General features: G+C 75.2%; 54 protein-coding genes, 1 pseudogene and 1 riboswitch (2 of these 56 running past the window's edge). Of the genes and pseudogenes, 21 read left to right on the top strand and 34 right to left on the bottom strand.

Annotated elements, in window-relative coordinates; translation table 11 throughout:
- The 4 genes from KSE_RS21870 to KSE_RS21855 form a co-directional block, all read left to right on the top strand.
- Nucleotides 1-577, top strand: the 3' end of a protein-coding gene (locus KSE_RS21870) for an MFS transporter (RefSeq protein ID WP_014137519.1). 899 nt of this gene lie to the left of the window's left edge; only the last 577 of its 1476 coding nucleotides appear in the window; its start codon lies off the left edge, out of view; the stop codon is at nt 575-577.
- A gap of 120 nt (nt 578-697) precedes the next feature.
- Nucleotides 698-1231, top strand: a complete 534-nt coding sequence (locus tag KSE_RS21865; protein WP_014137518.1) for a hypothetical protein — start codon at nt 698-700, stop codon at nt 1229-1231.
- Nucleotides 1232-1242: 11 nt separating this feature from the next.
- Nucleotides 1243-1923, top strand: a complete 681-nt coding sequence (locus KSE_RS21860; protein WP_014137517.1) for a futalosine hydrolase — start codon at nt 1243-1245, stop codon at nt 1921-1923.
- 1 nt (nt 1924) lies between these two features.
- A complete protein-coding gene (locus tag KSE_RS21855) occupies nt 1925-2776 on the top strand; it encodes a 1,4-dihydroxy-6-naphthoate synthase (RefSeq protein ID WP_014137516.1) in 852 nt (283 codons plus the stop codon).
- A gap of 7 nt (nt 2777-2783) precedes the next feature.
- Here KSE_RS21855 and KSE_RS21850 read toward each other — a convergent pair whose 3' ends face one another.
- Entirely contained in the window at nt 2784-3167 is a 384-nt protein-coding gene (locus KSE_RS21850; protein WP_014137515.1) for a cold-shock protein, read from the bottom strand.
- 480 nt (nt 3168-3647) lie between these two features.
- Nucleotides 3648-4781 (bottom strand): alpha/beta hydrolase, encoded by a 1134-nt coding sequence (locus KSE_RS21845; RefSeq protein ID WP_014137514.1) that lies wholly within the window; start codon nt 4779-4781, stop codon nt 3648-3650.
- A 197-nt stretch (nt 4782-4978) separates the two neighbouring features.
- Between KSE_RS21845 and KSE_RS21840 the strand changes: the two genes are divergently transcribed.
- Nucleotides 4979-5245 carry a hypothetical protein gene (locus tag KSE_RS21840; RefSeq protein WP_033257800.1) on the top strand — a complete coding sequence of 89 codons (267 nt, stop codon included), beginning with the start codon at nt 4979-4981 and terminating at the stop codon, nt 5243-5245.
- A 10-nt stretch (nt 5246-5255) separates the two neighbouring features.
- On the opposite strand, the gene KSE_RS21835 is transcribed toward KSE_RS21840, so the two are convergent.
- On the bottom strand, nt 5256-5861 hold the full coding sequence (locus KSE_RS21835) for an HAD family hydrolase (RefSeq protein WP_014137512.1): 606 nt from the start codon (nt 5859-5861) through the stop codon (nt 5256-5258).
- A gap of 107 nt (nt 5862-5968) precedes the next feature.
- On the opposite strand from KSE_RS21835, the gene KSE_RS21830 reads away from it, so the two are divergent.
- Entirely contained in the window at nt 5969-6997 is a 1029-nt protein-coding gene (locus KSE_RS21830; protein ID WP_014137511.1) for an ABC transporter substrate-binding protein, read from the top strand.
- Between the two features lie 51 nt (nt 6998-7048).
- Here the strand turns inward: KSE_RS21830 and KSE_RS42945 are convergent, their stop codons facing one another.
- A complete protein-coding gene (locus tag KSE_RS42945; RefSeq protein ID WP_157850040.1) occupies nt 7049-7990 on the bottom strand; it encodes a hypothetical protein in 942 nt (313 codons plus the stop codon).
- Nucleotides 7991-8219: 229 nt separating this feature from the next.
- Between KSE_RS42945 and KSE_RS21820 the strand changes: the two genes are divergently transcribed.
- Nucleotides 8220-10712: a helicase-associated domain-containing protein gene (locus KSE_RS21820; RefSeq protein ID WP_014137509.1), complete on the top strand. Its 2493-nt coding sequence runs from the start codon at nt 8220-8222 to the stop codon at nt 10710-10712.
- A 42-nt stretch (nt 10713-10754) separates the two neighbouring features.
- Here KSE_RS21820 and KSE_RS21815 read toward each other — a convergent pair whose 3' ends face one another.
- Nucleotides 10755-11039 carry a hypothetical protein gene (locus KSE_RS21815; RefSeq protein ID WP_014137508.1) on the bottom strand — a complete coding sequence of 95 codons (285 nt, stop codon included), beginning with the start codon at nt 11037-11039 and terminating at the stop codon, nt 10755-10757.
- Nucleotides 11040-11210: 171 nt separating this feature from the next.
- On the opposite strand from KSE_RS21815, the gene KSE_RS21810 reads away from it, so the two are divergent.
- Nucleotides 11211-12860, top strand: coding sequence for a DUF2079 domain-containing protein (locus tag KSE_RS21810; protein ID WP_231873204.1), 1650 nt, complete (start codon nt 11211-11213; stop codon nt 12858-12860).
- Between the two features lie 71 nt (nt 12861-12931).
- Entirely contained in the window at nt 12932-14563 is a 1632-nt protein-coding gene (locus KSE_RS21805; RefSeq protein WP_014137506.1) for a DNA repair helicase XPB, read from the top strand.
- Nucleotides 14564-14575: 12 nt separating this feature from the next.
- On the opposite strand, the gene KSE_RS42940 is transcribed toward KSE_RS21805, so the two are convergent.
- Nucleotides 14576-14749, bottom strand: a complete 174-nt coding sequence (locus KSE_RS42940) for a hypothetical protein (protein ID WP_157850039.1) — start codon at nt 14747-14749, stop codon at nt 14576-14578.
- 304 nt (nt 14750-15053) lie between these two features.
- On the opposite strand from KSE_RS42940, the gene KSE_RS21800 reads away from it, so the two are divergent.
- Nucleotides 15054-17150 (top strand): HelD family protein, encoded by a 2097-nt coding sequence (locus KSE_RS21800; protein ID WP_014137504.1) that lies wholly within the window; start codon nt 15054-15056, stop codon nt 17148-17150.
- A gap of 160 nt (nt 17151-17310) precedes the next feature.
- Here KSE_RS21800 and KSE_RS21795 read toward each other — a convergent pair whose 3' ends face one another.
- The 5 genes from KSE_RS21795 to KSE_RS21775 all read right to left on the bottom strand — a co-directional run bounded on the left by KSE_RS21795 (nt 17311) and on the right by KSE_RS21775 (nt 22950).
- A complete protein-coding gene (locus KSE_RS21795; RefSeq protein ID WP_014137503.1) occupies nt 17311-17997 on the bottom strand; it encodes a copper homeostasis protein CutC in 687 nt (228 codons plus the stop codon).
- 102 nt (nt 17998-18099) lie between these two features.
- A complete protein-coding gene (locus KSE_RS41390) occupies nt 18100-19059 on the bottom strand; it encodes a hypothetical protein (RefSeq protein ID WP_014137502.1) in 960 nt (319 codons plus the stop codon).
- Nucleotides 19056-19400, bottom strand: coding sequence for a PadR family transcriptional regulator (locus KSE_RS21785; protein ID WP_014137501.1), 345 nt, complete (start codon nt 19398-19400; stop codon nt 19056-19058). The genes KSE_RS41390 and KSE_RS21785 overlap by 4 nt, the downstream gene beginning before the upstream one ends.
- A gap of 134 nt (nt 19401-19534) precedes the next feature.
- The gene (locus tag KSE_RS21780; protein WP_014137500.1) at nt 19535-22234 is read right to left on the bottom strand and encodes an FtsX-like permease family protein; all 2700 of its coding nucleotides are present in this window, start codon (nt 22232-22234) and stop codon (nt 19535-19537) included.
- Nucleotides 22231-22950, bottom strand: a complete 720-nt coding sequence (locus KSE_RS21775; protein WP_014137499.1) for an ABC transporter ATP-binding protein — start codon at nt 22948-22950, stop codon at nt 22231-22233. The genes KSE_RS21780 and KSE_RS21775 overlap by 4 nt, the downstream gene beginning before the upstream one ends.
- Before the next feature lie 149 nt (nt 22951-23099).
- Here KSE_RS21775 and KSE_RS21770 point away from each other — a divergent pair, with 149 nt between their 5' ends.
- Nucleotides 23100-23741: an HD domain-containing protein gene (locus KSE_RS21770; protein WP_014137498.1), complete on the top strand. Its 642-nt coding sequence runs from the start codon at nt 23100-23102 to the stop codon at nt 23739-23741.
- Here KSE_RS21770 and KSE_RS21765 read toward each other — a convergent pair.
- The 7 genes and pseudogenes from KSE_RS21765 to thrC form a co-directional block, all read right to left on the bottom strand.
- A pseudogene (locus KSE_RS21765) lies at nt 23738-24030 on the bottom strand (DUF4031 domain-containing protein). The gene KSE_RS21770 and the pseudogene KSE_RS21765 sit on opposite strands and share 4 nt — an antisense overlap.
- Nucleotides 24027-24386, bottom strand: coding sequence for a hypothetical protein (locus KSE_RS21760; protein ID WP_014137496.1), 360 nt, complete (start codon nt 24384-24386; stop codon nt 24027-24029). The pseudogene KSE_RS21765 and the gene KSE_RS21760 overlap by 4 nt, the downstream one beginning before the upstream one ends.
- A 22-nt stretch (nt 24387-24408) precedes the next feature.
- A complete protein-coding gene (locus KSE_RS21755; RefSeq protein WP_033257798.1) occupies nt 24409-24984 on the bottom strand; it encodes a Uma2 family endonuclease in 576 nt (191 codons plus the stop codon).
- A 187-nt stretch (nt 24985-25171) separates the two neighbouring features.
- Nucleotides 25172-26794, bottom strand: coding sequence for a chaperonin GroEL (gene groL / locus KSE_RS21750; RefSeq protein ID WP_014137494.1), 1623 nt, complete (start codon nt 26792-26794; stop codon nt 25172-25174).
- Nucleotides 26795-27181: 387 nt separating this feature from the next.
- Nucleotides 27182-27388: a cold-shock protein gene (locus KSE_RS21745; RefSeq protein ID WP_014137493.1), complete on the bottom strand. Its 207-nt coding sequence runs from the start codon at nt 27386-27388 to the stop codon at nt 27182-27184.
- Between the two features lie 651 nt (nt 27389-28039).
- Nucleotides 28040-28318 (bottom strand): MoaD/ThiS family protein, encoded by a 279-nt coding sequence (locus KSE_RS21740; protein ID WP_014137492.1) that lies wholly within the window; start codon nt 28316-28318, stop codon nt 28040-28042.
- A gap of 33 nt (nt 28319-28351) precedes the next feature.
- On the bottom strand, nt 28352-29632 hold the full coding sequence (thrC, locus tag KSE_RS21735; protein ID WP_014137491.1) for a threonine synthase: 1281 nt from the start codon (nt 29630-29632) through the stop codon (nt 28352-28354).
- A gap of 17 nt (nt 29633-29649) precedes the next feature.
- Nucleotides 29650-29777, bottom strand: a riboswitch (SAM riboswitch).
- A gap of 138 nt (nt 29778-29915) precedes the next feature.
- Between thrC and KSE_RS21730 the strand changes: the two genes are divergently transcribed.
- Together KSE_RS21730 and KSE_RS21725 are read left to right on the top strand one after the other, a co-directional pair.
- Nucleotides 29916-30914: a glucosyl-3-phosphoglycerate synthase gene (locus KSE_RS21730; RefSeq protein ID WP_033257797.1), complete on the top strand. Its 999-nt coding sequence runs from the start codon at nt 29916-29918 to the stop codon at nt 30912-30914.
- Nucleotides 30915-30992: 78 nt separating this feature from the next.
- Nucleotides 30993-32459 carry an alpha,alpha-trehalose-phosphate synthase (UDP-forming) gene (locus tag KSE_RS21725; protein ID WP_014137489.1) on the top strand — a complete coding sequence of 489 codons (1467 nt, stop codon included), beginning with the start codon at nt 30993-30995 and terminating at the stop codon, nt 32457-32459.
- Nucleotides 32460-32807: 348 nt separating this feature from the next.
- Here KSE_RS21725 and otsB read toward each other — a convergent pair whose 3' ends face one another.
- From otsB to KSE_RS21705, 4 genes are all read right to left on the bottom strand, one after another.
- Nucleotides 32808-33656, bottom strand: a complete 849-nt coding sequence (gene otsB / locus KSE_RS21720; protein WP_014137488.1) for a trehalose-phosphatase — start codon at nt 33654-33656, stop codon at nt 32808-32810.
- Nucleotides 33657-33723: 67 nt separating this feature from the next.
- Nucleotides 33724-33951, bottom strand: coding sequence for a DUF3263 domain-containing protein (locus KSE_RS21715; RefSeq protein ID WP_014137487.1), 228 nt, complete (start codon nt 33949-33951; stop codon nt 33724-33726).
- Between the two features lie 58 nt (nt 33952-34009).
- Complete coding sequence (locus KSE_RS21710) at nt 34010-35272, bottom strand: extracellular solute-binding protein (protein ID WP_231873203.1); 1263 nt, start codon at nt 35270-35272, stop codon at nt 34010-34012.
- A 252-nt stretch (nt 35273-35524) separates the two neighbouring features.
- Nucleotides 35525-36313, bottom strand: a complete 789-nt coding sequence (locus KSE_RS21705) for a DeoR/GlpR family DNA-binding transcription regulator (protein ID WP_014137485.1) — start codon at nt 36311-36313, stop codon at nt 35525-35527.
- Nucleotides 36314-36498: 185 nt separating this feature from the next.
- Here KSE_RS21705 and KSE_RS21700 point away from each other — a divergent pair, with 185 nt between their 5' ends.
- From KSE_RS21700 to KSE_RS21685, 4 genes are all read left to right on the top strand, one after another.
- A complete protein-coding gene (locus KSE_RS21700) occupies nt 36499-37419 on the top strand; it encodes an SIS domain-containing protein (protein ID WP_014137484.1) in 921 nt (306 codons plus the stop codon).
- 146 nt (nt 37420-37565) lie between these two features.
- Entirely contained in the window at nt 37566-38498 is a 933-nt protein-coding gene (locus KSE_RS21695) for an ROK family protein (protein WP_033257796.1), read from the top strand.
- Nucleotides 38495-39670, top strand: coding sequence for an N-acetylglucosamine-6-phosphate deacetylase (gene nagA / locus KSE_RS21690; protein WP_014137482.1), 1176 nt, complete (start codon nt 38495-38497; stop codon nt 39668-39670). The genes KSE_RS21695 and nagA overlap by 4 nt, the downstream gene beginning before the upstream one ends.
- Before the next feature lie 108 nt (nt 39671-39778).
- Entirely contained in the window at nt 39779-40633 is an 855-nt protein-coding gene (locus KSE_RS21685; protein ID WP_014137481.1) for a class II fructose-bisphosphate aldolase, read from the top strand.
- A 40-nt stretch (nt 40634-40673) separates the two neighbouring features.
- Here KSE_RS21685 and KSE_RS21680 read toward each other — a convergent pair whose 3' ends face one another.
- Both KSE_RS21680 and KSE_RS21675 read right to left on the bottom strand, forming a co-directional pair.
- Nucleotides 40674-41609 carry a carbohydrate-binding protein gene (locus KSE_RS21680; RefSeq protein ID WP_014137480.1) on the bottom strand — a complete coding sequence of 312 codons (936 nt, stop codon included), beginning with the start codon at nt 41607-41609 and terminating at the stop codon, nt 40674-40676.
- 96 nt (nt 41610-41705) lie between these two features.
- Nucleotides 41706-43574 carry a GGDEF domain-containing protein gene (locus tag KSE_RS21675; protein WP_014137479.1) on the bottom strand — a complete coding sequence of 623 codons (1869 nt, stop codon included), beginning with the start codon at nt 43572-43574 and terminating at the stop codon, nt 41706-41708.
- Between the two features lie 233 nt (nt 43575-43807).
- Between KSE_RS21675 and KSE_RS21670 the strand changes: the two genes are divergently transcribed.
- The gene (locus KSE_RS21670) at nt 43808-44359 is read left to right on the top strand and encodes a flavin reductase family protein (RefSeq protein ID WP_014137478.1); all 552 of its coding nucleotides are present in this window, start codon (nt 43808-43810) and stop codon (nt 44357-44359) included.
- A gap of 152 nt (nt 44360-44511) precedes the next feature.
- On the opposite strand, the gene arfB is transcribed toward KSE_RS21670, so the two are convergent.
- A complete protein-coding gene (gene arfB / locus KSE_RS21665; protein ID WP_014137477.1) occupies nt 44512-44943 on the bottom strand; it encodes an alternative ribosome rescue aminoacyl-tRNA hydrolase ArfB in 432 nt (143 codons plus the stop codon).
- 71 nt (nt 44944-45014) lie between these two features.
- Here arfB and KSE_RS21660 point away from each other — a divergent pair, with 71 nt between their 5' ends.
- Together KSE_RS21660 and KSE_RS21655 are read left to right on the top strand one after the other, a co-directional pair.
- A complete protein-coding gene (locus KSE_RS21660; RefSeq protein ID WP_033257812.1) occupies nt 45015-45506 on the top strand; it encodes a hypothetical protein in 492 nt (163 codons plus the stop codon).
- 138 nt (nt 45507-45644) lie between these two features.
- Nucleotides 45645-46220 (top strand): TerD family protein, encoded by a 576-nt coding sequence (locus tag KSE_RS21655; protein ID WP_014137475.1) that lies wholly within the window; start codon nt 45645-45647, stop codon nt 46218-46220.
- A 71-nt stretch (nt 46221-46291) separates the two neighbouring features.
- On the opposite strand, the gene KSE_RS21650 is transcribed toward KSE_RS21655, so the two are convergent.
- From KSE_RS21650 to KSE_RS21620, 7 genes are all read right to left on the bottom strand, one after another.
- On the bottom strand, nt 46292-47299 hold the full coding sequence (locus KSE_RS21650) for a hypothetical protein (RefSeq protein WP_014137474.1): 1008 nt from the start codon (nt 47297-47299) through the stop codon (nt 46292-46294).
- A gap of 104 nt (nt 47300-47403) precedes the next feature.
- On the bottom strand, nt 47404-47901 hold the full coding sequence (locus KSE_RS21645) for a DUF3180 domain-containing protein (protein WP_014137473.1): 498 nt from the start codon (nt 47899-47901) through the stop codon (nt 47404-47406).
- Between the two features lie 223 nt (nt 47902-48124).
- A complete protein-coding gene (gene folK / locus KSE_RS21640; protein WP_014137472.1) occupies nt 48125-48724 on the bottom strand; it encodes a 2-amino-4-hydroxy-6-hydroxymethyldihydropteridine diphosphokinase in 600 nt (199 codons plus the stop codon).
- Between the two features lie 35 nt (nt 48725-48759).
- Entirely contained in the window at nt 48760-49119 is a 360-nt protein-coding gene (gene folB / locus KSE_RS21635; RefSeq protein ID WP_033250583.1) for a dihydroneopterin aldolase, read from the bottom strand.
- Nucleotides 49120-49286: 167 nt separating this feature from the next.
- Complete coding sequence (locus KSE_RS21630; protein WP_014137470.1) at nt 49287-49790, bottom strand: nuclear transport factor 2 family protein; 504 nt, start codon at nt 49788-49790, stop codon at nt 49287-49289.
- Between the two features lie 2 nt (nt 49791-49792).
- Complete coding sequence (gene folP / locus KSE_RS21625; protein ID WP_014137469.1) at nt 49793-50659, bottom strand: dihydropteroate synthase; 867 nt, start codon at nt 50657-50659, stop codon at nt 49793-49795.
- A 125-nt stretch (nt 50660-50784) separates the two neighbouring features.
- Nucleotides 50785-52620 carry a phosphatidylglycerol lysyltransferase domain-containing protein gene (locus KSE_RS21620; protein WP_033257794.1) on the bottom strand — a complete coding sequence of 612 codons (1836 nt, stop codon included), beginning with the start codon at nt 52618-52620 and terminating at the stop codon, nt 50785-50787.
- Between the two features lie 392 nt (nt 52621-53012).
- Here KSE_RS21620 and KSE_RS21615 point away from each other — a divergent pair, with 392 nt between their 5' ends.
- Nucleotides 53013-54194, top strand: a complete 1182-nt coding sequence (locus tag KSE_RS21615) for an alpha/beta hydrolase (RefSeq protein ID WP_014137467.1) — start codon at nt 53013-53015, stop codon at nt 54192-54194.
- A gap of 77 nt (nt 54195-54271) precedes the next feature.
- Here the strand turns inward: KSE_RS21615 and folE are convergent, their stop codons facing one another.
- Both folE and ftsH read right to left on the bottom strand, forming a co-directional pair.
- On the bottom strand, nt 54272-54877 hold the full coding sequence (gene folE / locus KSE_RS21610) for a GTP cyclohydrolase I FolE (RefSeq protein WP_014137466.1): 606 nt from the start codon (nt 54875-54877) through the stop codon (nt 54272-54274).
- A gap of 123 nt (nt 54878-55000) precedes the next feature.
- Nucleotides 55001-55727, bottom strand: the 3' end of a protein-coding gene (ftsH, locus tag KSE_RS21605; RefSeq protein WP_033257793.1) for an ATP-dependent zinc metalloprotease FtsH. The gene runs 1316 nt beyond the window's last position; the window shows 727 of its 2043 coding nt (coding positions 1317-2043); its start codon lies beyond the right edge, outside the window — the gene reads right to left on this strand; its stop codon occupies nt 55001-55003.

Below are 55727 nucleotides of genomic sequence, written 5' to 3'. Positions count from 1 at the left end.
CTCGGTGGTGATGGCGCTGCGCGGGGTGGCGGCGCTGCGCTGGCTGGTCGGGTTCCTGGTGATGTTCCTGGCGTTCCTGATCCGCCGGGAGCCGCCGGACGGCCTGCCGGGCACGGTGGCGCTGGGCATCGTCGCGGCGGCGGCCGGCCTGGGCAACGCGCTGGGCTCGGTGCTGGGTTCGTGGCTGCGCACCCGGGGCTCGGAGGTGACGGTGACGGCGGTGCTGGCGCTGGCGACGGCGGCGGCGGGCGCGGCGGCGCTCTGGTACGGGGTGGTGACGGCGGCGGTGGTGGCGGGCGTCGCGGGGATGGCGGCCTCGCTGGGCAAGCTGGCGCTGGACGCGCTGATCCAGCGGGACGTGCCGGAGGCGGTGCGGACCTCGGCGTTCGCCCGGTCGGAGACGGTGCTGCAGCTGAGCTGGGTGGCGGGCGGCGCGGTGGGCATCTCGCTGCCGCTGGAGCCGGTGCTGGGGATGGCGGTGGCGGCGTCGGTGATGACGCTGATGCTGCTGTGGACGCTCCGCTCGCTGCTGCGGGTCGGCCCGCGCCGCTCGGCGGCCCGCCCCCGGGCGGCCTGACCGGCGGGGCGCGGAACGGCGGCCGGGGCGCTCGCGCGGCGCGCCCGCGCACGGCCTAACCTCGGGCGACTCGGGCACCCCGGCGTCACGTGATCACGGAAGGCGAGTAGCCTCTTGCCCATGAGCCTCAGCACCCGTGCCATCGCCGGTATCGCCGGCGTCGTCGTCGTCGGCGGCGCCGCCCTCGGTACCGGTATCTACTGGGCGAGCGACGCGGGCAAGCCCCGTGAGAGCGTGGCCACCCTGGTGGTCGGCACCTCGTCCACCACCGCCGCGCCCACTTGCTACAACGACGGCAAGCCGATCGACCAGGCCGCGATCAACGCCTGCGTGGAGAGCGCCACCGCGGCGGGCAAGAACAACAAGCTGCCGATGCTGGACGTCCGGGCCAGCGACCAGGTCGGCGTCGGGGTGCCGAAGGACCTGGCGAAGAAGGGCTGGTTCGCGTTCGCCGAGGGCGCGGGCGACCAGCAGTCGCAGGGCAACGTGCCGATCGTCAACAACGCCCGCGGCACGACGTTCTCCGGCACGGTTGCCGGGCACACCATCATGTCGTCGACCGACAAGACCTCGCTGACGGTCGCCGTCCGCGACCCGGAGACCAGGGACGTCTACGCGATCTGGTTCTTCGAGCTGAAGAACCAGACCGACTGATCCTCCGGTCGATGACCGCTGAGCGCACCGACAAGCAGCCCGGCCCCGCCGCCGGGCTGCTCGTCGTCGTCGCCGTGGAGGCGGAGGCCGAGGCGGTCCGGCGCGGGCTGGGCCCGGGCTCGGGGGCCGTGGTGCTGGCGGCCGGGGTCGGCCCGGCGGCCGCGGCGGCGGGGACGGCGGCGGAGCTGGCGGCCGGCCGGTACGGGCTGGTGCTGTCGGCGGGCATCGCGGGCGGTTTCGCGCCCGCCGCGCCGCTCGGGTCGCTGGTGGTGGCGGACGCCGTGCTGGCGGCCGACCTGGGCGCCGAGACGCCGGACGGCTTCGCGGACGTCACCGAGCTGGGCTTCGGCACCGTCCGGCACCCGGTGCCGCCGGGCCTGGTGGCGGCGCTGGCCGCGGCCACCGGCGGGGCGGTCGGCGAGGTGCTGACGGTCTCCACGGTGACCGGTTCGGCGGCGCGCGCCGAGGCGCTGAGGAGGCGTCACCCGCGGGCGCTGGCCGAGGCGATGGAGGGTTTCGGGGTGGCCGAGGCGGCCGCCCGCCGGGGGCTCGCGGCCGGTGAGCTGCGGGCCGTGTCCAACGCCGTCGGGCCGCGCGACCGCGCGTCCTGGCGGATCGGCGACGCGCTGGCGGCCCTGGAGCGGGCCTTCGCCGCGCTGCCGCCGCTGCCGCACCTGCTCAAGGAGGTCTGAGATGGCCGAGCCGCTCAGCGTCGCGTACTCGCCCTGCCCGAACGACACCTTCGTCTTCCACGCCTGGGCGCACGGCCTGGTCCCGGGCGCGGCCGCGCCCGAGGTGCGGTTCGCCGACATCGACGTCACCAACGGGCTGGCCGAGCGCGGCGAACTGGACGTCCTGAAGATCTCGTACGGGCAGCTGCCCTGGGTGCTGGACGAGTACGCGCTGCTGCCGTGCGGCGGCGCGCTGGGCCGGGGCTGCGGGCCGCTGGTGCTGACGGCCGGCCCGCTGGCGGCGGCCGAGCTGGCCGGGCGGCGGGTGGCGGTGCCGAGCGAGCGCTCGACGGCGTACCTGCTGTTCCGGCTGTGGGCGGCGGAGGCGGTGCCGGGCGGGTTCGGCGAGATCGTGGTGCTGCCGTTCCACGAGATCATGCCGGCCGTGCGGGACGGCCGGGTGGACGCCGGACTGGTCATCCACGAGGCCCGGTTCACCTACCAGCGCTACGGCCTGCACCGGCTGGCCGACATGGGCGAGGCGTGGGAGTCGGCCACCGGCCTGCCGATCCCGCTGGGCGCGATCGTCGCCCGCCGCTCGCTCGGCGCCGAGCGGCTGCGCGAACTCGCCGACACCGTGCGGGCGTCGGTGCGCGCGGCGTGGGCCGACCCGGCGGCCAGCCGGGAGTACGTGCTGGCGCACGCCCAGGAGATGGACCCGGACGTCGCCGACCAGCACATCGGCCTGTACGTCAACGAGTTCACCGCCGACCTCGGCGCGGACGGCTACGCGGCCGTCCGCGGCCTGCTCACCCGGGCCGCCGAGCAGGGACTCGTCCCCGCCGTCGACCCGGGCGCGCTGGCCTTCGGCTGACCGGGGCTCAGACGTCGAACTGGTCGGCGATGGCGCGCAGCACCATGGCGATCTTCTGCCCCTCCGGCTTGCCCGGGTAGCGGCCGCGCTGCAGGCCGGGCAGCACGCTGTCCAGCTTGGTGATCAGGTCCTGGACGATCGGGGCCATGTCGTCGGCGCTCTTGCGCTGGGCGGCGGCCACCGAGGGCAGCGCGTCGAGCAGTTGGACGCTCATCGCCTGGTCGCCGCGGTGCCCCGCGGCGACGCCGAACTCGACCCGCTGGCCCGGACGGAGCGTGGTGACGCCCGCGGGCAGCGCCTTGGTGTGGACGAACACCTCGCCGCCGTCGTCGCGCGACAGGAAGCCGTAGCCCTTCGTCTCGTTGAACCACTTGACCTGGCCGGTGGGCATCTCGAACAGTCCTCGGTATCGGGTGCGTGCGGCCACGTCGGGCCGCGGGTGGATGTGCGGACGGGCGCCCCGAACGGGCGGCCGGTGTCGCTCAGTGGAGCAATGATCCCTCAGCGTTCACCGGAACGGCGAAGGGATTCCGGACCCGGGTGCGACCGTGCCCCGCGCCTGCCGCGCCTTCCACTGGCCCACACCCCCGATCCGCTCCGGGCGGGCGTTCGTGGGCCATCCGTCAGGCCCGCCCGCGCGATGGCTGCATACCCGGGGGCGGCGCGGGTCGAAACTCTTTGCGCGCACGGAGTTGCGCGCTGTGACGCGCGGCCGGTCAGAAGGGGTCGGGAAAGATCCCGAACGACCGGTCGGGCGGCCGGGTTGACGACCGACGGGCTGACGGGCGGACGGACCGACGGGCTGACGGATGGTCAGGCGGTCGGCCCGGAGCGGGCCGACGGGCCGACGGGCCATCGGGCCGTCGGACGGTCAGGCCGGGGCGGCGAGGTGGTCGGAGAGCCAGCCGAGCGAGGCGGGCAGCATCCGGGACCAGGTGGTGAAGTTGTGGCCGCCGCTGTCCAGGGTGATCACGGCGACCTTGGTGGCGCTGCCCTTGGCAGCGGCCCGGAACCGCTCGGTCTGCTCGTGGTAGTCGCCGTCGCCCTCCCGGCTGCCGCCGACCAGCAGCGCGGTCGCGGGCGCGGGCAGGTGGGCCAGCCGCCACTCCAGGTCGGCCTGGTCGCGGCGGCCCTGGTCGCCGCCGAACAGGTCGCCGGTGGTCGCGTCCTCGGCGGCCTTGTAGTAGCCGGACATCGACACCCCGGCGGCGAACACGTCGGGGTGGCGCATCGCCAGCTTCAGCGCGCAGTAGCCGCCGGTGGAGTTGCCGATCACGCCGAGGCTGCCCGGCCCGTCCGCGATCCGGTAGGTGGCGCGCAGCGCGGCCGGCACGTCCGCGCTGAAGTACCGGTCGGCCTGCGGGCCGCCCGGCACGTCCTCGCACTCGGTGTCGCGGGGCATCGCCGGGGAGGGCCGCATCAGCACCAGCACGGTCGGCTTGGCCTTGCCCTGCTGGACCAGCTTCAGCTGCACGGACGGGTAGTTGAGCTTGCTGACCAGGTTCTTCGCGTCGCCGGGGAACCCGGTGATGGCGATCTCGGCGGGGAACCGCCTGCCCTGGTAGGCGGACTGGAAGTACTCGGGCGGCAGGTAGACGTACCCCTCGGTGGTCAGCCCGGTGCTCGCGCCGGGCAGCCGGACCTTCTCCAGCCGGCCGGACTGCTCGGGCGCCCGACCGGTCGCCCCGGTGTCGCGGACGTGCTCGGTGGAGAGCGACTGGACGACCGCGGTGCGGCCCGACAGTTGGCCCTGGATGGTCACCGGCTGGTTCTCGCCGGTGCCCAGCAGGTCGTCCCAACTGCTGTAGAACGCGAACGAGTTGTTGGCCACCAGGGCGAGCGTGCAGAGCACCGAGAGCTGGGTGGCGACGATCGTGCCGAGCCGGCCGAGCACCACCCGCCAGCCGCTCCCCGCCAGCCGGGGCCACAGCCGGACCGTACCCGCCACCATCAGCACCGACAGCAGCGCCGACAGTGCCAGCACCTTGTGACTGGTCAGCCCCATAACCGCCGTCGCTCCCCGTCCGCCCGCCCGCGCGCGCTCCGCCCGTTCTCCTGATCATCAGCATGCCTGAGGGATTCCTGGGAACCCTGAGCGTTCAGTCGGAGCGCGCGCCGCCGCACCCCCGCCGATCGGAGGGGGTGCCCGGCCGGGCGGTGGGAGAATCGGGGGGAACGACCCGCGTGAATGGAGTGGTGAGAGTGAGCGACCGGTCGAACGACCCCGGCGATCTGCTGGTCCGCGTCGGCGGCATCGTGTTCGGCGTCGGCATGCTGTCCGTCGTCGCGGTCTTCGTGCCGTACGTCTTCGACCTGCCCCGGCTGCCCTGGGGCGCCTACTGGCTGGCGATGCTGATGCCGCTCGGCCTGCTGGTCGCGCTGGGCGGGCTGTTCGCCACCGCCCGGGAGAACACCCGCCGCCGCCGCGCCCGGCAGGCGGCGGCTGCGACGGCGACGGCGGCCGGCTGAGTTACGGGCCCTACGCCAGGTGGCCGGCCAGCCAGGCCGGGAACTCGGTGAGGTCGCGCAGCACCGCGTCGGCGCCCGCCGCCGCCAGCTCCGCCGGGCCGTACGGGCCGGTGGCCACCCCGACCGCGACGGCGTCCGCCGCCCGGGCGCCGCGGATGTCGCCCAGGTGGTCGCCCACGTAGACGCCCACGCCGTGCGCCCGCAGCGCCTCGCCCTTGGTCTCCGCCCACAGGTCGCCGACCAGCGCGTCCACCTCCAGCCCGAGGCTGTCCAGGTGGCGGCGGGCGTTCGGCTCCCACTTGCCGGTGATCACCACCACCCGGCCGCCCGCCGCCCGGACCGCCGCCACCGCGGCCAGCGCGCCGGGCAGTTCGACGGTCGGCGCGATCGCGTGCTCGACGTACAGCTCGCGGTAGCGGTCGGCGACCGCCGCCACCCGCTCCGCCGGGAACCAGTTGGCCAGCTCGTGCGCCAGCGGCGGGCCGAGCCGGCTGACCGCCAGGTCGGCGTCGATCGCGGTGCCGGTCTCGGCGGCCAGCACCTGGTAGGTGGCCTTGATGCCGGGGCGGGTGTCGAGGAGCGTCATGTCGAGGTCGAAGCCGACGGTGAGAGCCATGCCGCCAGCCTAGGCCGTGGCGGTTCCGGCCGGAAAAGCCGGGACGGACGCCGCATTCCGGACATACTGGCGGCATCCCGTCCGCGCTCCGCCCCAGGAGGTCCCGGGTGCCACCCCCGCTGTCCCGCCGCGCCGCCCTCGCCGGGCTCGGCGCCGCCCTGCTGGCCGGCTGCGGCCCGCACCTGCCGCTCCCCGACGCCCAGCCGCTGCCCGAGGGCCCCGACGGCACCGGGCTTCCCCCGACCGGCACCCCCACGCCCGTCCAACCCAGCCCCAGCCCGCGCCCCGACATCACCCTGACCGACGCGGACGGCCAGGTCACCGTGCCCGGCGGCGCGGTCCGGGTCGTCGTCCTGGACACCGCCGAGCTCGACTCCGCGATGACCCTCGGCATCACCCCCGTCGGCGCCGCCAAGGCCCCGCTGGACGCCGCCCTGCCCGGCTACTGGCCCGCCTCCCGGCTCGCCGAGGTCACCGTGGTCGGCGACATCGCGGCCGTCCCCGACACCGCGGCGATCGGCGCGCTGCGCCCGCAGCTGATCCTCACCAACCGGACCCGCGACGCCGCCCACGCCGCCGCGCTGCGGGCCGTCGCCCCCACCGTGCTGACCCGGACCACCGGCGCCCCCTGGAAGGACGGCTTCCAGCTCCACGCCGCCGCCCTGGACCGGCGCGAGCAGGCCGCCGCCGTCCTCGCCGCCTACGCACGCCACCTCGACCAGGCCCGCCGCGCCCTCTCCGCCGCCGGCGCCGCCGGACAGCGGATCAGCCTGGTCCGGTTCGTCGAGGGCTCCCCCGCCGTCCGCCTCTACGCCCGGCAGAACTTCCCCGGCAGCGTCCTGGACGACCTCCAACTGCCCCGCCCCGACCCGCAGAACACCGACAGCTTCGCCGCCGAGGCCGCCCCCGACCAGCTCGCCGCCGCCGACGGCGACCTGCTGCTGTACGCGAGCTACGGCGACCCCGCCCGCAACGGCCTCAGCACCGCCCTCGCCTCCCCCGCCTGGCGGAACCTGGCCGCCGTCCGCGCCCACCGCGCCTTCCGGATCGACGACCAGCTCTGGTTCCAGGGCATCGGCTACACCGGCGCGCACTTCCTGATCGCCGAACTCCTCCACCTGCTCGGCGCGAACTGACCCCGCGCGGGCCGACAGCCGCCGGCCCGCGCCGCGTCGGCCCTTGCGGCGTCAGCCCTTGCGGCGGCGCAGGGTCAGCCCCAGGACGAACAGCGCCGTCAGCACCGCCGCCACCCGCAGGACGCCCGGGGCGGCCGCCCAGGTCGCGGCGCCCGCGTCGGTGCCGGGGGCCAGGGCGTTGCCCCAACGGCCCTTCTCCCGGCCCCAGTTCCACACCGACATGCCGGTCACGGTGGCCAGCGGGATGCCCAGGACGGCGAACTTCTTCATCAGGTCGGTCCAGCCGCGCGACAGGTACGCCGCCGCCCAGCCGATCAGCATCACCAGCAGCAGGCCGGTGACCGCACCGGCCAGCAGCAGCCCGGCGGCGAGCAGCAGCAGCGGCGCGGGCTTGCGGCCGCCGGCCGCGACGGCGGGGGCGGCGGCGGGAGCGGCGGCGGGAGCGGCCTGGGCGGGGGCGGGCTTGGGGCGGCCGAAGACCACACCGAGGACGATCCGCCCCAGCCCGGGGCGGGACCGCTCCGGCTCGGGCTCCGGCGCGGGTTCCGGCTCCGGCTCGGGCTCCGGCTCGGGTGCGGGCTCCGGCTCGGGCTCGGGCTCGGGCTCGGGCTCCTGGACCTCGAAGTAGCGGGCGCTCCAGCCGAGTTGGCCGACCCCGAAGTCCGGGGTGCCCTGGTCGTCCGAGTACCGGAACGCCTCCTCGGCCTCGGCCGGCAGCGAGGCGGGCCGAACCGGACGGTCCGACCGGGCCGGCCGGGCCGGTGGCACCCGTGGCACGGGCGGCGCGGGCGGCACGGGCGGCGCGGGCGGTTTCTCCAGGCCCACGGTCGGCGGGGCGGCCGGGGCGTCCGGCACCCCGGGCGGCGGCGTCTGCCGGGGCAGGTACACGCTGTCCGCGCCGTCCGGCCCCCCGGCCGGCCCGCCGTCCGCCGCCGCGCTCTCGCGCCACCACGAGCCGTCCGCCATCGCCCCGCCACCCGCTCTCACGTCCACGGGCCTACCGCCCACCGTGACGGTACCCACCCGGACCCGCCCGAAGCGAGCCCCGTCCGGGCCCCGGCCGCAGCCGTCGAACCACCGGGCCCGGGCGTCCGCCGGGCGGACGCCGAGCCGCCGGAGGGCCGGGCGGCGCGCGTCCGGCACCGCCGGGCGGGCACCGGTTCACCCCGAGTTCCGCCGCCGTTCTGGGCCCGGACGGGAGGCGTTGACTAGTCTGGACCGGATGACCGCACCGCAGAGCGCGCCGCGCGCCACCCGCGCCACCGCACCCCGCACCCTGGCCGAGGAGCTCCGCGGCCGGGGCGACGAGGCCGTCGCCGCGCTGCTCCGGGCCCGCCCCGACCTGCTGAACCCGGTGCCGACCGACCTGGCCCAGCTGTCCGCCCGGCTCTCCAGCCGGGCGTCGGTGCTGCGCGCCCTGGAGCGGCTGGACCGGTTCACCCTGCAGGTCGCCGAGGCGCTGGCGGCCGCCCCGGAGGGCACCTCGGAGGCCGCCGTGCGCGGCCTGTTGACCGGCCCGGCCCGGGTCAGGCCGCACTCCGGCGCCGAGCCGGTCGACCGGGCGGCCGTCACCGCCGCGTTCCCGGCCGCGCTGGCCCGGCTGCGCGAGCAGGCCCTGCTGTGGGGCCCGGACTCGGCGCTGCGGCTGGTGCTGGCGGTCCGCGAGGCGCTCGCCCCGAGCGCGCTCAACCCCGGCCGGACCGGTCTCGGCCCGACCTTCGCCGAGGCCACCGTCGGCATGTCGCCCGCCCGCCTGCAGCAGCTGCTGGCCGGCACCGGGCTGCCGCCCACCCCCGACCCGGTCACCGCCGTCGCGGCGCTGACCGCGCTGCTCGGCGACCGCAAGCGGCTGGGCGCGCTGCTCGACCAGGCCCCGCCGCCCGCGCTCGGCCTGCTGGACCGGCTGGTCTGGGGCCCGCCGACCGGCACCGTGCCGGACGCCGCCCGGCAGGTCACCGCCGAGGAGGCGCGCGGCCCGGTCGAGTGGCTGCTGGCCCGCGGCCTGCTGCTGCCGTCCAGCCCGGCCTCCGTGGTGCTGCCGCGCGAGCTGGCCCTGCACCTGCGCGGCGGCCGCACCCACCGCGCCGTCGACCCCGTCCCGCCCGCCGTGGAGCCGGTCACCGACCGCGACCCGGCCACCGCCGACCGGACCGCCGCCGGGCAGGCGGCGACCGCGGTCCGCACCGTCGAGGAACTGCTCGAGTCCTGGAGCCTCACCCCGCCGCCCACCCTGCGGGCCGGCGGCCTCGGCGTCCGCGACCTGAAGCGGGCCGCCGTGCTGCTGGAGGGCACCGAGGCGGACGCCGCGTTCTGGATCGAGCTGGCCCACACCGCGGGCCTGCTCGCCCCGGACGGCGAGGTCGACGAGGTGTGGGCCCCGACCCCGGCGTACGACGCCTGGTTGCAGCAGGACACCGCCGAGCGCTGGGGGCTGCTGGCCCGCGCCTGGCTGGCCGCCACCCGGGTCGGCCGGCTGGCCGGCTCCCCGGACGGCAAGGGCCGTCCGCGCGCCGCGCTCGGCCCCGAGCTGGACCGCACCCTCGCCCCGTCGGTGCGCCGCGCCGCGCTGGTCCGGCTCGCCGAGCTGCCGCCCGGCGGTGCCGCGTCCGCCGCCGCGCTGCTGCCCGCACTGCGCTGGCACCGGCCGCTGCGCGGCGGCCCGACCGGCCCCGACGGCCGCGACCTGCGCGACCAGCTGACCGAGTGGACGCTGCACGAGGCCGAGCTGCTCGGCGTCACCGGCCGGGGCGCGCTCGCCGCGCCCGCCCGGGCGCTGCTGGCGGGCGCCGACCCGGTGCCGGTGCTGGCGCCGCTGCTGCCCGAGCCGCTGGACCACGTGATCCTGCAGCCCGACCTGACCGCGATCGCCCCCGGACCGCTGCTCACCCCGCTGGCCCAGGCGCTGGCGCTGGCCGCCGACGTCGAGTCCAAGGGGGGCGCGACGGTCTACCGCTTCACCCCCGGCTCGGTGCGCCGCGCGCTGGACGCCGGGCGGACCGCCGCCGACCTGCGGGCCTTCCTCGGCCAGCACTCGCGCACGCCCGTCCCGCAGCCGCTGGCCTACCTGATCGACGACGTGGCCCGCCGGCACGGCGTCCTGCGGGTCGGCGCGGCCTCGTCCTACCTGCGCTGCGACGACCCGCGGCTGCTGGAGGAGATCCTGGCCGACCGGCGGGGCGCCGAGCTGCGGCTGCGGCTGCTCGCACCGACCGTGCTGGCCGCCCAGGCCGGGCCCGAGACGCTGCTCGGGGTGCTGCGGGCGATGGGCTACGCGCCCGCCGCGGAGTCCGCGGAGGGCGACGTGGTGGTGACCCGGCCGGACAGCCGCCGCACCCCGCCGCGCACCCCGCCGCAGCCGGTCCCGGACGGCCCGGCCCGGCCGGACGACGCCCTGCTGACCGCCGCGGTCCGGGCGATCCGGGCCGGCGACCGGGCGGCGACGGCGGTCCGCAAGGACCAGGTGGCGGGCCCCGCCGCGCACACCGCCGTGCCGCGCACCGCCGCCGCCGACACGCTGGCCGCGCTGCAGACCGCCGTGCTGCTGGGCGAGCGGATGTGGATCGGCTACATCAACGCGGAGGGCCTCTCCTCGCAGCGGGTGATCGACCCGGTGAAGGTCGAGGGCGGCTTCGTCACCGCCTACGACCACCTCGCGGACGAGGTGCGGACCTTCGCCCTGCACCGGATCACCGGCGTCGCCGAGGTCGAGGAGTAGGTCCCCGGCCGCGTCCCGGCCTCGTCCCGGCCGGTCCGCCGCCTACTTGCCGCCGGCGGCGTGCTTCGCGTCCTCCTCGGCCTTCTGCTTCTTCGCCTCGTCGACGATCGCGTGCGGGTCCGGCATCTTCGGCTCGACGCCGGTCAGCAGGCCGGTGCCGGTGAACGCGACGGTGCCGATCAGGCCGCCGGGCTGGCCGATGTCGGCGACCTGGTCGAGGGCCATGGCCTCGGTGTCGGCGGCGTGGGCGGGCGCCGCCCCGAAGGCGGTGGCGAGGGCCGCGCCGGAGAGCGCCAGGCCGGCCAGGATGCGGTTGGGCTTGATCATGCCCTGTCCAACGAGCGGGCGGCCCGCGGGTCACTGTTGCGGCGGGTCCGGCTCCGCTTCCCGGTGCGCCCGAACGCCCGCACGCCCGGCGGTTAGACTGCCCAGCGACCGGGGGTGGTCTGGGCCACCCGTGCGCACCGGGCCTCGTCGGCCCCCGACAGGACCGAAGCCGTGACCACTACCTCCGCCCTGCAGCCGCCCGCCTCGCGCGGGACGGCGGCCCGCGCGCACGGGGTCCGGCCGTCCTCCCGCCGGTTCCGGACCGTCGCGCTCACCCTGCTCTGCTTCGCGGTCTGCCTGGCGCTGGGCCTCCAGCAGTGGACGTCGCTCCAGCTCGGCGGCTTCGACCTGGGCATCTTCGACCAGGGCGTGCGCGGCTACGCGCACTTCCGGCTGCCGGTGTCGACGCTGAAGAGCGTGCACCACGAGTTCCCGCCCGGCTTCTCGCTGCTGGGCGACCACTTCTCGCCGGTGCTGGCGCTGCTCGCCCCGCTGTACTGGCTGTGGGACGACCCGCGGATGCTGCTGGTCGGCCAGGCCGCGCTGTACGCGGCGGGCGTCCCGCTGGTGCGCCGGATCGCCACCCGGGCGTTCGCCGGCGCCGAGCAGCAGGTCCGCACCCGGGTGCGGGACGTCGCGGCGCTGGTGTACGGCCTGGGCTGGCCGCTGCTGATCTCCTCCCGGGGCGGCTTCCACGAGGTGGGCTTCGCCGTCCCGCTGTTCCTGCTGCTGTTCGAACGGGCCGGGGCCCGGCGCTGGGGCGGGGCCGCGGTCGCGGCGCTGCTGCTGTGCGCGACCAAGGAGGACCTCGGCCTGGCGGTCGGCGCGTACGGCGCGGTGCTGCTGTGGCGCGAGCGCGCGCGCCGGCGCGGCGACGGCACCGGCACCGGCACCGGCACCGCCGGCGGGCCGGACCGGCGGGCGAAGCTGCTCGGCTGGGCGCTGCTGCTGGGCGGGCCGCTGTCCAGCGCCGTGGAGATCGCCTACCTGATCCCGGCGATGGGCGGCGTCCCCGGCTACTACTGGAACTACACCCAGCTCGGCGCGGACGGCGGCGAGGCGGTGCGGCACGTGCTGGGCGCCCCGTGGCTGCTGGCCGAGTCGGCGTTCTCCAGCCCGCTCAAGCCGATCCTGCTGGTCTGGCTGGTGGCCACCACCGCCGGGCTGCCGCTGCGCTCGGCGACCTCCTTCACCGCGCTGCCGCTGCTGGCCGAGCGGATCCTCTCCGACAACCCCAACCACTGGTCGATCGCCCGCCACTACGACGCCTTCCTCTGGCCGATCCTGGTGACCGCCTCGATCGAGGCCCTCGGCGTCCTGTGGGCGCGCGGCGGCCACCGGCGGGCCCGCCGCCTGGGCACCGCCGCGGCCGCCTGCACGCTGGCCGCGTCCGCCGCCCTCGGCCTCTACCACCTGGCTGTCCCGTACGAGTGGCAGCCGAAGGCCCCGACCGCCGCGCTGGCCCGGGCCGCGGAGCTGATCCCGGACGGCGCGACCGTCGAGGCCGACAACCAGATCGCCCCGCGGCTGACCAACCGCACCCGCGTCGTCCTGGCCGACGGCACCCCGCGCGGCCAGGAGTACGTCCTGCTCCGCTACACCCAGCGCGCCTTCCCCTTCCAGCGCGACCCCGAGCAGGCCGAGTACCGCGCCCTGCTGCTGGCCCACGGCTACCAGGAGCTCTTCGACCAGGACGGCGTCACCCTCCTGCACCGCACCGGCACCACCCCCGTCCCCGGCACCCACCTCCCCGGCCCGGACTCCACCCCGTACCAGGAGAAGATCCCGCCGGACGTCGGCCACAACTTCTTCCTCGGCTGACCGGCCCCGCCACCGACCGCGCCGATGCGGCACACTGGAGGTTTGGCCCGCGCGGAAGGGGATGCACAGGCGTGAACGGACCGCTGATCGTGCAGAGCGACAAGACGCTGCTGTTGGAGATCGACCACCCCCAGGCGGCGGAGTGCCGGCGGGTGATCGCGCCGTTCGCCGAGCTGGAGCGGGCGCCGGAGCACGTGCACACGTACCGGGTGACGCCGCTGGGGCTGTGGAACGCGCGGGCCGCCGGGCACGACGCGGAGCAGGTGGTGGACGCGCTGGTGACGTACTCGCGCTACCCGGTGCCGCACGCCCTGCTGGTGGACGTCGCGGACACGATGGGCCGGTACGGGCGGCTGCAGTTGCAGAAGCACCCGGTGCACGGGCTGGTGCTGACCACCACCGACCGGCCGGTGCTGGAGGAGGTGCTGCGGTCGAAGAAGATGGCGCCGCTGGTGGGCGCCCGGGTCGACCCGGACACCGTGGTGGTGCACCCCTCGGAGCGCGGGCAGGTCAAGCAGGTGCTGCTGAAGCTCGGCTGGCCGGCCGAGGACCACGCCGGGTACGTGGACGGCGAGGCGCACCCGATCGACCTGCGCGAGGACGGCTGGCAGCTGCGCCCGTACCAGCGGCACGCGGTGGACGGCTTCTGGCACGGCGGCAGCGGCGTCGTCGTGCTGCCGTGCGGCGCGGGCAAGACGCTGGTGGGCGCGGCGGCGATGGCGGAGGCCAAGTCGACGACGCTGATCCTGGTGACCAACACCGTCTCGGCCCGGCAGTGGAAGCACGAGCTGGTGAAGCGCACCTCGCTGACCGAGGACGAGATCGGCGAGTACAGCGGCACCCGCAAGGAGATCCGCCCGGTCACCATCGCCACCTACCAGGTGATGACGACCAAGCGGAAGGGCGTGTACGCGCACCTGGAGCTGTTCGACGCCCGCAACTGGGGCCTGGTGGTGTACGACGAGGTGCACCTGCTGCCCGCGCCGGTGTTCAAGTTCACCGCCGACCTGCAGGCCCGCCGCCGGCTCGGCCTGACCGCGACGCTGGTGCGCGAGGACGGCCGGGAGGGCGACGTGTTCTCGCTGATCGGCCCGAAGCGGTTCGACGCCCCGTGGAAGGAGATCGAGGCGCAGGGCTACATCGCGCCCGCCGACTGCTGCGAGGTCCGGGTGACGCTGACCGACTCCGAGCGGCTGGCGTACGCGACGGCCGAGCCGGAGGAGAAGTACCGGTTCTGCTCGACCACGGCGACCAAGCGCCGGGTGGTGGAGCGGCTGGTGGAGAAGCACGCGGGTGACCAGACCCTGGTGATCGGCCAGTACATCGACCAGCTGGACGAGCTCGGCGAGGCGCTCGGCGCCCCGGTGATCAAGGGCGAGACCTCGAACGCGCAGCGCGAGAAGCTGTTCGACGCGTTCCGGTCGAAGGAGATCGGCGTGCTGGTGGTCTCGAAGGTCGCGAACTTCTCGATCGACCTGCCGGAGGCGACCGTCGCGATCCAGGTCTCGGGCACCTTCGGCTCCCGCCAGGAGGAGGCCCAGCGGCTGGGCCGGGTGCTGCGCCCGAAGGCGGACGGGCACGCGGCGCACTTCTACTCGGTGGTCGCCCGGGACACCGTCGACCAGGACTTCGCGGCGCACCGCCAGCGCTTCCTGGCCGAGCAGGGCTACGCGTACCGGATCGTCGACGCCGACGACCTGTAGCGGGGCGGCCGGCTAGAGCTTGACGCCGTCGCGCCCGAGGAACAGGACGCGCGCGGCGGTGTCGAGCACGATGCCGACGTTGCGGACGGCGTTGGCGACGGGGTGGCGGCGGCGCTCCTCGGCGCGGTGGGCGCCGTGGACACCGCGGGCGCCCTTGGCCTGCGGGTTCACTCGTTCGGTCGTCATGTCTCCACGGTATGTTCACGACCCGGCCGGGCACATCAGCCGAAAGACCCGAGCCCGCGGCGCCGCCCCTCGTCCTCCCGGCGTACCCGCCCCCTACCCCGGTACCGGGGGATCCCGGAGGAAAAGGATTCGCCCCCGGACGGCGCCGGGTCTAGGATCGTCCGTCTGCCCCTCCCGAACCGTGGTGCCAGTGCCGCCGGCAGCCGTGGGAGTGCCGGCCGCTCGGGAACCGGCCGGTGTCCTTTCACCGTGAGCCAAGACGAGTCCGCCGCCCCGTCCAGCCGGGCGGCCGGGAAGGTCCGCCGTGCACTCCCCCACCGAAACCGCCGACACCGCCGACACCCTCGACACCGCCGCAACCGCCGCCGACGCCGACCCGCTGGGCCGCGAGCGCGCGCACCTGGCCGCCTCCCGGGCCGCCCTGAAGGCGATGCGCGAGGACGTCGAGTCGCTCGACCTGCGCGACGTCACCGGCACCTGGGTCTCCTCCCTGGTGCTGCGCAAGCAGGTCGACGAGCGGATCAAGGCCCTCGCCGACCTCGCGCACACCCCGCTGTTCTTCGGCCGGCTCGACTACCTGCACGCGATCAGCGAGGCCGAGTCCGAGGGCGGCGGCGGCGAGCGCTTCTACATCGGCCGCCGGCACGTGCACGACGCGGGCGGCGACCCGATGGTGATCGACTGGCGCGCCCCGGTCTCCCAGCCGTTCTACCGGGCCAGCCGCACCGAGCCGCTGGACGTCGCCAAGCGCCGCCGCTTCGGCTACACCGGCGGCGAGCTGACCGCCTACGAGGACGAGAACCTCTCCGACCCGGACGAGGCGGACAGCCGGTCCGCACTGCTCGCCGCCGAGATCGAGAAGCCCCGCGTCGGCCCGATGCGCGACATCGTCGCCACCATCCAGCCCGAGCAGGACGAGATCGTCCGCGCCGACGTCACCGGCACCATCTGCGTCCAGGGCGCCCCCGGCACCGGGAAGACCGCCGTCGGCCTGCACCGCGTCGCCTACCTGCTGTACGCGCACCGCGAGCGCCTCGCCCGCACCGGCACCCTGGTGGTCGGCCCGAACCGCTCCTTCCTGCGGTACATCGAGCAGGTGCTGCCCGCCCTCGGCGAGCTGGACGTCGCCCAGGCCACCGTGCAGGAGCTGGTCGGCCACGTCGAGGTCCGCGGCACCGACAGCGCCGACACCGCCCGGCTCAAGGGCGACGCCCGGATGGCAGCCGTCCTGCGCAACGCCGTCCGGGCCGGGATCACGCTGCCCACCGAGCCCTGCGTGGTGGTCCGCGGCTCCCGGCGCTGGCGGCTGCCCGCGTACGAACTGGAGCAGATCGTCCGGGAGTTGGCGGAGCGCGAGATCCGCTACGGCGCCGCCCTGGAGGCCCTGCCGCAGCGGATCGCGCACGCCGTCCTGGTCAAGATGGAGCAGGGCGGCGAGGCCCCCGACGACCGGGTGCAGGACGCCGTCGCCCGGAACGCCGCGGTGAAGGCCGCCGTGAAGAGCTGCTGGCCCGCCGTCGACCCGGTCAAACTGGTGCACCGGCTGCTGAGCGACGCCGCGTTCCTGGCCGCCGCCGCCGACGGGATCCTCGACGCCGACGAGCAGGCCGCCCTGCTCTGGGCCAAGCCGCCGCGCTCGGCCCGCACCGCGCCCTGGTCCGCCGCCGACGCCGTGCTGATCGACGAGGCCGCCGACCTGGTGCACCGCACCCCCTCGCTCGGCCACGTCGTCGTCGACGAGGCCCAGGACCTCTCCCCCATGCAGTACCGGGCCGTCGGCCGCCGCTGCACCACCGGCTCCGCGACCGTCCTCGGTGACCTCGCCCAGGGCACCACCCCGTGGGCCACCGGCAGTTGGGCGGAGGCCCTGCACCACCTCGGCAAGGACGGCGCGCACGTCGAGGAGCTCACCCAGGGCTTCCGCGTCCCCGGCGAGGTGATCGCCTACGCGTCCCGGCTGCTGCCCGCGATCGCCCCCGGCCTGGCCCCCGCCACCTCGGTCCGCGACCTGCCCGGCTCGCTCGCCCTGCGGCACGTCCCGGACGGGCTCGACGCCGCCGTCCTGGACGCCTGCCGGGCCGGGCTGCGGCACGAGGGCTCGGTCGGCCTGATCGCGGCGGACGCCCGGATCCCGGCCCTCGCCGAGGCGCTCGGCGCCGCCGGGCTGCCGTTCCTCGACCCCGGCACCGAGACCACCGCCGAGGCCCGGCTGACCCTCGTCCCGGCCTCGCTCGCCAAGGGCCTGGAGTACGACCACGTGGTCCTCGACGAACCCGCCGCGATCGTCGCCGGCGAACCCGACCACCGCACCGGCCTGCGCCGCCTCTACGTCGCGCTGACCCGCGCGGTATCCGGCCTGGCGGTGCTGCACACCGAGCCGCTGCCGGCCGAGCTGGGCTGACGGGCCGGGCTGGGGCGACGGGCCCGGACGAACGGCCGGAGGGGCGCGGCAAGATCGCGGCGCAGGACAGCGCGCGGCGCTGTCGAGCGATCTTGCCGCGCCCCTCCGACCGGTCCGGGCCGGTGCGAGCCGGTGCGTGGCGGTGCGGGCCGGTGCCGGTTCAGCCCCCGATCAGGGCCCGCCAGTCGGCGACCTTCGCCGGGTCGACCGTGCCGGCCCAGCCGCCCTCGCGGACCGCGCCGCCGATGTGGAAGGCGTCGAAGCCGGCGGCGAGCAGCTCGGGGACGTGCTCGGCGCGCAGGCCGCCGCCGACCAGGATCCGCGGGCGGTAGCCGGGCTCGCCGGCCTTGGCGAGCTCGCCGATCAGGACCTCGCGGCCCGCGTCGACGCCGGCCGCCGCGCCGGAGGTCAGGAAGGTGTCCAGGCCGGGCAGGTCGGCGACGGCGGCGCGCACCTCGGAGCGGTCGGCGCTGTGGTCGATCGCCCGGTGGAAGGTCCAGTGGCAGCCGCTGACGGCCTCGGCGACGGCCCGGGTCGCGGGCAGGTCGACCGCGCCGTCCGGGGTGAGGAAGCCGAGCACGAACTCCTCGGCGCCCTCGGCGCGCAGCGCGGCGGTGCGGGCCAGCAGGTCGTCGAGGTCGCCGGGGGTGAACCCGTCGCGGATGCGGAGCATGACGCGCAGCGGGATGCCGACGGCGGCGCGGATCGCGGCGAAGTCCCGGACCGACGGGGTGAGCCCGTCGGCGGCCATGTCGGTGACCAGTTCGAGGCGGTCGGCGCCGCCCGACTCGGCGGCCCGGGCGTCCTGGGGGGTCAGCGCGATGACTTCGAACATTGGTCTAGACATATCCGATAGCCTGCCACATCGACCGGCGCCGAGCGAGCCCCCACCGCCGTTCGGCCGCGCTTCCTCCCCCGTTGGTGCCCCGTTGGCGTCCCGTTCGTCCCGTTAACGCGCCCCCGGGGCCGCCCGCCGCCCCTCCTGACGGACCGTCGACACCCGCCCCGCCAGCCACAGCGCGCCCGCGCCGAACACCGCCACCGGCGCCAGCCGCCAGACCCCGCCGACCTCCTCCCACAGGCTGAACAGGCTGAACCAGGCGGTCAGCGGCAGCACCGCCAGCCCGACCGCCGCGGGCAGCAGCCGCCCCCGGGCCGCGCCCAGCACCACCAGCAGCAGCGGGGCCAGCAGGAGCAGCGGCGGCAGCCAGCCGTCCATCAACCGCCAGGTGTCGTAACCGCCGTGAGCCCGCGTCACCAGCAGGCCCGCGCCCGCTCCGGCCGCGACCAGCAGGCGGCCCGGACGCTCCAGCAGCTCGGCGGGGACGGCCAGCAGCATCCCGCCCGCGGCCAGGTAGGGCAGCAGGGAGGTGGCGTCCAGGAGCAGCAGCCAGCCGGTCGGGGCGACGAACGCCGCGACGGCCAGCTGGACCGCGCCGAGCAGCACGACCACCCCGGCCAGCGTCCGCGCGGCCCGCCAGGCGCCGAACGCCGCGGCGACGGCCAGCAGCACCGGCACCACGGTCAGGCCCAGCAGCGCGAGGCCGTCCGGCAACTGCTGCCACGGCACGTCGAACCCGGCCCGGGCCACCGCCCCGACCCGCCAGAACCGCAGGTCGCCCGGCAGCGCCACCTGCCCGGCCAGCGCCCCCGCCAGCAGCGGCGCGGCCACCGCCAGCAGCCGTCCGCCGAGCGCCGTGGCACTGAGCCCGGTCCGCAGCCGCAGCCCGTACCCGGCCAGGTCGAGCGCCTCCCGGGCCGTCGCCAGCCGCCCGGCCCCCGCCGTGCTGTCCGCGAACACCTCGGCCAGCTCGTCCCCCCGGTCCCGGCGGTAGCCCGCCGGGTACAGCGCGAGGACGGTGCGCAGCGCGACCCCGGCCCGGTGCCCCCCGGGCGCCGTGGCGCTCACGCCGTCACCCCCCGGCCGGCCGCGGCCCCGCCCAGCCGCCGCTGCGCCTCCGCCGCCACCGACCGCAGCCGCTCCGCCTCCCCGGCGAGCAGCTCCCGCCCGCCCCCGGTCAGCGCGTACGTCCGCCGGGCCCGGCCGTCGACGATCTCCTCGGCGGCGACCTCGATCAGCCCCTGCTGCAGCAGCCGGTCCAGCGCCCCGTACAACGTGCCGGTACGCATCTTCACCCGCCCCCCGGAGATCGCGTCGACCTCCTGGATCAGCGCGTAGCCGTGCCGGGGGGCGTCCGCGAGGGCGGTGAGCAGCAGCAGGGTCGGCTCCTGCAGGGCGCGTTCTGTCATACACCTACATATATCGCCGACCGTCCTATCCGCGCCACCCCCGCCATCCCCGCCGCCCCAGCGCGGCAACGCCCACGGCCGTCGGCCCGGGCCTCCCCCTGCGGCTGCCCGGGCCCCGGCCGTCCTCCTCTCCCCTACCCCCGCCACCCCGCCGGGTCGTCCCGCCGCAGCGCGCCGAGGAGGCCGGCCAGCAGGGGCAGGCCCAGGGCGAGCAGGGCGATGGTCGTCCAGGGGGCGTCGGCGGGGCTGACGGCGGGGCCGCCCAGGACGCCGGAGGCGCGGGAGCGCAGGAGCGCGAAGGCGGGGACGAAGCCACTGGCGGTGCCGAGGAGGGCGCCGAGCAGCGTGATCAGGCCGGCTTGCAGGCCGGCGATGGCGCGCCGGGTGCGGGGCCGGGCCCCGATCGCGGAGAGCAGGGCCCGTTCGCGTCGCGCGTCGGCGGCGGCGAGCGCCGTGGAGACGGTCGCGGCGCCGAGCACCACGAGCGCGGCGAAGCCGCCGAGCGCGATCCGGACGGTGCCGCCCTCCGGGGTGTAGCCGCGTTCGACGTGGAACTCGGCGTGCGGGGCGAGCCGGGCGACGGTCGCGGCGGCGCGCTGCTCGGCCCGTTCGCCGATCGGCGCGGACGGCAGCCAGACCGCGCCGGCCGGGGCGACCCGCAGGCCGAGGCGGCGGATCGTGTCGGGGGCGACGACCAGCGGCGCGTACCGCTGTCCGGCGGGGCGTTCGACCAGCAGCGCGTCGATCCGCAGCTCCCTGACCTCGCCGCCGTTGCCCTGCATCCGCAGCACGGCCTGTCCGTCGTGCAGGTAGGCGGGGTCGGTGACGACGGCCTTGCCGGCGAGCAGCGCGCGGTCGGCGTCCTGGTCGCGCAGGGCGAGCAGGTTGTGCAGCGCGGTGGGGTCGCCGACCACGGCGGGGACGGCGACGTCCGCGCCGTAGCGCTGCCCGCCCTGGGCGTGGACGACGCCCAGGCAGCCTTCGCAGAACACGTACTCGGCCTGGTAGAGGTCGGCGCGTTCGCCCAGGTCGGGCAGGTCCTGCGGGAGGGCGGTGCGCAGTTGCGGCATGGTGTCGCCGTCGCCGTGCAGGGTGAGGCGGACGGCGCCGACCGGCTGTTCGAGCCGGTAGGCGGCGCGGTCCTGGATCTCGGCGCCGGTGCCGTGCACGCCGACCGCGACGGCGCCGGCCACCGCGGCGAGGACGGCGGCGACGGCGGGCGCGGTGCGCGAGCGGTGCCGGGCGGCGTCGCGCAGCGCGAGCCGGGGGCCGACCGGGAGGCGGTGGGCGAGCCGGCCGAGCAGCGCGAGCAGCAGCGGGGTGAACAGCAGCAGGCCGAGTTCGGCGAGGACGGCGCCGCCGAGGACGGAGAGCGTGCGGACGCTCAGCCCGGCGAGCACGGGCGGTCCGCCGGCCGGTCCGGCGACGGCCCCGTAGAGGGCGAGCGCGGCGCCGCCGAGGACGGCGGCGAGGCCGAGCAGCGGGGTGCGGCGGGAGGTGCGGCGGACCGGGTCGCGGTCGGTGAGTCCGGCGAGCACCTCGCGGCGGCCGGCCTGGAGGGCGGGCAGCAGGGCGGCGAGCAGCGCGGTGGCGACGCCGACGGCGGCGATCGCGAGCAGTTCGGCGGGGCGCGCCGCGAGGCCGGTGAACCGGCTGCCGCCCCACTCCTCGATCCACGGGCGCAGCGCGGCGACCAGGCCGACGCCGAGCAGCGAGCCGGCGGCGGCGCCGACCAGGCCGAGCACCAGCCCGCCACCGAGGACGACGGCGCGGACGTGTCCGGGGCGGCCGCCGGCCGCGCCGAGCAGGGCGAGTTGGCGGCGGGCCCGGCGGGCGCCGACGGCGAACGCCGGTCCGGCCAGCAGGGCGACTTCGAGCAGGGCCATCGCGGCGGTGGTGGCGGCGGTCATCACCCGGCGTTCGCGGGCGTCCCGGGCGCCGACGGCGTCCTGCCGGGCGAGGGCCTCGGCGGGCGGGTCGGCGGCGACCTGGCGGCTGGCCAGGGTGTAGCCGTACGCGTTGAGTTCGCGGACCCGGTCCCAGCCGAGCTTCGCCCCGGCGGGCAGGGTGACCAGCCAGGCGGCCTTGCGGGCGGCGGCCTCGGTGGCGGTCGGGGTCTGCGGGGCGAGTCCGGCGGCGGCCTGCGCCTCGTCCAGCTGCCGGTACAACTCGCCGGGGCGGGCGACGAGTTCGACGGCGTTCAGGTCGCCGGGGTGCTCGACGGTGCCGGTCAGGGTGAACGGGGTGGACTCCAGGCCGCGGACGGTGACGGTGTCGCCGATCCGCAGGCCGGCGGCGTCCAGCAGGGCGCGGGTGGCGGCGGCCTCGTGCGGGGCGGCGGGGGCGCGGCCGGCGACCAGGTCGATCCGGCCCTGCCAGAGCCGTCCGGTCAGGTCGGCCTCGAAGGTGTCGGTGGCGGCCAGGCCGTCGCGGCTGCGCACGGCGGCGACCGGGCCGGTGCGGGCCGGGGTGAGGACGCTGCCGGGCGGCAGCAACTCGCCGAGCAGCGCGGCGGGTTCGGTGCCGGCGGCGCGGAGCTGTTCGGGGCCGGGCGCGGCGTCGGGGCGCTGCGGCAGGGTGCGGACGCCGTCGGCGGGGAAGACCGCCTGTTCGATCGTCCGGCCGGGGTCGTGGGCGCCGATCAGGCCGTCGGCGCGGCCCATCAGGCGGTCGGCGCGCTGGTCGGCGGTGGGCTGGCCGCTGCGGTGCACCACGTCGACGCCGGTCGCGCCGAGCACCGGCAGCGCGATCATCGCGGCGACCAGGGCGCTGCGGCCCTTGGCCCGCCAGGCGTCGCGGCGCGCGATCCGCAGCACCGCCCGCAGGGCGCTCACCGGCGGGCCGCCGCTTCGGCGGGGCGGCCGTCCTCGGCGATCAGGCCGTCGCGGAGCCGGACGACCCGGTCCGCCCAGGCGGCGTGGCCGGCGTCGTGGGTGACCATCATGACGGCGGCCCCGGCGTCGCAGCGGGCCCGCAGCACCCGCAGCACGGCCTCGCCGGCCAGCGAGTCGAGCGCGCCGGTCGGTTCGTCGGCGAGCACCAGCCGGCGTTCGCCGGAGAGCGCCCGGCCGATCGCGACGCGCTGCTGCTGGCCGCCGGACATGTCCTCGGGGAAGCGGTCGGCGAGTTCGGCGATGTCGAGTTCGGCGAGCACGGCGAGCGCCTCGGCGCGGGCGGCACGGGCTCCGACGCCCTCCAGTTCGCGCGGCAGCGCGATGTTCTCGGCGGCGGTCAGCGACGGCAGCAGGTTGTACGCCTGGAACACGTAGCCGACCGAGCGGCGGCGGACGTCCGCCAGGCCGGCCCGGCTCAGGCCCTCCAGCGGGGCGCCCTCGACCAGCACCCGGCCGATGGAGGGGCGGTCCAGGCCGCCGGCCAGCGCGAGCAGGGTGGACTTGCCGGAGCCGGACGGTCCCATCACGGCCAGGAACTCCCCGGCCCGCAGCTCCAGGTCGATCCGGCGCAGCGCGTGCACTTCGGCCGCGCCCCGGCCGTGCGTGCGGCCGACCCCCTCCAGGCGCAGGACGGCCTGCGCGTTCGGTCCGGTCATGGCTCCCCCTCGGAACAGCGGAACATCTTGCATACCGAGTATGTATAGCGGGCCGGAGCGAACTACTCAAGTGTGCGAGATAAGTCGGTGAACTACATATAGGCTAGGCCATGGCGACCCACCCCCCGGACAGGAGCAGAATGAGCGCCATGACCGCATCGCTGTCCGCTCGCTGGCACGACCTGCTCACCCGCTGCGGCGCCACCGCCGACCCCGAGCCCTACGCCCGCGACCTGCTCGCCCGCTGGGCCGAGCCGCAGCGCCGCTACCACACCACCGCCCACCTGGAAGACGTCCTCGACCGGATCGACGAACTCGCCGCCCACGCCGACGACCCCGACGCCGTCCGGCTCGCCGCCTGGTTCCACGACGCCGTCTACCGGCCCGACCGCTCCGAGAACGAGGAGCGCAGCGCCGCCCTGGCCTGCCGCGCCCTGCGCGAGGCCGGCCTGCCCGAACCGCTGGTCCACGAGGTCGACCGCCTGGTCCGACTCACCACCACCCACCACCCCGCCCCCGGCGACCGCGACGGCGAAGTGCTCTGCGACGCCGACCTCGCCGTCCTCGGCGGCCCGCCCGAGGCGTACGCCGCCTACACCGCCGCGATCCGCGACGAGTACTCCTTCGTCCCCCCGGACGCCTTCCGCGAGGGCCGCGCCGCGATCCTCCGGCAACTCCTCACCCTGCCCGCGCTCTACCGCACCCCCGAGGCCCACGCCCGCTACGACGCCCGGGCCCGCGCCAACATGCACGCCGAACTCGCCGCCCTGGAGGCCCCCGCGGGAGCCTAACCCCGCGCCTTCCGCACCCGCAGCCCGGCCGCCGTCAGCCGGGCCACCAGCTCCTTGCTGCCCACCGGCACCGCGCCCAGCGCCACCGCCCGTTCGTACCAGGCCGCCGGGATGTCGAAGGGGGCACCTCCCAGCCCCCTCGGGGCTGGGGGCGGTCCCGCTCGAAGCCCTTCGCCGGGGCGCCCAACTCGGCGGCGAAGGCGTGCAGTTCGTCCAGTGAGACGTCACTGACCAGGTGCGACCACCACCTGCCGTGCCCGGGCCAGTCCGGCGGGTCGACCAGGATCACGCCAACCCCCCGACCGGCGCCACCGCCACACCGCGCTTCCCGCACACCCAGTGCGGGTCCGCCCCCAACTCCGGCTCCACCCCCAGCGCGTGCGGATCGTCCTCCTCCTCCGCGCACGCCGTGCACAGCGGCCACCGCCCGTACGACTCCAGCAGCGCGTCCTGCACGTCCTGCGCGATCAACCCCAGCACGAACTCGCACCCCGCCGGCCACTGCTCCAGCCACCACCGCCGGTGCGTCACGGCGTCCTCCAGCAACGACACGATCGCCGCCTCGGCGACGTCGCGGGCGGTCAGGTCGGCGAGGATCAGCGCCCGCGCGTTGTGCAGGGCGGCTTCGATGTCGGAACTGGCCATCCGCCCATTGTCCCGCACTCCGCTAGGGCAGGGGGAAGTCGGCCGTCTCCAGCACGCAGTCGAACGGCGCCGGCAGCTCGACCGGCTTCCCGAACGGCACCCGCACGCTCTGCCCGTACGCCCCGTCCGAGGGCTCGGAGTAGAGCGTCACCGTCGGCCCGGGCTCGTCGAACCGGTCGACCAGCAGGTAGAGCGGGACGGGCGCGTGCGCGTAGCCCCAGAGCTTCTTCGTCCGGTCCAGCCGAGCCGTGCTGCGCGAGGTGATCTCGACGGCCAGCAGGGCCTCTGCCGCGTCCAGCGGCCCTTCCTTCGGCAAGCCCGTCATCCCCGCCACGAGCAGGTCCGGGATGTACAGCTTCTCCATCCGGGCGATCTGCACTCCCGCGGTCTGGAACACCCCCAGGTCGTCCGGCAGGCGCCTGGTGAGCGCGCGGCTGATCAACACGGCGATCACGTTGTGATCCATGTTCGGCGGTGGCACCAACTGGATCCGGCCTCCCTCGATCTCGGTGCGCCAGCCCTCGGGGGCGTCCAGCTCCCGCCAGGTGTCCAGCAGGTAGGACCACTGCTGGTCCGACTCGACCGCCATGACCGCCATCTCGGAACTCCCCTCTTCCTCTTGCCGTCGCTCGTGCTCAAGGTAGTCGGACCCGGAGCCACCGAAACCGTCCATGGCCCCAGCGTCCCACGAAGGGGTGACCCGGGCGAGAACGCCGTGAGGGCGGCCTCCCGAAGGAGGCCGCCCTCACGGCGTGAGACTGACCGATCCGAGCCGGTGGGCCGGATCAGAAGTCCATGTCACCGCCCGGCATGCCGCCGCCGGCGGCCGCGGCGGCCTTCTCCGGCTTGTCGGCGATGACGGCCTCGGTGGTGAGGAACAGCGCCGCGATGGAGGCGGCGTTCTGCAGGGCGGAGCGGGTGACCTTGGCCGGGTCGATGATGCCGGAGGCGACCAGGTCGACGTACTCGTTGGTCGCGGCGTTCAGGCCGTGGCCGGCGGGCAGGTTGCGGACCTTCTCGACCACGACGCCGCCCTCGAGGCCGGCGTTGGTCGCGATCTGCTTGATCGGGGCCTCGAGCGCCACGCGGACGATGTTGGCACCGGTGGCCTCGTCGCCCTCCAGCTCCAGCTTGTCGAACGCGACACCGGCCTGCAGCAGGGCGACGCCGCCACCGGCGACGATGCCCTCCTCGACGGCGGCCTTGGCGTTGCGCACCGCGTCCTCGATGCGGTGCTTGCGCTCCTTGAGCTCGACCTCGGTGGCCGCGCCGGCCTTGATGACGGCCACGCCGCCGGCCAGCTTGGCGAGGCGCTCCTGGAGCTTCTCGCGGTCGTAGTCCGAGTCGGAGTTCTCGATCTCGGCGCGGATCTGGTTGACCCGGCCGGCGACCTGGTCGCTGTCGCCGCCGCCGTCGACGATGGTGGTCTCGTCCTTGGTGATGACGACCTTGCGGGCGGTGCCGAGCAGGTCGATGCCGGCGTTCTCGAGCTTGAGGCCGACCTCCTCGGAGATCACGGTGCCGCCGGTCAGGATGGCGATGTCGCCGAGCATGGCCTTGCGGCGGTCGCCGAAGCCCGGGGCCTTGACGGCGACGGACTTGAAGGTGCCGCGGATCTTGTTCACGACCAGGGTCGACAGGGCCTCGCCCTCGACGTCCTCGGCGATGATGACGAGCGGCTTGCCGCTCTGCATGACCTTCTCCAGCAGCGGGAGGAGGTCCTTGACCGAGGAGATCTTGGAGTTGGCGATGAGGATGTACGGGTCCTCGAAGCTCGCCTCCATGCGCTCCAGGTCGGTGGCGAAGTAGGCGGAGATGTAGCCCTTGTCGAAGCGCATGCCCTCGGTGAGCTCGAGCTCCAGGCCGAAGGTGTTGCTCTCCTCGACGGTGATGACGCCTTCCTTGCCGACCTTGTCCATCGCCTCGGCGATGAGCTCGCCGATCTGGGTGTCGGCGGCCGAGATGGAGGCGGTGGAGGCGATCTGCTCCTTGGTCTCCACGTCCTTGGCCTGGGCCAGCAGCTGGTCGGAGACGGCCGCGACGGCCTTCTCGATGCCGCGCTTGAGGGCCATCGGGTTGGCGCCGGCGGCGACGTTGCGCAGACCCTCGCGGACGAGCGCCTGGGCGAGCACGGTGGCGGTGGTGGTGCCGTCACCCGCGACGTCGTCGGTCTTCTTGGCGACCTCCTTGACCAGCTCGGCGCCGATCTTCTCGTACGGGTCCTCGAGCTCGATCTCCTTGGCGATGGAGACACCGTCGTTGGTGATCGTGGGGGCGCCCCACTTCTTCTCCAGGACGACGTTGCGACCCTTGGGGCCGAGCGTGACCTTCACGGCGTCGGCAAGCTGGTTCATGCCACGCTCAAGGCCGCGGCGGGCTTCCTCGTCAAAGGCGATGATCTTGGCCATCAGAAGTGGTCCTCCGGGACACGGTCGACTGCTCGGACCAAGGGGTGCCCGCGACGGACGGCCCAGGAGAGCGGGGGTCCCTTCCCCTACCGCTTCCGGGGCCTCACCGGCCCGGTCCGTTTGTCACTCTCACACGGTGAGTGCTAACGCCAATGATTAGCACTCTCGGGTGTCGAGTGCAAGCCCATTGGGCCCCGCCGGGCCGCCCGGACGCACCGGCCGCGGGCCGCTCCCGGGCCGACAGCGAGCCGGCACCGGGCCGCTCCCGGACCGCCGCGCGGGCCGCTCCCGGGCCGCCGCGCGGGCCCGGGCAGGCCGACGGGCCCGCCCCGGACGCCGTGGCGTCGGGACGGGCCCGCGGTTCGGTGCGTGCGGTCTACCGGGCCGTCAGGCGCCGGCGGCCCGGACCATGTCGGCCTGCGGGCCCTTCTGACCCTGCGAGATCTCGAACTCGACCCGCTGACCCTCTTCCAGGGTGCGGTATCCGTCCATCTGGATCGCGCTGTAGTGGACGAACACGTCCGCTCCACCGTCGACCGCGATGAAGCCGTAGCCCTTCTCGGCGTTGAACCACTTGACGGTGCCCTGAGCCATTGCAAACTCCCCTTGTGCTGTGCTGGCCCTTCAGAGATCCGCGGGACGCGGACCCGGAGGTCTGGAAGGCCGGCCTGGGGACTCCCCCCCGTACGGCGCAGCCTCTGTCGCGGCTGAATGTATCCGGATATGCGCCCTCTGCAACAGGCCCAATTTCCGGGGAATGCCCGGACCTGGCAGGGGATATGACGGGGCGAAAGGAACATTCATCGACAATTGCCATGGGGCATAACGGACGCTCTGCCGCAAAACGCCGGAACAATTCTGACGGCGGCCTGACAGAACGGACCGCCGACCGCCCGCCGACCGCCCGGCGGGCGGAACCGACACGGGCCCGACGCGGAACCGGCGTGGAACGGGCGCGGAACGCACTCGGGGCGAGCGGGGCCCGCACCGGCGGGGCATGCGGCGGAAAACGATGATTGAACCGGGCGGAAGCGGGGAACGGCCTCGTCCGGCACTCTACTCCTTCCGCTCCGGAGGAATTCCGGCGGGCTGCCCGGCGAAAAACCGCAGGTAAACGCGGCGGCAACCGCGGCGCCCGAATGGCGGGCAGCCCGGGCGCCGGAATGGCCCCGGTACGCACGAAACCGCCGCCCGGTCCGGAAATCGAATTCCGGACCGGGCGGCGGCGACGGCGACGCGGGGCGGTCAGCAGCCGCCGGCCACCGCCGGAATGATCGACACCGAGGCGCCGTCCTTGATCTCGGTCTCCAGGCCCTCGGCGAAGCGCACGTCGTCGTCGTTCACGTACACGTTGACGAAGCGGCGCAGCTTGCCGGTGTCGTCCAGCAGGCGGGCCGCGATGCCGGCGTGGTTCGCCTCCAGGTCGGCGATCACGGCGGACAGGGTGGCGCCCTCGGCGGTCACCTCGGCGGCACCGCCGGTGTAGGTGCGCAGGATGGTCGGGATGCGGACGGTGGCGCTCATGGGCTGCTCCTCGGGCTGGGGCGTGGGGGGGGGTCAGGCGGTGGCGAGGCCGGCGGCGCGGAAGGACTCCAGCGTCGGGCGGATCACGGCGGTCATGCCGGCGTCGGCGACCGCGTCGAGGGTCTTCAGGCCGTCGCCGGTGTTGATCGCGACGGTCTCCTTGGACGGGTCCAGCTGGCCCGTCTCGACCAGCTTCTTCAGCACGCCGACGGTCACGCCGCCCGCGGTCTCGGCGAAGACGCCCTCGGTGCGGGCGAGCAGCTTGATCGCCTCGACCACCTCGGCGTCGGTGACGTCCTCGACGGCGCCGCCGGTGCGGCGGGCGATGTCCAGCACGTACGGGCCGTCGGCCGGGTTGCCGATCGCCAGCGACTTGGCGATGGTGTCCGGCTTGACCGGCTTGATCACGTCGCGGCCGGCCTTGAAGGCGGCGGAGACCGGGGAGCAGCCCTCGGCCTGGGCGCCGAAGATCTTGTACGGCTTGTCCTCGACCAGGCCGAGCTTGATCAGCTCCTGCAGGCCCTTGTCGATCTTGGTGAGCTGGGAGCCGGAGGCGATCGGGATGACGATCTGGTCGGGCAGCCGCCAGCCGAGCTGCTCGCAGATCTCGAACGCCAGGGTCTTCGAGCCCTCGCCGTAGTACGGGCGCAGGTTGACGTTCACGAAGCCCCAGCCCTCGCCGGCCGGGTCGCCGATCAGCTCGGAGCAGAAGCGGTTCACGTCGTCGTAGTTGCCGTCGATGCCGACCAGCTCGCCGCCGTACACGCCGGCCATCACGACCTTGCCCTGCTCCAGGTCGTGCGGGATGAACACGCAGGACTTGAAGCCGGCCCGGGCGGCCGCGGCGCCCACCGCGCCGGCCAGGTTGCCGGTGGAGGAGCAGGAGAGCGTGGTGAAGTCGAAGGCGCGGGCGGCCTCGATCGCGCAGGCCACCACCCGGTCCTTGAAGGAGTGGGTCGGGTTGCCCGAGTCGTCCTTGACGTACAGCTGGCCGGTGAAGCCCAGCTCGCGGCCCAGGTTGTCGGCCTTGACCAGCGGGGTCCAGCCCGGGTTCAGGTTCGGCTTGCCGGCCACGTCGGCGGGGACGGGCAGCAGCGGGGCGTAGCGCCAGATCGACGCCGGGCCGGCCTCGATCCGCTTGCGCAGCTCCTCGGCGTCGTAGCCCGCGTAGTCGTAGGCGATCTCCAGCGGGCCGAAACACTCCAGACAGGCGAAGCTCGGACCGAGCGGGAAGCGGGTACCGCACTCGCGACAGGACAGCGCGGTCGCGGGACCGAGGTCGACGGTGGTGGATGCGGCGGTGTCAACAGCCATGGTGGCGAGGCCCTTTCTCCTCATCTTCCCCGGAGCGCGGTCGCGTCCGGGACGGAATTGGCACCTGTCCCGCCGGGCCTGCTGGCCGTGCGGGAGGGTTGCCGGGACTTCAACGGGCCGTTCCCTCAGTCCCTCTGGATGAGCTCTGTGAAGTTGTGGTCGTACGCTGCGACCGACCCCCGCGTGCGAAGGCTCGGTCGCAATAAGAAGACTGTATCCGAAGGCGGGGCAGACCCACCCCCCTCGTCCGACAACCGAGACGAACCGAGACAGGGAGCGAGACTTGCCGGAGCAGCCAGAGCCCGGGGTACTGCCGGAGGTGGCCGACTGGCTGCGCCGCCGCTCGTGGACGGCCGCCGACCGCCCGCTCGACCTGCTGCTCGCCGCCAAGCGGGCGGCCGGCCCGGCCGGCACGGTCAGCGTGGTGCTGCCCGCGCTGGACGAGGAGTCCACCGTCGGCGAGATCGTCGCCGCGATCCGCACCGAGCTGGTCGAACGCGTCCCGCTGGTGGACGAGCTGGTGGTGGTCGACTCCGGCTCGCGGGACGCCACCGCGGCCGTCGCGGCCGCCGCCGGCGCCCGGGTGGTGCACCGCGACGCGCTCCTGCCCCGGCTGCCCGCCGCCCCCGGCAAGGGCGAGGTGCTGTGGCGCTCGCTGCTCGCCACCAGCGGCGCGATCGTCTGCTTCGTCGACGCCGACCTGCGCGAGTTCGACCCGGCCTTCGTCTCCGGCATCGTCGGCCCGCTGCTCACCGACCCGGCCCTGCACCTGGTCAAGGCCATGTACGACCGCCCCTTCGAGGCCGACGGCGCCGTCGTCCCGGCCGGCGGCGGCCGGGTCACCGAGCTCGTCGCCCGCCCGCTGCTCAACCTGCACTGGCCGCAGCTGGCCGGCTTCGTCCAGCCGCTCGGCGGCGAGTACGCGGCCCGCCGCGCCCTGCTGGAGCGGCTGCCCTTCCCGACCGGCTACGGCGTCGAGCTCGGCCTGCTGGTCGACGCCCTCGAACTGGCCGGCCTGGACGCGCTGGCCCAGGTCGACGTCGGCGTCCGGCACCACCGCCACCAGGACGGCCAGGCCCTCGGCCGGATGGCCGCCACCATCTACCGCACCGCCCTGGAGCGGCTGGACCGCGCCCACCGGCTCAAGGCCGACCCGGACCTGGTCCGCCCGCTGCTCACCCAGTACACCCGCACCGCCGACGGCTTCACCCCCCGCACCCACCCCGTCCCGGCCACCGAACGGCCCCCGATGGCCACCGTCCCCGAGTACCGCGACCGCTGAGCGGCCGCCCCCGGTGTTCACCCGCCCCCGGCCGCGCCGAGTGGTTTGGTCGGCTGATCGCACGGCAAGGTTGGCTGTATGGCCGATCACGTGTCCGAACACCCCCAGCAGTCCGGAGCCGCCCCGATCCTGGTGGCCTCCAACCGCGGCCCGGTGTCCTTCCGCACGGAGGACGACGGCTCACTGACCCTCCGCAGAGGCGGCGGCGGCCTGGTCTCCGGGCTGTCCGCGATCGACGACCCGAACGCGGTGTGGGTCTGCGCCGCGCTCTCCGACGCCGACCGCACCGCCGCCCGGCAGGCCCCCGACGGCCGGCTCGACCTGGCCGGGCACGACGTCGGCGGACAGGCCGTCCGGATGCTGGACATCGATCCGGAGACCTTCGCCCGCGCCTACAACGGCGTCGCCAACTCCACCCTGTGGTTCGTCCACCACCTGCTGTACCAGACGCCCGTGCAGCCGGCCTTCGACGCCGCCTTCCGCACCGAGTGGGCCGCCTACCGGGCGTACAACGCCGCCTTCGCCGAGGCGCTGGCCGCCGAGGCCGCCCCCGGCGCGGCCGTGCTGATCCAGGACTACCACCTGTCGCTGGCCCCCGCGCTGCTCCGCGCGCTCCGCCCGGACCTGCGGATCGGCCACTTCTCGCACACCCCCTGGGCCCCGCCGGACTACTACCGGCTGCTGCCCGACGACGTCGCCGCCGCCGTCCTGGAGGGCATCCTCGGCGCCGACCGGGCCGCCTTCCTGACCCGCCGCTGGGCGCTCGCCTTCGCCGACTGCTGCGAGGCCGTCCTCGGCGCCGAGGTCGACCGCGCCGCGCTCACCGTCACCCACGGCGGCCGCACCACCCGGCTCGGCGTGCACGGCCTCGGCGCGGACGCCGACTTCCTGCGCGAACGCGCCCACCGCCCCGACGTCGACGAGCGGCTCGCCACCCTGCGCGCGGCCGTCGGCGACCGCCGCACCATCGTCCGGGTCGACCGCACCGAGCTCAGCAAGAACATCGTCCGCGGCCTGCTCGCCTACCGGCACCTGCTGCGCACCCGCCCCGAGTGGGTCGGCAACGTCGTCCACATCGCCTTCGCCTACCCCTCGCGCACCGACCTCGCCGAGTACCGCGACTACACCGCCGAGGTGCGGCGGCTCGCCGAGGAGATCAACGCCGAGTTCGGCACCGGCGACTGGCAGCCGCTCATCCTGCACGTCGACGACGACTTCCCGCGCTCGCTCGCCGCGTACCGGCTCGCCGACGTCGCCCTGGTCAACCCGATCCGCGACGGCATGAACCTGGTCGCCAAGGAGGTCCCCGTCGTCTCCGACCGGGGCTGCGCCCTCGTGCTGTCCCGCGAGGCCGGCGCCCACGCCGAACTCGCCGACGACGCGATCACCGTCAACCCGTACGACGTGATCGCCACCGCCGACGCCCTCGCCGAGGCGCTCGCCATGCCCCCGGCCGAACGCGCCGACCGCACCAAGCGCCTCGCCGCCGCGGCCACCGCCCTCCCGCCCCAGCAGTGGTTCCTCGACCAGCTCGACGCCCTCTGACCCTGCCCGGCCGACCGCCCCCGGCGGGGAAACCCGCCACACCGGCGGCCGGCCCGACCCCATCGCGAGGCCCCAGCCCCGAGGGGCGGGAGGTGTGGGCCTCGGCACCCGCCCTCCTTGCCCGCCACCGGCCAGGAGGGGCCCGCTCCTTGCCCGCCACCGGCCAGGACAGGAGGGGCCCGTTCCTCGCCCGCCACCAGCCGGGAGGGGCCCGCTCCTCGCCCGCCACCGGCCGAGAAACCCGGGCGCGCCCAGCACGAGGGCTTCCGCCCGGCACCCCGACGCCACGCCGATGGCACGCGCCGGGCGCCGCTCCCCGACGGTGGAGGCCGCCCGGCGCGGCGCTCGCTAGCGGGTGAGCAGTTCCGCCAGCCCGTCCAGCAGGTCGACGACGCCGGCCGGCCCGGCCACCACCAGGTCGGCCCGGTCGGCGAGTTCGGCGACCGGCGGTTCGCCGGTGACCGGCCCGCTGCAGACCAGCAGGCCGGGGTGGCCGGCGGCGCGGCGGGCGTCGACCTCCGCGTAGGCGGCGAGGTCGCCGAGGTCGTCGCCGGCGAAGAGCACCGGACCGGCGTCCCGTTCGGCCAGGAACCCGCGGAGGGCGACGCCCTTGTCGACGCCGGGCGGCCGCAGTTCGAGGACCATCCGGCCGGGTTCGACGACCAGTCCGTGCCGCCGCGCCAGTGCGTCGAGCGGGCCGCGCAGGTGCTCCAGCAGCGCGTCCGGTTCGGGGGCGCGCCGGGTGTGGACGGCCAGGGCGCGTTCCTTGTCCTCGGTGAAGGTGCCTTCGGGTACGCCCAACTCCCTTAGCAGTGCGGGTAGTTCGGCGCGGACGGCGGCGACTCCGGGCGGTGGCGGGGCGGCGGTGACGGCGTTGCTGCGCGCGTCCCAGCGCTCGGCGCCGTAGTGGCCGAGGACGGTGAGGTGTTCGAGGCCGGGGGCGCCGACGAAGCCGCCGTACGCGGCGGCGGTCGCGGCGGGCCGTCCGGTGACCACCACGACCGCGCCGACCAGCGGGGCGAGCGCCCCGAGCGCCGGGACGACGCCGGGGTGGGCGCGGGCCCGCTCGGGGTCGGCGACGATCGGGGCGAGCGTGCCGTCGAAGTCGAGTCCCACGACGGCGGACTTCGGGTCGGCGAGCAGGCCCGCCAGTCCGGTGCGCCCCGCCTGGGTCGTGATCTGTTCAGCGATTCCCATGCCGTCGACGCTACCGGCCGCCGGGCTGCGGCGGGTGGCGATCGGCGCCGGAGCGCGCCGCGGGACCCTAGCGGGCCTCGCGGCGCTGCTGGCGCACCCGGCGCAGCCGGTTGACCAGGACCGGGGCGTGGGCGAGCGCCTCGGCCCGGTCCAGCAGGGCGTTGAGCAGCTGGTAGTAGCGGGTGGCGGAGATGCCGAGCTCCTGCCGGATCGCCTGCTCCTTGGCGCCGGCCGTCCGCCAGCCGCGGCCCTCCAGCTCCAGCACCGCCCGGTCGCGCTCGGTCAGTTCGGCCATGCCCCCAGGCTACGTCCCCCCGCCGTCCCCCCGCCGTCAGCCCGCCGTCAGCCCGCCGTCAGCCCTGGCGGCTCTTGGACGCCTCCGCCGCCGCGGCCGCCTGCAGTTCGCCGAGCACCTGGTCGGCGCCGGGCTTCACGGCCCCGCCGATCTTCTGCTTGATCAGGCTGCTGACCTTGTCCCAGGAGGGTTCGCCGTACGGGTAGAAGTCGGCGGTGGGCAGGTTCTGCAGGAACTGCGCGAGGTCCTGGTGCGCGGGGTTGGCGGACATGTCGTCGAGGGTGTCCTGGGTGACCGGCAGCATGTTGTACTGCTCGTCGAACTTCAGGGTGTTCTGCTTGGAGAGCGTGAAGTTGAGGAACTTCTTGATCTCGGCCCGGTGCCCGTTCGCCTTGAAGGCCATCAGCCAGTCGGCGACGCCGAAGGTGACCTCCTTGACGTCCTTGGCCCGGCGCGGGATGGGCGCGGTGCCGTACTGGATGCCGGCCGCGGCGGCCGACTTGAGCAGCGCGGGGTGGCCGTTGAGCATCGCGACCTGGCCCTTGGCGAAGGCGCCGAAGGCGTCCTGCCGGTTGACCTTGCCGGGGTCGTCGTAGGTCAGGCCCTTGTCGACCAGGCTGGTGCGCAGCCACTTGAAGGTGTCGCGGTTGGGCTGGCTGTCGATGGTGTAGTTGCCGACGCTGTCGGAGATCTCGCCGCCGCCGCTCATCGTCCAGATCATCGACTCGGCCTGGGCCTCCTCGGGGCCGAGCGGCAGCGCGTACGGGGTGACGCCGGGGACCTTGCTCTTGATCAGCTCGGCGTCCTTGCGCAGTTCCTCCCAGGTGGTGGGCGGGGCGCTGATGCCGGCCTTGTCGAAGATGGCCTTGTTGTAGACGAACACCCGGCTGGAGGAGATGAACGGGATGCCGTACTGGCTGCCGAGCACCTGCCCGGCGCGGTTGAAGGAGTTCAGCAGGTTGGCCTGGCTCTCCATGGAGAGCACGTCGCCGACGGGGTAGAGCCGGTCGGCGGCGACCTGGTCGGCGAAGCCGCCGGTCTGCACGATGTCGGGGGTCTTGCCCTGGGCGATCAGGTCGGCGATCCGCTTGTCGATGTCGGGCCAGCCGACCACCTCGACGTGCACCTTGACGCCGGAGTTGGCGGCCTCGAAGTCCCTGGCGAGCTTGTTCCAGTAGAGGGCGCTGCTGCTGGCCTCGTCGGTGCCGTAGTCGGCCGCGACCAGGTTGAGCGTCACCCCGCCCCCGCCGGGGAGCATGCCGCAGCCGGACACCAGCAGGCATCCGGCGAGGGAGAGAGGGATCAGCGCTGACCGCTTCAAGGGGGACCGCCTTCGGGAGGGTGACAGCGGCGACCCTGGCAGCTACCCGCAGCAGTGGTCCAGACCTCTAGGGGCGGAAGTTATCGAAGTGTCAGATCCTGTTGCGCCCTACGCAACGCGGACGGCACGATCGTCCGCTATCCGGACAACTTCGTCCCCGATCCGCCCCTCCCGTCCCCTTCGCCCCATCCCGTCTCCCCCGCCACGCCCCCGCCACGACCCTGCCACGACCCCGCCCGTCCCCGCCCGCGCTCACGCGGTCAGCACGGTCACCCCGGCCTCGGCGAAGGCGGCGGCCAGCCCGTCCGGCACCCGGTCGTCGGTGACCAGGGTGTCGACCGCCTCCAGGCCGCAGATCCGGGCGAAGGCCCGGTGGCCCAGCTTGGACGAGTCGGCGGCCACCACCACCCGCCGGGCCCGCTCGGCGAGCAGCCGGTTGACCGCCGCCTCGCCCTCGTGGTGGGCGGTCGCGCCGTGCCCGGCGTCGAACCCGTCCACGCCCAGCACCGCGGTGTCCAGGGCGAGTTCGCCGAGCACCTGGGCGGCCAGCGGGCCGATCAGCTCGTACGACTGGGGGCGGGCGACGCCGCCGGTGACCACGATCTTGACCTGCGGGCGGACGGCCAGCTCGTTGGCGATGTTCAGCGCGTTGGTGACCACGGTGAGGCCGTGGCCGCTCTCCGGGCGCTCCGCCAGGTCGGTCCGGACGGCCAGCGCCCGGGCCACCTCGGTGGTGGTGGTGCCGCCGTTCAGGCCGACCACCTCGCCGGGGGCGACCAGTCCGGCCACCAGCGCGCCGATCCGCTGCTTGGCGTCGGCGTGCCGGGCGGTCTTGTAGCGCAGCGGCAGGTCGTAGGAGACGCCGTGCGCCACCGCGCCGCCGCGGGTCCGGGTGAGCACCTGCTGGCGGGCCAGCTGGTCGAGGTCGCGGCGGATGGTCGCGGCCGAGACGTCCAGCGCTTCGGCGGCCTCCTCGACCTCCAGCCGGCCGTGCTCGGCCAGCAGTTCCAGCAGCGCGTTCCACCGCTCGTACCTGGACACCGTCCCCGCTCCTCCCGCGCTCGCCCCGCGCGCCCCGCGCCCGGTCGGGACAGCTTCGCACACCCGGGCACGGCCCCCCTCATTGCGCAGTCCTGCGCGAAAAGGCTATAAATCAATCAGCTTCGCGCACGCCGGCCGCCCTCGCCCGTGCGCGGTCCCCGGGGTAGCCGAAGGAGCCCGCCGCCATGCCGCACCCGTCCCTGACCGCCGAAGAGATCGCCACCCAGCCCGAGAACTGGCGCACCGCCGCCGCCCTGGCCGCGAGCGGCCCGGCCGGCCTGCCGCGCCGCGGCGAGCGGGTGGCCGTGGTCGGCTGCGGCACCTCCTGGTTCATGGCGCAGGCGTACGCCGCGCTGCGCGAGGCCGGCGGCCACGGCGAGACCGACGCCTTCGCGGCCTCCGAGTTCCCGACCGGCCGCCGCTACGACCGGGTGCTGGCGATCACCCGCTCCGGCACCACCACCGAGGTGCTGCGGCTGCTGGACGGCACCGGCCTGCCGACCACCGCGATCACCGCCTGCGTCGACCAGCCGGTGGCCGCGGCCGCCGGCCACCTGGTCGACCTGGGCTTCGCCGACGAGAGCTCGGTGGTGCAGACCCGCTTCGCCACCACCGTCCTGGCGCTGCTCCGCGCCCACCTGGAGCGGGAGGACGCCCTCCCGGCCGGGGTCGGCACCGTCGCCGCGGCCGCGGCGGACGCCGAGCGGGCGGTCGGCTGGCGGGTGCCGGAGGAGCTGGTGGCGCTGGAGCAGGTCTCCTTCCTCGGCGCGGGCTGGACCAACGGCCTGGCCCAGGAGGCCGGGCTGAAGATGCGCGAGGCCGCGCTGGCCTGGACCGAGTGCTACCCGGCGATGGAGTACCGGCACGGCCCGATCTCGATCACCGCGCCGGGCCGGGCGGCCTGGATGTTCGGCGAGCTGCCGGCCGGCCTGGCCGGCGAGGTGGCCGCGGTCGGCGGCCGGCTGGTGGCCGACTCCGGGGCCGGCGGCCTGGACCCGCTGGCCGACCTGGTCCGGGTGCAGAAGCTGGCGGTGGCGCTGGCCGGGCACCGCGGCCTGAACCCGGACGAGCCGCGCAACCTGACCCGCTCGATCGTGCTCGGCTGACCCCGGGCGTCCGCACTGGCGGTAACGGCTTCGCCACCCAAACCACCCAGGAGACTGCAAAGAGCGATAAACCTCACCTCTCCGGACCAGACCAATCGAGCGACTGGACTAGACCTCTTAGACCTGGCCAAGGAAAACTGTCCCCCGTGAAGTACGTCATCGCACTCGATGTAGGCGGCACCGGCATGAAGGCCGCGCTGGTCGCCCAGGACGGCTCCGTGCTCTTCGAGGCACGCCGACCGACCGGGCGGGAGCACGGCCCCGACGCCGTCGTCGCCACCATCCTCGACTTCGCCGCCGACCTGGCGCGGGAGGGCGGCGCCCGGTACGGCGCGGCCCCGCTCGCGGCGGGCGTCGCCGTGCCGGGAACGATCGACGAGAAGAACGGGATCGCGGTCTTCTCCGCCAACCTCGGCTGGCGGGACCTCCCGATGCGCAAGCTGCTCGGCGAGCGCCTCGGCGGCATCCCGGTCGCCCTGGGCCACGACGTCCGCTCCGGCGGACTGGCCGAGGGCCGGGTCGGCGCCGGGCAGGGGGTCGGGCGCTTCCTGTTCATCGCGCTGGGCACCGGCATCGCCGGCGCGATCGGGATCAACGGGGCCATCGAGGCGGGCGCGCACGGCTACGGCGGCGAGATCGGCCACGTGGTGGTCCGCCCCGGCGGCCCGCAGTGCGGCTGCGGCGCCCGCGGCTGCCTGGAGACGCTGGCCTCGGCCTCCGCGGTCTCCCGGGCCTGGGCCGAGGCCACCGGCGACCCGGAGGCCGACGCCGCCGCCTGCGCGAGCGCCGTCGACGCCGGCGACCCGGCGGCCCTCGCGGTCTGGCAGAACGCGGTGGACGCGCTCGCCGACGGCATCGTGCTGGCGCAGAGCCTGCTCGACCCGTCCACGGTGATCGTCGGCGGCGGGCTGGCCGAGGCCGGTGACACGCTCTTCACGCCGCTGCGCGCCGCGGTGACCGAGCGGCTGACCTTCCAGATGCCCCCGAAGGTCGTTCCGGCCATGCTCAAAGACACCGCCGCGTCCCTGGGCGCCGGCTTGCTCGCCTGGGATCTGCTCTCGATGGAGGTGACCGCGTGACCGCGGACCGTACAGCACTGGCCGGAGCCCGACTGGTCCTGCCCGGCGGGGTGACCGACGCCGGACGGCTCTCCGTGGAGGGCACCCGCATCGCGGGCCTCGGCGGCGCGACCGAACCCGGCGACCTCGACCTCACCGGGTACACCGTCGTCCCCGGCTTCGTCGACCTGCACGTGCACGGCGGCGGCGGCGCCTCGTACGCCTCCGGCATCGCCGAGGAGGCGCTCACCGCCGCCCGCGCGCACCTGGAGCACGGCACCACCACCACGATGGCCTCCACCGTCACCGGCGAGATCGACGAGGTCTGCCGCCAGGCGGCGGTCCTCTCCGAGCTCGTCGAGGACGGCGTGCTGGCCGGCATCCACTTCGAGGGCCCGTTCATCTCGCACAACCGGTGCGGCGCCCACCGCCCCGACCTGCTGCGCGACCCGGACCCGGCGCTGGTGCGCAAGCTCGCCGACGCGGGCCGCGGCCACACCAAGATGTTCACCCTGGCCCCCGAGCTGCCCGGCGGCCTGGAGTCGGTCCGGATGCTGTCCGAGCTCGGCATCATCGCCGCCGTCGGCCACACCGACTCCGACTACGAGGTCACCCTGCGGGCGATCGACGCCGGCGCCACCGTGGCCACCCACCTGTTCAACGCGATGCCGGGCATCCAGCACCGCGCCCCCGGCCCGATCGTCGCCCTGCTGGAGGACGAGCGGGTCACCGTCGAGCTGGTCAACGACGGCATCCACCTGCACCCCTCGGTGGTCGAGCTGGCCTACGGCACGGCCGGCGCCGAGCGCGTCGCGCTGATCACCGACGCGATGGGCGCGGCCGGCATGGGCGACGGCCTGTACCCGCTCGGCCCGCTGCAGGTCCGGGTCGAGGACGGCGTCGCCCGCCTGGTCGAGGGCGGCTCCATCGCCGGCTCCACCCTCACCCTGGACGTCGCCTTCCGGCGCGCCGTGACCGTCCTCGGCCTGTCGCTGAACCAGGCCGTCACCTCGCTGTCCACCGTCCCCGCCCGGCTGATGGGCCTGGGCGACACCATCGGCACCCTGGAGGCCGGAAAGCACGCCGACCTGGTCGTCCTCGACTCCGACAGCTACGAGCTCGCCGCGGTGATGCGCCGCGGCGAGTGGATCGTCGGCGCGGACCGCTTCGCCCGGGCCGGCACCCCGGCCTGACCCGCGGCCGCCCCGCACCGGGGCCGGCCCGGGTCCTCCCGTCGCGTTCGCGGCCGGGTGGGTAGCGAAACCTGCGCCTCGCTACTCACCCCACCGGGAGCCCCCGCCTTGCCGCTCGCCCGCACCTGTGACCTGCTCGCCGCCGCCGTCGCCGAACGCCGCGGCCTGCCCGCCTTCAACGCCATCACCCTGGAGCACGCCGAGGCCGTCGCCGCCGGCGCCGAGGCCGCCGGCACGCCCGTCGTCCTCCAGCTCAGCCAGAACGCGATCGCCTACCGGGGCGGCCGCCTGCTGCCGATCGCCCGCGCCTGCGCCGAGGTCGCCGCCGCCGCCCGGGTCCCGGTCTCGCTGCACCTCGACCACCTCGAGGACCCGGACCTGCTGCGCGCCGCGCCCGGCGCCGGGTTCTCCTCCGCGATGTTCGACGCCTCCGCGCTGCCGCACGACGAGAACGTCAAGGCCACCGCCGAGGCCACCGCCTGGGCGCACCGGCACGGCCTGCACCTGGAGGCCGAACTCGGCCGGGTCGGCGGCAAGGACGGCGAGCCCCCGCTCGGCGCGCACGCCCCCGGCGCCCGCACCGACCCGGCCGAGGCCGCCCGGTACGTCGCCGAGACCGGCGTCGACGCGCTGGCCGTCGCGGTCGGCTCCTCGCACGCGATGACCACCCGCACCGCCGCCCTCGACCACGCCCTGATCCGCCGGCTGGCCGCCGCCGTCCCCGTCCCGCTGGTCCTGCACGGCAGCTCCGGCGTCCCGGACGACGCGCTCGCCGCGGCGGTCGCGGCCGGCATGGTCAAGGTCAACATCGGGACGGCGCTCAACCTGGCCCTCACCCCGGCGATCCGCGCCCAGCTGGCCGCCCACCCGGCCGCCAGCGACCCGCGCGGCTACCTGGCCCCGGGCCGGGACGCGATGGCGGCCGTGGTCGAGCAGCTGGCCCGGGTGGTCGCGGGCCGCTGAGCCGGGTCCCCGCCGGGGCCGCGGCCCCGGCGGAGCGCCGCTACTTCGGGTAGTCGCCGACGCTCATCGGGGTCAGCGCGACCTGGTCCAGCAGCACCGTGCTGCCCGCCCCCGCCGGGAGGGTCAGCGTGATGGTGTTCGGCCCGGGCTGCAGCACCGGCCATATGTTGGTGCTGAACCAGGACTGCGCCGGGTCCGCGGCCGGGTTCTTGGAGTAGTTCTTGAACGTCACGCCGCCCTGGTGGTCCTTGCCGTTGACGGTGACCTGGGCCGGCTGGTCGGCGCCGGTGTTGTTGAAGTGCAGCCAGAGCTTGGTCTGCCCGCCCGCGTCCGAGTTGACCGTCCAGGTGACGCTGGAGCCCGCCTGCAGGACGAGGTAGCCGCCGTCGGCGGAGATCGCGCCCTTCACCGCGTTGGCGCTCGCCGCGCCCTGCGCCTGCAGCTTGGACGCGTCGCTGACCGGCTCGGTCGCGGCGGTCGGGCTGGGCGCGGCGCTGCTCGCCGCGGCGGTCGGGCTGGCGGAGCCGGTCGCGGGCGCGCTCGCGGCCTTGCCGGTCGGGTCGGCGGCGTTGGCCTTGCCGCCCGGGTCGCCGGTGGAGAGCGCGACGCCCGCGCCGATCGCGATCGCGGCGACCACGGCGACCGCGCCGATGATCGCGGCCTTGCCGCGGCCGGCCGGCCCGTCCTCGCCCGGCCGGGGCCGGGAGCGCTCGGCGTAGCGGGACTGCTGGGGCATCGCGCCGGTCGGCTCGTACGCCGGGCCGGCACCGGGCGGTGGACCGGCCGACGGCGCCTGCTGGTAGGCGGGCCGCTCGCCGTAGCTGGCCCGGCCGACCTCCATCGGGCGGCTGTAGCCGCTCCGGGGGCGCTCGGCGGCGGGCTGCTCGCCCTCGGCGGGGCGGTACAGGTACGCGAAGGGGTCGTCCTCGCCCTCGGGGCCCTCGGGCGCTGCGCCGTTGCTGCCGGGCGTGGTCACGTTCGACTCCCCTGGGTGGATGCTCTCGTACCCAGGGCACCCTACCTGCCCGAGCCGAGCGGCCGGTACGCGGTTCGGGGCCGCCGGCAGGCGGCCTCAGCCCGCCCGGCGGTGCGAGCGCTCGCCGCGCGCGCCCCGGGCGGCGCCGCCGCGGGTGCGCTTCTCGTCGTACATCCGCTCGTCCGCCGAGTGCAGCACCTCGTCGATGCTCATCCCGCAGCCCGCCCAGCCGATGCCCAGGCTGACGCCGACCCGCACCGCCCGGTTGTCGATCCGCATCGGCGGCAGGATCGCCCCGCGCAGCCGCCCGGCCAGCTCCTTGGCCTCCTCGCGGCCGATGTTGTCGGCCAGCACCACGAACTCGTCGCCGCTCATCCGGGCCACCGTGTCCCCCTCCCGGACGACCTGCTGGAGGCGGCGGGCGATCTCGATCAGCACGGCGTCGCCGGTGTTGTGGCCGTACCGGTCGTTGACCAGCTTGAAGCCGTCGAGGTCGCAGTAGAGGACGGCCAGGCCGCGTTCGCCGGCGGCGTGCGCGCCGCGGCGGTGGCCGTGCCACAGGTCGCCGGGGGGCTGTTCGGCGGGGACCACGGCGTGCACGTGATGGCTGCCGGGCGGGAAGGCCGCCCGGTCGCGCTCCAGGGCCCCGCCCGGGGCCGGGTAGCCGTGCGCGGGGGCGGCGGGCGCCCAGGACGCCGCCGGGCCGTCCTGGGCGGCGTGCGCGCCGTGCCCGGCGTGCGCCGGCGGCTGGGGGGCGGGTCCGGCGTGCGCCGGGTGCTGGGCACCGTGCCCGGCGTGGGCCGGCTGCTGGGGGGCGTGCGGCTGCTGCGGCTGCCGCGCCGCCTGGCCGGGTATCTCGGGGGTGCCCGCGGCGGGCTGCGCGAGCGGACAGAGCCGGCGGGCCAGCCGGGCCCGCAGTTCCGCTCCGTTCGGCAGTCCGGTCAGCGCGTCGTGGCTGGCCCGGTGGGCGAGCTGCAGCTCGTGGCGCTTGCGGTCCTCGATGTCCTCGACGTGGGTGAGCAGGAAGCTCGGGCCCTCGGCGGCGTCGGCGACCACCGAGTTGCGCAGGCAGACCCACTGGTAGCCGCCGTCCCGGCGGGAGAGCCGCAGCTCGGCCCGGCCGCCCTCGGCGCTGGTGCGCAGCAGCAGGTCCAGGTCGTCGGGGTGGACCAGGTCGACGAAGCGCTGCTGGCGCAGCGCGGCCCGGGGCCGGCCGAGCAGTCGGCACAGGGCGTCGTTGACCCGGGTGAGCTGGCCCATCGCGTCGCCGTGCAGCTCGGTGATGGCCATCCCGCTGGGGGCGTACTCGAAGGCCTGCCGGAAGGACTCCTCGCTGGCCCGCAGGGCCTGCTGGTCCTTCTCCAGCCGGGCCAGCGCGCGCTGCATCTCGGCCCGCAGCCGGGCGTTGCCGATGGCTATCGAGGCTTGCAGGGAGAACATCTCCAGCGCCTCGCGGGTCCAGGCGCCGGGGCGCTTGCCGCTGCGCGGGCGGTCCACCGAGAGGATGCCGAGCAGGTCGCCGCCGGCGCTGTACATCGGGGCGAGCAGGACGTCGGCGGGGTGCCAGTCGTTGCCGTAGACCGGCATCGGCCCGTCGCCGGTCCAGGTCGGCACGTCGGTGGCGATCGCCCAGCCGCGGTCGTGCGGCAGGAAGCGCAGCGTGCCCCAGTGGTCGGCGACCTGGAGCATCCGCTCCCAGGACTCGCGGGAGCCGACCTGGCCGAGCAGCACGGCGGGGCCGCCGAAGGCGCTCTCCTCGATCTCCCAGACGGCGGCGACCACCAGGTCGCCGTCGGGGCGGACCAGGCTGACCGCGGCGGCGTCGAACCCGAGCCCGTGCACCGCGCCCTCGACGACCGCCTGCAGGGTTCCCGCCAGGCTCCGGGCAGCGTTGAGGTCCGCCACGACCCGGTGCAAGGTGCGGAGGGTCGCGAGGCGGACGTAGGGCTCCGACTCGGCTTCCATGCGGGGGCTCCCCGGCTGCTTCGGATGGGGCTGAAAAAGTGTCGTCCGATTGCCAGAAGAACTGAATCACAGGGAGCACTGCGATAGGCACGCTCGGTCAGCAATAGCCGGTGACTGTGACTCAAATCACATCATGATCAGGGAGTCGATGGCCCGGGCCGGCTCGGACCTACGACCGGACTACGACCACCGCCCGATGCCGACCCGCCCGACCGGCGACTACCGTGCGGTGCGTGTACAGCTCCCAGCAGTCCCCCGCCGCCCCCGCCGGCGCCGCCCCCGCGGCGGCCGGCGCCACCCCCGACGAGTTCCGCGCCGCCCTCGGCCAGCTCGCGGCGGGCGTCTCGCTGCTGACCGCGCACGACCCGGAGGACGGCGAGGACGCGGGCATGACCGCGACCTCGTTCCTGTCGGTGTCGCTGGACCCGCCGCTGGTGCTGGTCTCGCTGCGCACCGACTCGCGGATGGACGAGCTGCTGTCCCGGGCCGGGACCTGGGCGGTGTCGCTGCTCGGCGAGGAGCACCGGACGCTGGCCTCCCGGTTCGCGATGAAGGGCCGGCTCGGCGACCGGCTGCTGTTCGCCGACGCGGCCTGGCACCGCGGCGCGCACGCGGGCGCCCCGCTGATCGACGGCGCGCTGGCCACCGTGGAGTGCCGCACCGAGCAGCGGATCCCGGCCGGCGACCACACCCTGGTGCTCGGCCGGGTGCTGGCCGCCGAGGTGCCCGCCCCGGGCGGGCGGCCGCTGCTGTACCTGCGCGGCGGCTACCGCACGCTCGGCTGAACCGCGCCCGACCCGCCCAGCAGCACGGCCCGCCCAGCACCACGGCCCGCCCAGCAGCACGACCCGCCCAGCACCACGACCCGCCCAGCACCACGGCCCGCCCAGCAGCACGGCCGACTCAGCGCTCCGGCCGGCTCAGCGCCCCGACCCGCTCAGCGCTCCGGCCGGATCCGGCCCCGGCCCTCCTTGAGCCCGGACCGGTGCCGCTTGTTCTCCAGCCGCCGCTCGACCATGCCGCGGCTCGGCTTGGTGGCCCGCCGGGCCTTCGGCGGCGGCGCGACGGCCTCGCCGAGCAGCGCGGCCAGCCGGGCCGCCGCCACCTCGCGGTTGCGCCACTGCGAGCGGTGCTCGGAGGCGCGCACCACCAGCACCCCGTCGACCAGCCGGGAGGCCAGCCGCTCCAGGGCGCGCTCCTTCCAGACCGCGGGCAGCGCGTCGGAGGCGGCGAGGTCCCAGCGGAGCTCGACCTTCGAGTCCGAGGTGTTCACGTGCTGTCCGCCGGGGCCGGAGGACCGGGAGAAGCGCCAGACGAGCTCGGCGTCGGGAACGACCACCGAACCCCGTACGCGCACTGGCTCAGTCATGGGCCCATCATCCCGCCCGCCCGCGGCCCCCGTCACCTGGTTAAGCGGGCGCAACGGGCACAATGGCGGGCGTGATCGAGCTCGGCTACTCCCTCTCCAACCGCTTCCCCGACCCCCCGCAGACCGACTACCGCACCGCGTCGGTCCGTTCGCTGCGGCACGACCTGTTCGCGGGGGACGTCTACCTGGAGACCGACGAGGGGACGGGGGTGGAGACCCGCTGGAGCTGGGTGCCGGTGCTGGACTTCGCCTGGGCGCTGTGCGACGTCGTCGAGCGGCTCGACGACGACCCTCGCGGCAGCCGGGAGGCCCGGGTCCGCACCGAGGACCTGGACTTCACCCAGAACACCGAGCTGCTGCGCTTCGCCCGCCGCTTCGGCTGGGTGGAGATCACCGCGACCTGGCGCCCGGAGGACGAGCCGCTGGTCGTCCGGCACGCCGAACTGCGCCGCGAGGCACGGGACTTCCTGCAGGACGTGCTGGCCGACCTGACCGAGCTGCACGAGGGACTCGCCGACAACCCGAACATCTGGACCGTGCAGGGCCGCTACCCCAGAATCTGAGCTGTCGCGGGGCCCGGGCGCGGAGGAGGATCCGGCGGGGAATCCGGTCGGAAATCCATCCGTCCACCAACCGGTGGAACCAATGGCCGCCCGTCCCGCGTTCTCTGGGCAGAACCGACCGAAGGGACACCACAGACCATGCCCGTGAGCCTCTCCAAGGGTGGCAACGTCTCGCTGACCAAGGAGGCCCCCGGCCTGACCGCGGTCACCGTCGGCCTCGGCTGGGACGTGCGCACCACCACCGGCGCCGAGTTCGACCTCGACGCCAGCGCGATCGTCCTGAACGGCGAAGGCAGGGTCTACTCGGACCGGCACTTCGTGTTCTTCAACAACACCAGCACCCCGGACAGCACCGTCGTGCACACCGGCGACAACCGCACCGGCGAGGGCCAGGGCGACGACGAGCAGATCAACGTCAACCTCGCCGCGCTCCCCGCCGACGTGCAGCGGATCACCTTCCCGGTGTCGATCTACGACGGCAACAACCGCGGCCAGAGCTTCGGCCAGGTCCGCAACGCCTACATCCGGGTGCTGAACCAGGCCGGCGGCGCCGAGATCGCCCGCTACGACCTCTCCGAGGACGCCGCCACCGAGACCGCGATGGTCTTCGGCGAGCTCTACCGCAACGGCGCCGAGTGGAAGTTCCGCGCCATCGGCCAGGGCTACGCCTCCGGCCTGGTCGGCATCGCCCAGGACTTCGGCGTCAACGTCTGATCCCCAGGCGCCGCGCAGGACGCGAAACGGCCCCCCGGAGCCTTCCGGGGGGCCGTTCGCACGTCCGGGCGTCAGGAGCGGCCGGCCCGCAGTTCGGGCAGTTCCAGCAGTTCGGTCTCGTCGTGCGCGGTCAGGTCGACCACCTCGGGCTCGGTGTCCGACTCGGCGTGCTGGTGGCTCGGCGGCTGCTCCACCGCCTGGTGGGCGGGCGGCTGCGCGGCGTCCACCGGGGCGCCGTCCAGCACCGCGTAGCGCTCGCTGTCGGCCAGCGCCTCGTCGCCCACCACGTCCGCCAGGTCGCCGACCGCGGGGGCCGGCACGCCGGGGCGCAGCGCGGCGCGGGCGGTGCCGGGGCGGCCGAAGAAGCTGAACGCGGTGGCCCGCGGGCGCTGCGGCGCCGGCACGCCGGCCCCCGCCCCGGCGGCGGGCAGCGCGGGGCCGACCGGGCGCAGCGCGGAGGAGTCGGTGGCCGGCACCGGGTCGGGCATCTTCGGGCGCAGTTCGACCTGGGCCCGCTCGTCCACCTCGCGGCGCGCCTCGGCGGCCGCCGCCTGCCGCTCCAGGTGCCGCACGGCGGCCTGTGCGCGGACGTAGGAGGCGGGGGTGACCGGGTTCTTGGGCCGGGCCGCCTCGACCGCCCGGCGGGCCGCCTCGGCCTCCTTGAGGGCCTGTTCGGCGACCATCACGGCGCGCTCGCGCAGCAGCCGGGCGATCTCGGTCTCGGCCTTGGCGAGCCGGGACTTCTCGGCGGTCAGCCGGCGGCCGAACCGGGTGGCGCGCTCCTCGGCGACCTCGGCCGCGTACTCGGCCTCGGCGATCTGCTCCTCGTAGCGCTCCTCGGCGCGCATCCGGCGCACCACCGCGAGCTGGGCGGAGGTGCGGGCGGCCCGGTCGCGCTGGCGCAGCACCAGGGCGAGGCCGACCACGGCGACGACGGCGGCGACCCCGACCGAGCGGGCCACGATCTGGTCCGGGCTGGCCACCAGCGCGGCCACCGCCGCGAGCACGAGCACGCCGGAGGCGACCGGGGGCAGCAGCCGGCCGAGGACGGAGGAATGACGGTGGCGTCCGCGAGACATGGCTAGAAACTAGCGTGCGAATCACGGCGCTGTCAGCCTCGCCCCCCATTCGGGCCTTGACAGTCCGTGTCGGCCACCGTAGGCGACCGTCCGGTGACGTTCCGTCAGTGCGGGGAGGCGGCGGTGCCGCGCGGGTGCTCGGGGTCGTCCCGGTCGTCGGGGAGCTTGCAGACGTGCTGCAGCCAGAGCGCGACCGCGATCACCGCCGCGCCCGCCAGCACGGCGAACAGCGCGGTCTGCGCCTGCGCCCGGCGGGCCGCGACGTCCAGCGAGCCGAGCAGGAACACCCCGACGCCCGCGTAGATCCCGGTGACCACCGCCGAGACCAGCGCGCTGGCCTGCCCGAGCACCAGCGCCCGGGCCGCGTGCAGCGGGTCGACGCCCTTGGCGCCGGGCTGCCGCTCGCGCACCGCCTTGAGCCGGGAGCGCAGCGAGATCGCCGCGGCCAGCAGCACCACGGCGACCGCGGCCAGCACGAACGGCGCGTAGGCGGGCACCCCGGGCAGCGTGCCCAGCGAGTCCCACAGCCGGGCACCGCCCCAGGACAGCAGCCCGGTGATCGCGGTGATGCCGAGCAGCAGGCGGAGACGGAGCGGCTTCACTCGGACGGGCTTCCTTCCAGTGGTTCGGCGGCGGGCGCCACGACCAGCCCACCGTACCGGCCGGGCCGCACCCGCAGGGACCTACGGCCGCGTGCGCCCGGAAGTTCCCGACCGCGACCGCACCGGCCCGAACCGGCCCGGCCGGCCGCGACCCCGCCGTGTCCGGCCGCCCGCGGTCGCGCGCGCCCGGCCCGGGCCGGGCGCGCGCGACCGGCTCAGCGGCTCACTCGGGCAGTCGCAGCCGCAGGTCGTCCCGGAGCCGCACGCCCTGCGCCGCGGGCCCGCCGAGGCCCGCCAGGAGCGCGGCGACCGGCCCGTGCCCGGGCACCTCGGCGGCCGGGTCGGCGTCCTGCCAGGGGGCGAGCACGAACGCCCGCTCGTGGGCGCGCGGGTGGGGCAGCGTCAGCTGCGGGTCGTCGCTGGTGACGCCCTCGTAGGCGAGCACGTCGACGTCCAGGGTGCGCGGCCCCCAGCGGACCTCGCGGACCCGGCCGAAGGCGTCCTCGACCGCGTTGGCCCGCTCCAGCAGGTCGCGCGGCGGCAGCGAGGTGCGCAGCACCGCGACGGCGTTGAAGTAGCTCGGCTGGTTCTCCGGGCCGCCGACGGCGTCGGTCTCGTACACGGCGGACAGCGCGGTCACCCGCACCCCCGGGGTGTCCTCCAGGGCGTCGACGGCGCCCTGGAGGGTCTCCAGGCGGTTGCCCAGGTTGCTGCCGAGGGCGACGGCGGCGGTGCGGGAGTCGTGCAGGGTGGACTCCACGCGGTCCACCCTGCCCTGCAGGTCGAACGTGGTCGGCGTGGCGGTCGGGTCGGTCGTGGCCAATGGAGTTCCCTCTGCTCGGGCTCCACCGGGGGCGGTCAGGCGCGGCCCCGGCGGATCGTGATGGTGACGTCGTCGAACGGGACGGTGATCGGGGCGTCCGGCTTGTGCACGGTGACCTCGACCTCCTCGACCACCTCGTGTCGCAGGCACTGGTCGGCGATCCGCTGGGCCAGCGTCTCGATCAGGTCGACCGGGTCGCCCGCGATCACCGCGGTGACCTCCTCCGCGATCACGCCGTAGTGGGCGGTGCGGGTCAGGTCGTCGCCCGCGGCGGCCGGCCGGGTGTCGAGGAACAGCACCAGGTCGACCACGAAGGTCTGCCCCTCGATGCGCTCGCGCTCGAAGACGCCGTGGTGGCCGCGGGCACGCAGCCCGCGCAGGGTGACGCGGTCCAGCAAAAGAATCACTGCTCCCAGCTGACGGCCCCGCCGTGGGCGGGGACCGGCGGACACCGTCGCCCGCCGCCCCTCGAATCTACCTTCGAGCAGCGACCGCCAGGGACCGCCTCCCCGGCCGCCCACCCGATCGGACCGGCCACCGCGGCCCTTGACAGGCCCGACCGCTACTCGTCCTCGTCGTCGTCCTCGTCGTCCCCGCTGGTGAGCACCGGCGAGCCGTGGTGCGACCAGAGCTTCCAGCCGTTCGCCGTCCGCCGGAACAGGTTGGTCGACACCACCTTGCCGCCGACCAGCGGCCCGAGCTCGCCCTCCTCCTCCGGCTCGCCGCCGGACAGGATGTTCTCGGTGCAGGTGACCAGCGCCACGTCGCCCTGGACGTCCACCTCGACGTCGGTCAGGAAGAACTGGATGTACTCGGTGTTCGCCATGATCAGCATGTACGAGCGGGTCACCTGGGCCCGGCCGGTCAGGGCCGGCCAGCCCGGGTGCACGCAGAACACGCCGCCCTTGTCGTCCGCCTCGCCCGGCCCCAGCCAGATCGCCTCGACGGCCTCCAGGTCGCCGTTCTCCAGCGCCTCGTAGAGCGCCTGGTTGACCGCCAGGACGGCCTCCCGGTCCGGCTCCAGCGCCGCCGCCCGGTCGTTGCCGCCGCTCACTGCCTCCGCCACGCCTACCCCCTCTGCGCCGCCTGCTCCCAGGCCGCGACGACTCGTACGGCGTCAGCCGTGCCGGACACGTCATGCACCCGGACCGCCCAGGCACCCGCCTTCGCCGACAGCACCGAGACCGCCGCCGTGGCGTCGTCCCGCTGCCGCGCCGGCCGCGGCTCCCCGGTTTCCGGGTCGGCCAGCAGCGTACCCAGGAAGCGCTTGCGCGAAGCCGCCACCAGGACCGGTCGTCCGAGCGCGGTCAGCGCGTCCAGCCGGCCCAGCAGCGCCCAGTTGTGCGCGCTGGTCTTGGCGAAGCCCAGGCCGGGGTCGAGGATCAGCTGCTCCTCGTTCACCCCGGCGGCCAGCAGCTCCTCCACCCGGACGGTCAGCTCCCGCACCACGTCGGCGACCACGTCGCCGTAGACCGCGAGCGAGTCCATGTCGGCGGACTGGCCGCGCCAGTGCATCACCACGAACGGCGCGCCGGTCTCGGCCACCACCCGGGCCATGTCCGGGTCGGCGAGGCCGCCGGAGACGTCGTTGACCACCCGGGCGCCGGCCGCGACGGCCGCCGCCGCGACGGCCGCCCGCATGGTGTCCACCGAGACCGCCACCCCGGCCCGGGCCAGCTCGGTGACCACCGGCACCACCCGGCGCAGCTCCTCCGCCTCGGTCACCCGGACCGCCCCGGGCCGGGTCGACTCGCCGCCGACGTCCACCAGGTCCGCCCCGCGCGCCACCAGGTCGAGCCCGTGCGCGACCGCCTTCGCCGGGTCCAGCCACAGCCCGCCGTCCGAGAACGAGTCCGGCGTGACGTTGACCACCCCCATCACCGCGCAGCGTTCGAGGACGGGGAGCCCGGGGGCGTTCTCGTTCATGCGTCCCATTATCGGCGCCCGGACCGGACCCGGCCGAACGGCGCCGGACCCGGCCGGACGCGGCGGCGGGGGCGGTCGGACGCCGCCGTCCGACCGCCCCCGCCCCGCGAGGTCCCGCGCCGCCCCGCGCCGCCCTAGGCCGCCCGCTCGAGCTGCGCGACCGGCTCCCGCATCAGGCCCTCCCGCTGCCGCTTGCGCCCGAACCGGGGCATGCCCAGCGTGATGAACGCCTCGGCCTGCATCGCGGCGAAGCCGATCCGCGGCAGGTCGCGGGTGTGCGGGTAGACCAGGAAGCGCGGCTCCCAGTCGGGCTGGAACTTGGCGTTGAACTTGTACAGCGACTCGATCTGGAACCAGCGCGACAGGAACACCAGCAGCCCGCGCCAGGCCCGCAGCACCGGTCCGGCGCCGATCCGCTCGCCGCGGGCCAGCGCCGAGCGGAACATCGCGAAGTTCAGCGAGACCCGCCGCACGCCCATCGCCCCGACCTCCTGCAGGGCGGCGACGATCAGCAGCTCGTTCAGGCCGGGGTCGGCCTCCCGGTCGCGGCGCATCAGCTCCAGCGAGATGCCGTCCTCGCCCCACGGGACGAAGTGCAGCACCGCCTTCAGGTCGTCGCCGGCCGGCTCGCCCTCCTCGGGCGCCTTGTGCGCGGTGACCACCACGCACGCGTCGTCCCCGGCGTCGCCGAACCGGCCGAGCGCCATCGAGAAGCCGCGCTCGGTGTCGGTGCCGCGCCAGCGGGCCGCCGCGTCGCCGATCTGCCGCTTCTCCTCCAGGGTGAGGTCGCCGACCCGGCGCACCCGGCAGGAGTAGCCGTTGCGCTCGATCCGCTTGACCATCTGCCGGACGTTGCGCATGGCCCGGCCGGAGAGCGAGAAGGTCGAGGTGTCGACGATCGCCTCGTCGCCGAGCTCGAGCGCGTCCAGCCCGGCCTCCCGGGTCCACACCTCGCCGCCGACCTCGGAGCAGCCCATCACGGCCGGCACCCAGGCGTGCTCGCGGGCGGTCGCCATGAAGACCTTGATCGCGCCGGGCCAGGCCTCGACGTCGCCGACCGGGTCGCCGGAGGCCAGCATCACGCCGGAGACCACCCGGTAGGAGATCGCCGCCTTGCCGGTCGGCGAGAACAGCACGCTCTTGTCGCGGCGCAGCGCGAAGTAGCCCAGCGAGTCGCGCCGCCCGTGCCGGCCCAGCAGCTCGCGCACCCGCAGCTCGTCCTCGGGGGTGAGCTCGGGCTCCGGCTTCTCCGGGCGCAGCGCCAGGTACGCGGTGGTCAGCGCGGTAAGCAGGCCGAGCGCGCCGAGCGAGTAGCCGACCAGGTCGCCGACCCGGTCGGAGGTGTAGTGGATCGGCCCCTCGAAGCCGAACAGGCCGTAGCCGACGTGCTCCAGCCGCTGGAACAGCGACGGGTCGCCGAGCTCGGCCTTCCAGCGCACCGAGACGATCAGCAGCCCGAGCAGCACCGACACCGTGCCGAGCACGACGAAGTTGAGCACCGCGCGCCAGCGGGTCCGCGGGTCGGCCTTGGCGTAGAACTCCCGCCGGTGCACCAGCATCACGGCGAGCAGCGCGAGCGAGACCGCGGCCTGCCCGTACTGGTGCCAGCGCAGCAGGTGCAGCGCCGCGCCGACCGGCAGCAGCACGCACACCGCCCGCCAGGCGCGGGTCTTGCGGCGGCGCAGCGCGTGCGCGAGCAGCACCAGCAGCATGCCGACCATCAGGGTGCCGGCGGCGGCCAGCGAGGTGGCGCCGCCGGGCAGCTGGCCGGCCCAGCTGTGCATCCGGGTGAGCCGCAGCTTGGGGAAGACCGCGCAGGCGATGTCGACCAGGCCGATCGCCAGGCAGGCGTACCCGACCGCGGTCGGCAGCCAGCGCCGCGGCACCGCCGCGGCCTGGTGGCGGAGACCCTGCAGACCCCGGGTCCGGGAGGTGTCGGGGGTCGTCTCAGCGGACACGGGAGCGCTCATGAGAGCTCAGCCTAGAGGCACCCGGGCGCTGCGCGCGCACTCCGGGAACAGGGGTGTGATGGACCTTCATGACTGTTCCTTTTTCTGGCAATCCGCACGTCAAATGCGGTCCACCGAGCGGATGACGGGCCACCGGCCCGGGCAGGTTCGAACGGTTGCGCTCGCCACTCCGGGGGACGCGGCCGTTCGGCCGTGCCCGCACCCGTGGCCGCCCGCTGGCGGTTCGGCGCGCTCGTCCCCCCGGTGGACGCCGCACTGTGTCACCACGGTTCCCTTCAACGGGCCGAGGTAATCGCACGGACATCCGACGCCCGGTCAGCGTACCCCGACTGGCTCCCGACGGACCGTCAGATGACGATGGCCGGGCCGGAACAGAGCGAGGAGCCAGGGCCATGGAGCTGACCAGCCGGACACTGGTGTACGCGCTGACCGCGGTGGCCGCGGCCGCCCTGCTCGGCACCCTCTGGCTGTGGCCCCGGCTCTCCCGGCAGCGCCCGCTGCCGGTGCTCGGCCGGCTCGGCCTGCTGCTGGCCACCCAGCTGTCGGCGCTGGCCGTGCTGCTGCTGTCGGTGAACAACGCGTACGGCTTCTACAGCTCCTGGAACGACCTGCTGCGCCCGGGCGGCACCCCGCTCGCGCTGGCCGGCGCCAAGGCGCCCGGCGCGGCCCCGGAGGGCGGCTCGCTGGTGGTGCCGACCGAGGAGGGCGGGCTCGGCACCGTCAAGGACGTGCTGCCGCCCGGCCCCCCGGAGGAGGTCGGCCGGGTCGACTCGGTCCGGGTCACCGGCACCGCCTCCGGGCTGTCGGACCAGCTGTTCGTCTACCTGCCGCCGGAGTACTTCGACCCGCGCCACGCCCGCGAGCGCTTCCCGGTGCTGCTCGCCCTGGCCGGCTACCCGGGCCCGTCGCTGCACCTGGTCGAGGGCCTGCGGCTGCCGCGCACCGCCGCCGAGCTGGGGGCCGACGGGCGGATCGCGCCGACCGTGGTGGTGATGGCCCGCCCGACCGTCGCCCCGCCGCGCAACACCGAGTGCGTGGACGTGCCGGGCGGGCCGAAGGCGGAGACCTGGTTCGCCCAGGACGTCCCGGCGGCGCTGCGCTCCGCGTACCGGGTCAGCCGGTCGGCCGACTCCTGGGGGGTGTTCGGCTACTCCACCGGCGGGTCCTGCGCGCTGCGGCTGGCGATGCGGCACCCGGAGGCGTACCGGAGCGCGGCCGGGATGCACGCCGACTACACGGTGCCCGAGGACCGCTGGACGGACGGCGACCTGTTCCGCGGCGACCGGGCCGCGGCCCAGCAGTCGGACCTGGACTGGCGGTTGAAGAACCTGCCGGCGCCGCGGGCCAACCTGCTGCTGGTCTCCACCCGGGCCGAGGACGACTTCCCCGCCACCCAGCGCTTCCTGGCCGACGCCCAGCAGGTCGCCGCGGCCCACCCCGAGCTGACCGTCGACTCGATCTTCCTGCCCGACGGCGGCCACTCCTTCGAGACCTGGCGGCGCGAGCTGCCCGCCACCCTGGAGTGGCTCAGCGACCACCTGGTGCCCCCGCCGGACCGCGAGCCCCGCTCCTGAACCGGGCACGGCCGAGGGGCGCCGCCCCGCACGGGCGGCGCCCCTCCTGACGGTTCCTCAGCGGCCGATTCTGCCTTCTAGCGGCCGATGATGAGACTCATCGCCTCGTTCCGGGTGGCCGGGTCGCGCAGCTGGCCGCGGACGGCGGAGGTGAGGGTCTTGGCCCCGGGCTTGCGGATGCCGCGCATCGACATGCACATGTGCTCGCACTCGATCACCACGATCGCGCCGCGCGGCTCCAGGATCCGCATCAGCGCGTCCGCGACCTGGCTGGTCAGCCGCTCCTGCACCTGCGGGCGGCGGGCGTACACGTCGACCAGCCGGGCCAGCTTGGACAGGCCGGTGATCTTGCCGCTGGCGGACGGGATGTAGCCGACGTGCGCGACGCCGCGGAACGGCACCAGGTGGTGCTCGCAGGTGGAGAACACCTCGATGTCCTTGACCAGCACCATCTCGTCGTGGCCGAGGTCGAAGGTGGTGGTCAGCACGTCCTCCGGCCGCTGCCACAGGCCGGCGAATATCTCCCGGTAGGCGCGGGCGACCCGGGCCGGCGTCTCCAGCAGGCCCTCGCGGTCCGGGTCCTCCCCGACCGCGATCAGCAGCTCACGGACGGCGTTCTCGGCCCGCTTCTGGTCGAACTCGCGGACGGGCTGCTCACCGTCGAGCGTCACCGGATCGATCATGCGTGCCTCGCTGCTCGTCAGTCGGAAAATCTCGGTAAAGAGGGTGGGCGCAGCACGAATGCCGCGCCTCCAGGGTACAAACCCCGGGGGCGCGGCATCCATTCCGAACTAACGTTCGGTCGATCAGCTCTCGACCTGCCCGCCGTCGACCGGCGGGAGCTTCACGATGTCGACCGGGTCCACCGCCGCGGCGGCGGCGCCGTTGGTCAGCGCCAGCTCCTTCGGCGACTGCACCGGCGGCCGGGTGGACGGGGTGCGGCGGGCCGACCCGGTCCACGCCGGACGCGGGGGACGCTTGATCACCGGAGTGAAGATCTCGGCGATCTGCTCCTTGTTCAGCGTCTCCTTCTCCAGCAGTTCGAGCACCAGGTTGTCGAGCACGTCGCGGTTCTCGACCAGGATCTCCCAGGCGTCGTTGTGCGCCGTCTCGATCAGCTTCTTGACCTCCTCGTCCACCAGCCCGGCGACCTCTTCCGAGTAGTCGCGCTGGTGGCCCATCTCGCGGCCGAGGAAAGGCTCGGAGTCGGAGGAGCCGAACTTGATCGCGCCGAGGCGCTCGCTCATGCCGTACTGGGTGACCATGGCCCGCGCGGTGGCGGTGGCCTTCTCGATGTCGTTCGAGGCGCCGGTGGTCGGGTCGTGGAAGACCAGCTCCTCCGCCGCCCGGCCGCCCAGCATGTACGACAGCTGGTCGAGCATCTCGTTGCGGGTGGTCGAGTACTTGTCCTCGTCCGGCAGCACCATCGTGTAGCCCAGGGCGCGGCCGCGGGACAGGATGGTGATCTTGTGCACCGGGTCGGAGTAGTTGCAGGCCGCCGCGACCAGGGCGTGGCCGCCCTCGTGGTACGCG

The organism is Kitasatospora setae KM-6054, from assembly GCF_000269985.1.
Lineage (GTDB): Bacteria > Actinomycetota > Actinomycetes > Streptomycetales > Streptomycetaceae > Kitasatospora > Kitasatospora setae.
This window is presented reverse-complemented; position numbering and strand designations above follow the sequence as displayed.

Bases quoted from the DNA above. Each gene is read 5' to 3' on its own strand.
- KSE_RS21860 (WP_014137517.1), top strand. From the start codon at position 1,243: ATGACCGCTGAGCGCACCGACAAGCAGCCCGGCCCCGCCGCCGGGCTG.
- groL (WP_014137494.1), bottom strand. From the start codon at position 26,794: ATGGCCAAGATCATCGCCTTTGACGAGGAAGCCCGCCGCGGCCTTGAG.
- KSE_RS21775 (WP_014137499.1), bottom strand. From the start codon at position 22,950: ATGACCGGACCGAACGCGCAGGCCGTCCTGCGCCTGGAGGGGGTCGGC.
- arfB (WP_014137477.1), bottom strand. From the start codon at position 44,943: ATGACTGAGCCAGTGCGCGTACGGGGTTCGGTGGTCGTTCCCGACGCC.
- KSE_RS21740 (WP_014137492.1), bottom strand. From the start codon at position 28,318: ATGAGCGCCACCGTCCGCATCCCGACCATCCTGCGCACCTACACCGGC.
- KSE_RS21865 (WP_014137518.1), top strand. From the start codon at position 698: ATGAGCCTCAGCACCCGTGCCATCGCCGGTATCGCCGGCGTCGTCGTC.
- KSE_RS21820 (WP_014137509.1), top strand. From the start codon at position 8,220: ATGACCGCACCGCAGAGCGCGCCGCGCGCCACCCGCGCCACCGCACCC.
- KSE_RS21850 (WP_014137515.1), bottom strand. From the start codon at position 3,167: ATGCCCACCGGCCAGGTCAAGTGGTTCAACGAGACGAAGGGCTACGGC.
- KSE_RS21655 (WP_014137475.1), top strand. From the start codon at position 45,645: ATGCCCGTGAGCCTCTCCAAGGGTGGCAACGTCTCGCTGACCAAGGAG.
- KSE_RS21620 (WP_033257794.1), bottom strand. From the start codon at position 52,620: ATGAGCGCTCCCGTGTCCGCTGAGACGACCCCCGACACCTCCCGGACC.
- folE (WP_014137466.1), bottom strand. From the start codon at position 54,877: ATGATCGATCCGGTGACGCTCGACGGTGAGCAGCCCGTCCGCGAGTTC.
- KSE_RS21700 (WP_014137484.1), top strand. From the start codon at position 36,499: ATGCCGCACCCGTCCCTGACCGCCGAAGAGATCGCCACCCAGCCCGAG.
- KSE_RS21845 (WP_014137514.1), bottom strand. From the start codon at position 4,781: ATGGGGCTGACCAGTCACAAGGTGCTGGCACTGTCGGCGCTGCTGTCG.
- KSE_RS21815 (WP_014137508.1), bottom strand. From the start codon at position 11,039: ATGATCAAGCCCAACCGCATCCTGGCCGGCCTGGCGCTCTCCGGCGCG.
- KSE_RS21725 (WP_014137489.1), top strand. From the start codon at position 30,993: ATGGCCGATCACGTGTCCGAACACCCCCAGCAGTCCGGAGCCGCCCCG.
- thrC (WP_014137491.1), bottom strand. From the start codon at position 29,632: ATGGCTGTTGACACCGCCGCATCCACCACCGTCGACCTCGGTCCCGCG.
- KSE_RS21760 (WP_014137496.1), bottom strand. From the start codon at position 24,386: ATGGCCAGTTCCGACATCGAAGCCGCCCTGCACAACGCGCGGGCGCTG.
- KSE_RS21755 (WP_033257798.1), bottom strand. From the start codon at position 24,984: ATGGCGGTCATGGCGGTCGAGTCGGACCAGCAGTGGTCCTACCTGCTG.
- folP (WP_014137469.1), bottom strand. From the start codon at position 50,659: ATGGGACGCATGAACGAGAACGCCCCCGGGCTCCCCGTCCTCGAACGC.
- KSE_RS21745 (WP_014137493.1), bottom strand. From the start codon at position 27,388: ATGGCTCAGGGCACCGTCAAGTGGTTCAACGCCGAGAAGGGCTACGGC.
- KSE_RS21715 (WP_014137487.1), bottom strand. From the start codon at position 33,951: ATGGCCGAACTGACCGAGCGCGACCGGGCGGTGCTGGAGCTGGAGGGC.
- otsB (WP_014137488.1), bottom strand. From the start codon at position 33,656: ATGGGAATCGCTGAACAGATCACGACCCAGGCGGGGCGCACCGGACTG.
- KSE_RS21855 (WP_014137516.1), top strand. From the start codon at position 1,925: ATGGCCGAGCCGCTCAGCGTCGCGTACTCGCCCTGCCCGAACGACACC.
- KSE_RS21675 (WP_014137479.1), bottom strand. From the start codon at position 43,574: ATGGAAGCCGAGTCGGAGCCCTACGTCCGCCTCGCGACCCTCCGCACC.
- KSE_RS21795 (WP_014137503.1), bottom strand. From the start codon at position 17,997: ATGTCTAGACCAATGTTCGAAGTCATCGCGCTGACCCCCCAGGACGCC.
- KSE_RS42940 (WP_157850039.1), bottom strand. From the start codon at position 14,749: ATGACGACCGAACGAGTGAACCCGCAGGCCAAGGGCGCCCGCGGTGTC.
- KSE_RS21650 (WP_014137474.1), bottom strand. From the start codon at position 47,299: ATGTCTCGCGGACGCCACCGTCATTCCTCCGTCCTCGGCCGGCTGCTG.
- KSE_RS21835 (WP_014137512.1), bottom strand. From the start codon at position 5,861: ATGGCTCTCACCGTCGGCTTCGACCTCGACATGACGCTCCTCGACACC.
- KSE_RS21615 (WP_014137467.1), top strand. From the start codon at position 53,013: ATGGAGCTGACCAGCCGGACACTGGTGTACGCGCTGACCGCGGTGGCC.
- KSE_RS21785 (WP_014137501.1), bottom strand. From the start codon at position 19,400: ATGACAGAACGCGCCCTGCAGGAGCCGACCCTGCTGCTGCTCACCGCC.
- KSE_RS21770 (WP_014137498.1), top strand. From the start codon at position 23,100: ATGACCGCATCGCTGTCCGCTCGCTGGCACGACCTGCTCACCCGCTGC.